This window comes from Streptosporangium sp. NPDC020072 (assembly GCF_040631445.1).
GTDB lineage: Bacteria > Actinomycetota > Actinomycetes > Streptosporangiales > Streptosporangiaceae > Streptosporangium.
Genome location: NZ_JBEYAB010000001.1, coordinates 392256 through 448204, shown reverse-complemented (window position 1 = coordinate 448204; position 55949 = coordinate 392256). Strand labels below are relative to the sequence as shown.

Annotated in this window: 55 protein-coding genes (1 of these 55 only partly in view); 39 read left to right on the top strand and 16 right to left on the bottom strand. The window is 70.1% G+C overall.

Annotated elements, in window-relative coordinates:
* A protein-coding gene (locus ABZ470_RS02155; protein ID WP_352010277.1) for an aminotransferase class I/II-fold pyridoxal phosphate-dependent enzyme crosses the window boundary here: on the top strand, window positions 1-232 show its end. The gene continues 1019 nt to the left of window position 1, outside the view; 232 of the gene's 1251 nt are visible here — the last part of the coding sequence; its start codon lies off the left edge, out of view; it ends in the stop codon at window positions 230-232.
* A 50-nt stretch (window positions 233-282) separates the two neighbouring features.
* The gene (locus ABZ470_RS02150; RefSeq protein WP_352010278.1) at window positions 283-1392 is read left to right on the top strand and encodes a D-alanine--D-alanine ligase family protein; all 1110 of its coding nucleotides are present in this window, start codon (window positions 283-285) and stop codon (window positions 1390-1392) included.
* 1 nt (window position 1393) lies between these two features.
* Here the strand turns inward: ABZ470_RS02150 and ABZ470_RS02145 are convergent, their stop codons facing one another.
* Window positions 1394-1840, bottom strand: a complete 447-nt coding sequence (locus ABZ470_RS02145) for a DUF3515 domain-containing protein (RefSeq protein WP_352010279.1) — start codon at window positions 1838-1840, stop codon at window positions 1394-1396.
* A 17-nt stretch (window positions 1841-1857) separates the two neighbouring features.
* The gene (locus ABZ470_RS02140) at window positions 1858-2091 is read right to left on the bottom strand and encodes an Lrp/AsnC ligand binding domain-containing protein (RefSeq protein WP_352010280.1); all 234 of its coding nucleotides are present in this window, start codon (window positions 2089-2091) and stop codon (window positions 1858-1860) included.
* A gap of 51 nt (window positions 2092-2142) precedes the next feature.
* Here ABZ470_RS02140 and ABZ470_RS02135 point away from each other — a divergent pair, with 51 nt between their 5' ends.
* From ABZ470_RS02135 to thiD, 3 genes are all read left to right on the top strand, one after another.
* The gene (locus ABZ470_RS02135) at window positions 2143-3099 is read left to right on the top strand and encodes a thiamine-phosphate kinase (protein WP_362909406.1); all 957 of its coding nucleotides are present in this window, start codon (window positions 2143-2145) and stop codon (window positions 3097-3099) included.
* Between the two features lie 203 nt (window positions 3100-3302).
* Window positions 3303-4274: a hypothetical protein gene (locus ABZ470_RS02130; protein ID WP_362909404.1), complete on the top strand. Its 972-nt coding sequence runs from the start codon at window positions 3303-3305 to the stop codon at window positions 4272-4274.
* 34 nt (window positions 4275-4308) lie between these two features.
* Complete coding sequence (gene thiD, locus ABZ470_RS02125; RefSeq protein WP_352010283.1) at window positions 4309-5112, top strand: bifunctional hydroxymethylpyrimidine kinase/phosphomethylpyrimidine kinase; 804 nt, start codon at window positions 4309-4311, stop codon at window positions 5110-5112.
* Window positions 5113-5168: 56 nt separating this feature from the next.
* On the opposite strand, the gene ABZ470_RS02120 is transcribed toward thiD, so the two are convergent.
* Both ABZ470_RS02120 and rpmB read right to left on the bottom strand, forming a co-directional pair.
* Window positions 5169-5717 (bottom strand): hypothetical protein, encoded by a 549-nt coding sequence (locus ABZ470_RS02120; RefSeq protein ID WP_362909402.1) that lies wholly within the window; start codon window positions 5715-5717, stop codon window positions 5169-5171.
* Window positions 5718-5896: 179 nt separating this feature from the next.
* On the bottom strand, window positions 5897-6082 hold the full coding sequence (rpmB, locus tag ABZ470_RS02115; RefSeq protein WP_012894387.1) for a 50S ribosomal protein L28: 186 nt from the start codon (window positions 6080-6082) through the stop codon (window positions 5897-5899).
* A 261-nt stretch (window positions 6083-6343) separates the two neighbouring features.
* Between rpmB and recG the strand changes: the two genes are divergently transcribed.
* The 9 genes from recG to ABZ470_RS02070 all read left to right on the top strand — a co-directional run bounded on the left by recG (window position 6344) and on the right by ABZ470_RS02070 (window position 13302).
* Complete coding sequence (gene recG, locus ABZ470_RS02110; protein ID WP_362909400.1) at window positions 6344-8515, top strand: ATP-dependent DNA helicase RecG; 2172 nt, start codon at window positions 6344-6346, stop codon at window positions 8513-8515.
* Window positions 8516-8934: 419 nt separating this feature from the next.
* The gene (gene rsmD, locus ABZ470_RS02105; RefSeq protein ID WP_352010286.1) at window positions 8935-9504 is read left to right on the top strand and encodes a 16S rRNA (guanine(966)-N(2))-methyltransferase RsmD; all 570 of its coding nucleotides are present in this window, start codon (window positions 8935-8937) and stop codon (window positions 9502-9504) included.
* A 16-nt stretch (window positions 9505-9520) separates the two neighbouring features.
* A complete protein-coding gene (coaD, locus tag ABZ470_RS02100; RefSeq protein WP_352010287.1) occupies window positions 9521-9997 on the top strand; it encodes a pantetheine-phosphate adenylyltransferase in 477 nt (158 codons plus the stop codon).
* A gap of 192 nt (window positions 9998-10189) precedes the next feature.
* Window positions 10190-10618: a YceD family protein gene (locus ABZ470_RS02095; protein ID WP_352010288.1), complete on the top strand. Its 429-nt coding sequence runs from the start codon at window positions 10190-10192 to the stop codon at window positions 10616-10618.
* Window position 10619: 1 nt separating this feature from the next.
* A complete protein-coding gene (gene rpmF / locus ABZ470_RS02090) occupies window positions 10620-10799 on the top strand; it encodes a 50S ribosomal protein L32 (protein ID WP_179824792.1) in 180 nt (59 codons plus the stop codon).
* Window positions 10800-11009: 210 nt separating this feature from the next.
* The gene (rnc, locus tag ABZ470_RS02085) at window positions 11010-11744 is read left to right on the top strand and encodes a ribonuclease III (protein WP_352010289.1); all 735 of its coding nucleotides are present in this window, start codon (window positions 11010-11012) and stop codon (window positions 11742-11744) included.
* A 36-nt stretch (window positions 11745-11780) separates the two neighbouring features.
* Window positions 11781-12647 (top strand): bifunctional DNA-formamidopyrimidine glycosylase/DNA-(apurinic or apyrimidinic site) lyase, encoded by an 867-nt coding sequence (mutM, locus tag ABZ470_RS02080; protein WP_362909397.1) that lies wholly within the window; start codon window positions 11781-11783, stop codon window positions 12645-12647.
* Window positions 12644-12919 carry an acylphosphatase gene (locus tag ABZ470_RS02075; RefSeq protein WP_352010291.1) on the top strand — a complete coding sequence of 92 codons (276 nt, stop codon included), beginning with the start codon at window positions 12644-12646 and terminating at the stop codon, window positions 12917-12919. The genes mutM and ABZ470_RS02075 overlap by 4 nt, the downstream gene beginning before the upstream one ends.
* A 188-nt stretch (window positions 12920-13107) precedes the next feature.
* Entirely contained in the window at window positions 13108-13302 is a 195-nt protein-coding gene (locus ABZ470_RS02070; RefSeq protein WP_184719995.1) for a hypothetical protein, read from the top strand.
* 156 nt (window positions 13303-13458) lie between these two features.
* Here the strand turns inward: ABZ470_RS02070 and ABZ470_RS02065 are convergent, their stop codons facing one another.
* Window positions 13459-14241, bottom strand: coding sequence for a hypothetical protein (locus ABZ470_RS02065; protein WP_362909395.1), 783 nt, complete (start codon window positions 14239-14241; stop codon window positions 13459-13461).
* A 126-nt stretch (window positions 14242-14367) separates the two neighbouring features.
* On the opposite strand from ABZ470_RS02065, the gene smc reads away from it, so the two are divergent.
* Both smc and ftsY read left to right on the top strand, forming a co-directional pair.
* Entirely contained in the window at window positions 14368-18042 is a 3675-nt protein-coding gene (gene smc / locus ABZ470_RS02060; protein ID WP_362909393.1) for a chromosome segregation protein SMC, read from the top strand.
* Window positions 18043-18503: 461 nt separating this feature from the next.
* On the top strand, window positions 18504-19682 hold the full coding sequence (gene ftsY / locus ABZ470_RS02055) for a signal recognition particle-docking protein FtsY (protein ID WP_352010294.1): 1179 nt from the start codon (window positions 18504-18506) through the stop codon (window positions 19680-19682).
* 51 nt (window positions 19683-19733) lie between these two features.
* Here the strand turns inward: ftsY and ABZ470_RS02050 are convergent, their stop codons facing one another.
* Genes ABZ470_RS02050 through ABZ470_RS02040 form a run of 3 tightly spaced genes read right to left on the bottom strand, consistent with a single transcriptional unit; the run spans window position 19734 to window position 22719 of the window.
* The gene (locus tag ABZ470_RS02050) at window positions 19734-20561 is read right to left on the bottom strand and encodes an ABC transporter ATP-binding protein (RefSeq protein ID WP_362909391.1); all 828 of its coding nucleotides are present in this window, start codon (window positions 20559-20561) and stop codon (window positions 19734-19736) included.
* The gene (locus ABZ470_RS02045; protein ID WP_362909389.1) at window positions 20558-21667 is read right to left on the bottom strand and encodes an iron chelate uptake ABC transporter family permease subunit; all 1110 of its coding nucleotides are present in this window, start codon (window positions 21665-21667) and stop codon (window positions 20558-20560) included. Before ABZ470_RS02045 ends, ABZ470_RS02050 begins: the two co-directional genes overlap by 4 nt.
* Entirely contained in the window at window positions 21664-22719 is a 1056-nt protein-coding gene (locus ABZ470_RS02040; protein WP_362909387.1) for an iron ABC transporter permease, read from the bottom strand. The genes ABZ470_RS02045 and ABZ470_RS02040 overlap by 4 nt, the downstream gene beginning before the upstream one ends.
* Window positions 22720-22854: 135 nt before the next feature.
* On the opposite strand from ABZ470_RS02040, the gene ABZ470_RS02035 reads away from it, so the two are divergent.
* Complete coding sequence (locus ABZ470_RS02035; RefSeq protein WP_362909385.1) at window positions 22855-23877, top strand: iron-siderophore ABC transporter substrate-binding protein; 1023 nt, start codon at window positions 22855-22857, stop codon at window positions 23875-23877.
* Window positions 23878-23899: 22 nt separating this feature from the next.
* Here ABZ470_RS02035 and ABZ470_RS02030 read toward each other — a convergent pair whose 3' ends face one another.
* The gene (locus ABZ470_RS02030; protein ID WP_362774096.1) at window positions 23900-24976 is read right to left on the bottom strand and encodes a PLP-dependent cysteine synthase family protein; all 1077 of its coding nucleotides are present in this window, start codon (window positions 24974-24976) and stop codon (window positions 23900-23902) included.
* 282 nt (window positions 24977-25258) lie between these two features.
* On the opposite strand from ABZ470_RS02030, the gene ABZ470_RS02025 reads away from it, so the two are divergent.
* On the top strand, window positions 25259-25846 hold the full coding sequence (locus ABZ470_RS02025) for a sigma-70 family RNA polymerase sigma factor (protein ID WP_352010731.1): 588 nt from the start codon (window positions 25259-25261) through the stop codon (window positions 25844-25846).
* A 26-nt stretch (window positions 25847-25872) separates the two neighbouring features.
* Here the strand turns inward: ABZ470_RS02025 and ABZ470_RS02020 are convergent, their stop codons facing one another.
* Entirely contained in the window at window positions 25873-26709 is an 837-nt protein-coding gene (locus ABZ470_RS02020; RefSeq protein ID WP_362909383.1) for a DMT family transporter, read from the bottom strand.
* Window positions 26710-26794: 85 nt separating this feature from the next.
* Between ABZ470_RS02020 and ABZ470_RS02015 the strand changes: the two genes are divergently transcribed.
* The 7 genes from ABZ470_RS02015 (at window position 26795) to fmdA (ending at window position 31928) form a co-directional block, all read left to right on the top strand.
* Window positions 26795-27370, top strand: coding sequence for an XRE family transcriptional regulator (locus tag ABZ470_RS02015; RefSeq protein ID WP_362909381.1), 576 nt, complete (start codon window positions 26795-26797; stop codon window positions 27368-27370).
* Window positions 27371-27520: 150 nt separating this feature from the next.
* Window positions 27521-27835 (top strand): hypothetical protein, encoded by a 315-nt coding sequence (locus ABZ470_RS02010; protein WP_352010302.1) that lies wholly within the window; start codon window positions 27521-27523, stop codon window positions 27833-27835.
* Window positions 27836-27896: 61 nt separating this feature from the next.
* Window positions 27897-28745: a polysaccharide deacetylase family protein gene (locus ABZ470_RS02005; RefSeq protein WP_352010303.1), complete on the top strand. Its 849-nt coding sequence runs from the start codon at window positions 27897-27899 to the stop codon at window positions 28743-28745.
* Between the two features lie 30 nt (window positions 28746-28775).
* Window positions 28776-29411 (top strand): DUF2461 domain-containing protein, encoded by a 636-nt coding sequence (locus tag ABZ470_RS02000; RefSeq protein ID WP_362909378.1) that lies wholly within the window; start codon window positions 28776-28778, stop codon window positions 29409-29411.
* A gap of 208 nt (window positions 29412-29619) precedes the next feature.
* The gene (locus ABZ470_RS01995) at window positions 29620-29895 is read left to right on the top strand and encodes an FmdB family zinc ribbon protein (protein ID WP_352010305.1); all 276 of its coding nucleotides are present in this window, start codon (window positions 29620-29622) and stop codon (window positions 29893-29895) included.
* A gap of 21 nt (window positions 29896-29916) precedes the next feature.
* Window positions 29917-30564, top strand: a complete 648-nt coding sequence (locus ABZ470_RS01990) for an AmiS/UreI family transporter (RefSeq protein WP_362909376.1) — start codon at window positions 29917-29919, stop codon at window positions 30562-30564.
* A gap of 116 nt (window positions 30565-30680) precedes the next feature.
* Window positions 30681-31928: a formamidase gene (gene fmdA, locus ABZ470_RS01985; RefSeq protein WP_362909374.1), complete on the top strand. Its 1248-nt coding sequence runs from the start codon at window positions 30681-30683 to the stop codon at window positions 31926-31928.
* Between the two features lie 131 nt (window positions 31929-32059).
* Here fmdA and ABZ470_RS01980 read toward each other — a convergent pair whose 3' ends face one another.
* Together ABZ470_RS01980 and typA are read right to left on the bottom strand one after the other, a co-directional pair.
* Window positions 32060-32290: a DUF397 domain-containing protein gene (locus ABZ470_RS01980; protein WP_352010308.1), complete on the bottom strand. Its 231-nt coding sequence runs from the start codon at window positions 32288-32290 to the stop codon at window positions 32060-32062.
* Between the two features lie 490 nt (window positions 32291-32780).
* On the bottom strand, window positions 32781-34634 hold the full coding sequence (gene typA, locus ABZ470_RS01975; protein ID WP_352010309.1) for a translational GTPase TypA: 1854 nt from the start codon (window positions 34632-34634) through the stop codon (window positions 32781-32783).
* A gap of 209 nt (window positions 34635-34843) precedes the next feature.
* Between typA and ABZ470_RS01970 the strand changes: the two genes are divergently transcribed.
* The 7 genes from ABZ470_RS01970 (at window position 34844) to ABZ470_RS01940 (ending at window position 41805) form a co-directional block, all read left to right on the top strand.
* The gene (locus ABZ470_RS01970) at window positions 34844-35632 is read left to right on the top strand and encodes an alpha/beta fold hydrolase (protein WP_362909372.1); all 789 of its coding nucleotides are present in this window, start codon (window positions 34844-34846) and stop codon (window positions 35630-35632) included.
* 101 nt (window positions 35633-35733) lie between these two features.
* On the top strand, window positions 35734-37773 hold the full coding sequence (pta, locus tag ABZ470_RS01965; protein WP_352010311.1) for a phosphate acetyltransferase: 2040 nt from the start codon (window positions 35734-35736) through the stop codon (window positions 37771-37773).
* The gene (locus ABZ470_RS01960) at window positions 37770-38912 is read left to right on the top strand and encodes an acetate kinase (RefSeq protein ID WP_352010312.1); all 1143 of its coding nucleotides are present in this window, start codon (window positions 37770-37772) and stop codon (window positions 38910-38912) included. Before pta ends, ABZ470_RS01960 begins: the two co-directional genes overlap by 4 nt.
* Window positions 38913-38932: 20 nt before the next feature.
* Window positions 38933-39124, top strand: coding sequence for a hypothetical protein (locus tag ABZ470_RS01955; RefSeq protein WP_352010313.1), 192 nt, complete (start codon window positions 38933-38935; stop codon window positions 39122-39124).
* 336 nt (window positions 39125-39460) lie between these two features.
* The gene (locus ABZ470_RS01950; protein WP_362909370.1) at window positions 39461-40387 is read left to right on the top strand and encodes a hypothetical protein; all 927 of its coding nucleotides are present in this window, start codon (window positions 39461-39463) and stop codon (window positions 40385-40387) included.
* A gap of 471 nt (window positions 40388-40858) precedes the next feature.
* Window positions 40859-41047, top strand: a complete 189-nt coding sequence (locus tag ABZ470_RS01945; protein ID WP_362909368.1) for a hypothetical protein — start codon at window positions 40859-40861, stop codon at window positions 41045-41047.
* 332 nt (window positions 41048-41379) lie between these two features.
* Complete coding sequence (locus tag ABZ470_RS01940) at window positions 41380-41805, top strand: hypothetical protein (RefSeq protein WP_362909366.1); 426 nt, start codon at window positions 41380-41382, stop codon at window positions 41803-41805.
* On the opposite strand, the gene ABZ470_RS01935 is transcribed toward ABZ470_RS01940, so the two are convergent.
* On the bottom strand, window positions 41797-42369 hold the full coding sequence (locus tag ABZ470_RS01935) for a MerR family transcriptional regulator (protein ID WP_362909364.1): 573 nt from the start codon (window positions 42367-42369) through the stop codon (window positions 41797-41799). The genes ABZ470_RS01940 and ABZ470_RS01935 overlap by 9 nt on opposite strands.
* A gap of 168 nt (window positions 42370-42537) precedes the next feature.
* Here ABZ470_RS01935 and ABZ470_RS01930 point away from each other — a divergent pair, with 168 nt between their 5' ends.
* From ABZ470_RS01930 to ABZ470_RS01915, 4 genes are all read left to right on the top strand, one after another.
* Window positions 42538-43455, top strand: a complete 918-nt coding sequence (locus ABZ470_RS01930; protein WP_352010317.1) for an aldo/keto reductase — start codon at window positions 42538-42540, stop codon at window positions 43453-43455.
* Window positions 43456-43948: 493 nt separating this feature from the next.
* Window positions 43949-44605, top strand: a complete 657-nt coding sequence (locus ABZ470_RS01925; protein ID WP_352010318.1) for a TetR/AcrR family transcriptional regulator — start codon at window positions 43949-43951, stop codon at window positions 44603-44605.
* 37 nt (window positions 44606-44642) lie between these two features.
* Entirely contained in the window at window positions 44643-45053 is a 411-nt protein-coding gene (locus ABZ470_RS01920) for a MerR family transcriptional regulator (protein WP_352010319.1), read from the top strand.
* An 85-nt stretch (window positions 45054-45138) separates the two neighbouring features.
* Window positions 45139-46656 (top strand): penicillin-binding protein 2, encoded by a 1518-nt coding sequence (locus tag ABZ470_RS01915; protein WP_362909362.1) that lies wholly within the window; start codon window positions 45139-45141, stop codon window positions 46654-46656.
* On the opposite strand, the gene ABZ470_RS01910 is transcribed toward ABZ470_RS01915, so the two are convergent.
* Window positions 46644-48632, bottom strand: coding sequence for an ABC transporter ATP-binding protein (locus ABZ470_RS01910; RefSeq protein ID WP_362909360.1), 1989 nt, complete (start codon window positions 48630-48632; stop codon window positions 46644-46646). The genes ABZ470_RS01915 and ABZ470_RS01910 overlap by 13 nt on opposite strands.
* Window positions 48633-48853: 221 nt before the next feature.
* Here ABZ470_RS01910 and ABZ470_RS01905 point away from each other — a divergent pair, with 221 nt between their 5' ends.
* Both ABZ470_RS01905 and ABZ470_RS01900 read left to right on the top strand, forming a co-directional pair.
* Window positions 48854-51334: a tetratricopeptide repeat protein gene (locus tag ABZ470_RS01905; protein ID WP_362909358.1), complete on the top strand. Its 2481-nt coding sequence runs from the start codon at window positions 48854-48856 to the stop codon at window positions 51332-51334.
* Between the two features lie 650 nt (window positions 51335-51984).
* A complete protein-coding gene (locus ABZ470_RS01900) occupies window positions 51985-52761 on the top strand; it encodes an AMP-binding protein (RefSeq protein WP_352010323.1) in 777 nt (258 codons plus the stop codon).
* A 323-nt stretch (window positions 52762-53084) separates the two neighbouring features.
* Here the strand turns inward: ABZ470_RS01900 and ABZ470_RS01895 are convergent, their stop codons facing one another.
* Window positions 53085-54065, bottom strand: coding sequence for a winged helix-turn-helix domain-containing protein (locus ABZ470_RS01895; protein ID WP_362909356.1), 981 nt, complete (start codon window positions 54063-54065; stop codon window positions 53085-53087).
* A gap of 44 nt (window positions 54066-54109) precedes the next feature.
* Between ABZ470_RS01895 and ABZ470_RS01890 the strand changes: the two genes are divergently transcribed.
* Window positions 54110-55333 (top strand): MFS transporter, encoded by a 1224-nt coding sequence (locus tag ABZ470_RS01890; protein ID WP_362909353.1) that lies wholly within the window; start codon window positions 54110-54112, stop codon window positions 55331-55333.
* A 5-nt stretch (window positions 55334-55338) separates the two neighbouring features.
* Here ABZ470_RS01890 and ABZ470_RS01885 read toward each other — a convergent pair whose 3' ends face one another.
* Window positions 55339-55899: an RICIN domain-containing protein gene (locus ABZ470_RS01885; RefSeq protein ID WP_362909351.1), complete on the bottom strand. Its 561-nt coding sequence runs from the start codon at window positions 55897-55899 to the stop codon at window positions 55339-55341.
* Between the last annotated feature and the right edge of the window lie 50 nt (window positions 55900-55949).

The following is a 55949-nucleotide window of genomic DNA, read 5'->3' as shown; positions in this document are numbered from 1 at the left end:
CGCCTCGATCGCCACCTCGGTCGGCGGCACCAGGACCAAGGCGGCGCACGTCGCCTCGACCAGCCATCCGCAGCTCGGCGGGGCCGCCGGGATCGACGCCGGGGCGGTCCGCTTCTCGATCGGCCTGGAGGACGCGGAGGACCTCATCATGGACGTGACGAGGGCTCTGGACGCCCTCCTCGACCAAGGGGTGGCCCCGGACAGCGGAAAGGGCCCCGGATCGGGACGATAGGCGCGTCTGACAGCCGGGATGACGGCCCAGAGGGGGTACATTCGGTCATCATGAGCGAGCAGCGCGAAACCCGCCCGCGGGTTGCAATCGTCTTCGGTGGCCGCAACTCCGAGCACGGCGTCTCCCTCCTCGGGGCCGGGAGCGTCCTTGAGGCCATCGACCGGTCCAAGTACGAGGTTCTCCCCGTGGGCATCGCCCAGGACGGGCGGTGGGTGCTCGCCTCCGGCGAGCAGCGCTACGCGATCGAGAACGGCGAGATGCCGGTCGTCGACGCCACGGGAACGGCGCTCGCGCTGCCGACCGGCGGCGACGCGCTGGTCGTCTACGAAGCGGGCAGCATCCCGGTCGAGTTCGGCCAGGTGGACGTCGTCTTCCCGGTGATGCACGGCCCCTTCGCCGAGGACGGCACGATCCAGGGGCTGCTGGAGATGGCCGGGGTCCGCTACGTCGGCTCCGGGGTGCTGGCCAGCGCGGTCGGTATGGACAAGGGCTACATGAAGACGGTGCTGGCCGCCGCGGGCCTGCCGGTCGGGCCGTACGTCGTCGTGCGCGACCGTGACTGGCGCACCGCCCGCGAGCGGGTCCTCAAGGAGGTCGAGGAGCTCGGCTGGCCGGTCTTCGTCAAGCCCGCCCGCGCCGGGTCGAGTCAGGGCATCTCCAAGGCCAATGACCGCGAGGAGCTCGAAAGGGCCGTGGAGTTCGCCCGCGAGCACGACCCCAAGGTGCTGGTCGAGGCCGCCATCGTGGGCCGCGAGATCGAGTGCGCCGTGCTGGAGTCCCCCGGTGACGAGGCGCCCAGGGCCAGCCTGCCCGGTGAGGTGCTGGTCCACGGCGACCACGAGTTCTTCGACTTCGAGGCCAAGTACATCGGCGACGAGATGTCCCTGGCCGTGCCCGCCGACATTCCGGCCGAGGTCGCCGAGGAGCTGCGCGCGATGGCCGTGCGCGCCTTCGAGGCGCTCGGCTGTGAGGGCCTGTCCCGGGTGGACTTCTTCTACACCGAGGACGGCCGGCTGATCCTCAACGAGATCAACACGATGCCCGGCTTCACCTCGGTCTCGGTCGCGCCGCAGCTGTGGGCCGCGACCGGTGTGCCGTACGGGGAGCTCGTCGACCGGCTGATCCAGCTGGCGCTGAACCGCGCGCCGGGGCTCAGGTAGGTCAGCCCGTCTGGGGGAGCGCCGCCTTGATCGGCCCGGAGAGGTCGACCAGGACGTTCCCCGGGACGTGCTCGCGGGAGATCGTCACCTCGACGTAGGCCTGCCTGCCGATCGCGGTGAACAGGGCGGGCCTGGCGGGGTCGTTGAACCACGCGACCCCGTTGATCTCCGGAACCTCGTCGGTGGCGGCCATCGTCGACGGCCGGGTCACCCCGCAGCGCAGCGCGATCCGCGCCTGCCCCCACACCGCGACGTACGGCGAGGCGGGCGACGACTCGACCCGGTCCACACCGTCGAGGGTCTTGGGCAGCCGTCCGCCGAGGGCCTTGCACGCGGCGGCGGCCGCTCCCTCGGGAACGGGCGGGTCCACGCGGACCGCGCCGCCGCATCCCGCCAGGAGCAGAGGGAGGCAGGCGAGCGCGGCCCAGCGGGCGAACCGGAGTGACATGGAGTCTCCCGGTGAGGTCAGATATGGACGATGGGACACGTAAGAGTACGTGTGATGCCCTCCACCGCCTGAATCTGGGCCACCACCATCTTGCCGAGTTCGTCCACGTTGCGGGCCTCGGCGCGGACGATCACGTCGTAGGGTCCGGTCACGTCCTCGGCCTGGGTGACACCGGTGATCGAGGAGATCTGCCCGGCCACGTTCGCGGCCTTGCCGACCTCGGTCTGGATCAGGATGTAGGCCTGCACCATAACGTCCTCCCGGGCGATTGGATCAGTGCCGAAGGGCCACCGTACCCTGTGATGAACGGGAGGTGTGTCATCACAGTCGGAGATCTCGGCGAATTCGGAGTTGTCGCACGTATAGCCGAACGCTTGCCACAAGGTGGGACCGTGCTTCTCGGTCCCGGGGACGACGCCGCGATGGTGAGGTCTCCTGACGGACGGGTCGTCGTGACGACAGACTTACTGATCGAGGGTAGGCATTTCCGTCGCGATTGGTCCAGTGGCTACGACATCGGGCGTAAAGCTGCGGCCCAGAATCTTTCAGACATCGTTGCCATGGGGGCCGACCCCACCGGCATCGTGGTCGGTCTCGGCCTGCCCGCCGACGCCGCCACCGGCTGGCTCGACGACCTCACCGACGGCTTCCGCGACGAGTGCGACCTGGTCGGCGCGAGTGTGGTCGGCGGCGACGTCACCCGCTGCGACCTGGTCGTGCTCGGGGTGACCGCGCTGGGAGACCTCGGCGGGCGTGCCCCGGTCACCCGCTCCGGCGCGCGCCCCGGCGACGTGGTCGCGGTCACCGGACGGCTCGGGCACGCCGCGGCGGGGCTCGCGCTGCTCGCCGCCGGTGAGAAGGGCCCCGCCGCACTGCTCGACGCCCATCGCCGCCCCGCGCCTCCGTACGTCTGCGGTCCCCGGGCGGCCGCGCTCGGCGCCACCTCGATGCTCGACGTCAGCGACGGGCTCCTCCAGGACCTCGGTCACGTCGCCGAGGCGAGCGAGGTGGGGATCGTGCTCCTGCCGGAGGCCTTCGTGATCCCCGAGCCCCTTGAGGAGGCCGCCGGACGGCTCGGGGTGGACCCGCTCGGGTGGATCCTGTCCGGCGGGGACGATCACGCGCTCGCGGCGACGTTCCCTCAGAGCGTACGGCTGCCGCAGGAGTGGACCGTGGTCGGCCGGGTCGAGGCGGGTAAGGGCGTGCAGGTCAGCGGCCGTTCGATGGCCTATGAGGGGTGGGATCACTTCAGGGAGTGAATTTTCCCACTTCCTGTGACATTCGTGAAAATTGCGACAAACGGTTATTGAAATGGTATGAAGTTTGGCGGCCGAGATTCCCTAGAGGAAGGGGCGACATGGGCCGCCATGGTGGACATGGGGAAGACGTCCCCCGCAACCGGGGGAAACGTGAGCCGGAGTCAGCTCCGGAGCCCCCCCAACAGTCCGGGACCAATGACGAGTTGATCGGGCGCCGGCTCCGTCCAGAGGAGTCCGCGATCACCGAACCCGCCAAGGGGTTCCTCGGATCAGGCTGGTCGGCCACGACCGAACTGTCCGAGCCCGTCTGGCCGGGAGAGGAGCGCAAGCCGAGACGGCGCGTCAGGACGATGCTGCTCACCGCGGTCGCGGTCGTCGCCGTCCTCGGCGGAAGCGCCGCGGCCATCCAGCTGACCAGCGGCTCCGCCGACTCGACCACCGCCTGCCCGCCCGGCGGCTGCGCGGCCGCCTCCTCGGAACGGCCCGCCCCCGAGGACTCGCTCACCGATCCCGAGGACCCCACGCCGCCGGGAGAGGAGGCGGAGGAGCCCGCACAGGAGCCGACCGGAGAAGCGACGGGCAAGCCCGGCGGGACGGAGACGCGGCCCCCGCGGACCCCGGCGCCCGTCGCCACTGCGCACCGCGCGGACCGTACCCCCGAGACCCCCGAGACCCCAGAGGCGAAGGCGCGCCCGACCCCGAAGACCGGGCACACCCCGCGCCGCACCGATCAGGCGCAGCCGAGCGACGACCCCGAGCCCACACCGGAACCGACCGGGGAGGCGCTCGTCACCGGCGAACGGCCGCACACGCCCGGCGAGTCGCCGGGCGTCCCCGAGACCTCCGCGACCCCGGCGCCCACCCCGACCACCCCCGCGGCCTCCGGGGTCACCGTCGGATTCGGCCTGGTCAAGGAGAAGACCCAGGCCTACACCGCCCAGCTCGTCATCGCCGCGGACGGCAAGCTCGACGGCCTGACGCTGAAGATGCCGGTCGGTGGCGAGATCACCTCGCTGCACGGCGCCGACTGGAAGCAGGAGGGCGGAATCCTCGTCCTCGACTCGGCGCAGAACCTGGACCCGGGGGAGAACCTGGTCGTCACCTTCAGCGCGGACGGCCAGTCGAGTACCCCCAAGACCTGCCAGAGCCCCCAGGCTGACTGCGTCGTCATCTGATCCGGTACGGCGGGCATGCCCGAGAGCTGGTTGGATGGGGCTCATGACCGATTCCGCCCCTCCCCGCGTGCTGACCGTCGCCGGATCCGACTCCGGCGGCGGCGCGGGCATCCAGGCCGACCTGAAGACGATGCTGGCCCTCGGCGTCCACGGCATGAGCGTCATCGCCGCGGTGACCGCCCAGAACTCGCTGGGCGTCCAGGGCTACTGGGAGCTGCCCGCGGAGGCGGTCCGCGCCCAGCTCGACTCGGTGCTCGGCGACATCGGCGCACAGGCGATCAAGACCGGGATGCTGGCCTCGCCGGTACTGGTCGAGACGGTCGCCGAGGCGCTCGCCGGGGCGGGGGCGCCGGTCGTGGTCGACCCGGTCGGGGTCTCCAAGCACGGGGACACGCTGCTCGCGCCGGAGGCGGTCGAGACCGTCAGGACACGGCTGCTGCCGGTCGCGACCGTCGTGACCCCCAACCTCTGGGAGGTCGCGCAGCTGACCGGCGTCAAGGTCGAGGACGACCGGGACATGCGCAAGGCCGCCGACGCCGTCCTCGCGCTCGGCCCGGCCTGGGCGCTGATCAAGGGCGGCCACCTGCCGGGAGAGCCGGTCGACCTGCTCACCGACGGCACCCGTGAGTTCCGCTTCCACGCCGAACGTCACGACAACCGCCACACCCACGGCACCGGTTGCACCCTGGCCTCGGCCGTCGCCTCCTACCTGGCGCTCGGTGAGGACGTCCCCGCCGCCGTTGAGAAGGCCAAGGCGTACGTCACCGGGGCCATCGCCCACGGTTTCGCCCTCGGCTCCGGCATAGGCCCCGTGGACCACGCCTGGCGCTGGCGTTAGCCCTTCTGGGTCTCAGCCCGTGTGACGTCCCGCCGGAGCCCGATCTCCGGCCCCGTTCACAGAAGCCCGATCATGGGGTCGGTGCCCAGGCGGCGCAGGACCTCGGCGGTCCTGGACGCCTGCTCGGCGTCCGGGCCCTCCCTGTGGCCCGACTCGACGGCGTCGGCCAGCGCGACCAGCTCGTGCGGCGGCAGGAAACCGTTCACGGTGCGCAGGTGGAGCCGTACCTTGGGGCCGTTGTGGTCCCGGGCCGTCAGGTGAGGGATGGTGCGCCCGGTCTGGTGCCTGTGCTCGCCGCTTCCCTCGTACTCGGGGGTCGAACCGAGCCAGACGCGGGCCGTGGCGAGGTCGGCCCGTCGTGTCCTGAACGTGCGCCGGACCTCCAGCACACTCCCGGTGAGGGTCGCCCTGAAACGGAAGGCGGCGACGAGGCCGCCCAGGAAGACCGTCCCGACCAGCGCGAATATCAGCAGGACCAGGTACTCGATCCGGAACGGGGAGTGGTCCGGAGGGTAGTACGGATAGTCCGTCGACGTGTGCTGGTCACGCACCATGAGGATCACGAACAGCGGAAGCGCCACGAAGGGGAGGGCGAGAACCGACATGATGATCTTGGAGCCCGTGCTCGCGCCGGCGCTCAGTTTGAGTGGTGCGGGAGAGGTGCTCACCATCTGACACTAACCAGTCAAGGTGGTGATTCAGGGGAGATGTCCAGAAAAGACTCCTGGCAGCACGACGCGGCCCGGCACCCCACGAGGGGGCGCCGGGCCGCGGGTGCGTCTGGCTAGCGGGTGACCTTGCCGGCCTTGATGCAGGAGGTGCAAACGTTCAGCCGCTTCGGCGTGCCGTTCACCACTGCGCGCACGGGCTGGATGTTCGGGTTCCAGCGGCGGCGGGTGCGGCGGTGCGAGTGGGAGACGTTGTTGCCGAAGGTCGGCTTCTTAGCGCAAACATCGCAGACGGAAGCCACGGTTCGCTCCTTAGATCAGTCGAGAGGCTCGATCCGCCGCGTCGGCGGCGGTCATCGGGCGTGCCGGGACGACCGGCTGGCCAGACGAGAATACCCGACGCCCGGCCTCACATGACAACACGGACCGCCATGACTGGCCGAACGGGGATAGTCCCAAGGGTCAACGGTAGCGCATTCCCGGGGGCCGCCGGACGGCCGTGCCGGGCCCGCCCGCGTGGTGTCGAGGCGATTCTGTCGCACGGACACGGTAGAAACTCTGGGGTGACGAGCTTCGACGAGCCGCTGACCAAGGCGCTTGACCCCAAGACCGCCAAGCTGCTGGAGAGCGTCCTCGACCTGCGCACCGTGGGCGACCTGCTGCGGCACTACCCCCGCCGCTACGCCGAGCGCGGTGAGCTGACCGACTTCGAGGACCTTCAGGCCGACGAGCACGCCACGGTCGTCGGCGAGGTCACCAGGGCCATGCGCAGGCCGATGCGCAACAAGGGCGGCACCTGGCTGGAGGTCGAGATCGTCGACGGCCGCCGGGGCAAGATCTACCTGTCCTTCTTCGGCAGGGCCTCCCACATCGCGGAGACCCGGCTGCGGCCCGGCGTCAGGGGCATGTTCGCGGGCAAGGTCGGCGCGTTCGGCCAGGGCGACAAACGCAGGTGGCAGCTCTCCCACCCCGAGTTCGAGATGTTCGACGAGAGCCAGGAGGGCGCCGAGAGGTTCGCCGCCGCGCTGGTGCCGATCTATCCGGCGGGCAAGGACGTGACCCCCTGGGCGATCCGCAGGGCGCTCGGCGTCCTGCTCGACACCCTGGAGCCCCTTGAGGACCCGCTACCCGCCGACCTCCGGAGCAGACGTGAGCTTCCCGGGCTGGCCGAGGCGCTCACGGCCGTCCACCGGCCCCGCGACCACGCCGACGTCTCCAGGGCGCGCAAGCGGCTGAAGTACGACGAGGCCTTCCTGCTCCAGGCGGTGCTGCTGCAGCGCCGCGCGGCCGCGGCCTCCTGGCCCGCCGCCCCCAGGCCCGCCCGCGCGGACGGGCTGCTGGCCGACTTCGACGCGCGCCTGCCGTTCCAGCTCACCGAGGGGCAGCGGAGCGTGGGCGAGGAGATCGCCGCCGACCTGGCCCTGGCCCACCCCATGCACAGGCTCCTGCAGGGCGAGGTCGGCGCGGGCAAGACCGTCGTCGCGCTGCGCGCCATGCTCCAGGTGGTCGACGCAGGAGGCCAGGCCGTACTGCTCGCCCCGACGGAGGTGCTCGCCCAGCAGCACCACAGGTCGATCACGGCCATGCTCGGCGACCTGGCGACGGGCGGCATGTTCGGCGGTACGGCGGTCGCCCTGCTGACCGGTTCGCTCGGCGCGGCGGCCCGCCGTACGGCCATGCTCGACGCCGCCTCGGGCGCGGCCGGGATCGTCGTCGGCACCCACGCGGTCCTGCAGGAGCGCGTGCAGTTCGCCGACCTGGGGCTGGTCGTGGTCGACGAGCAGCACCGCTTCGGCGTCGAGCAGCGCGACGCGCTCAGGGAGAAGGCCGGGGGAGGCCGTCCGCACGTGCTGGTCATGACCGCCACCCCGATCCCGCGCACGGTCGCCATGACCGTCTTCGGCGACCTGACGGTCTCCACGCTCTCCCAACTCCCCTCGGGGCGCGCGCCGATCACCACGCACGTGGTCCCCGCCGCGGAGAAACCGCACTTCCTCGACCGGGCCTGGAGCAGGCTGCGCGAGGAGGTCGAGCTGGGACGGCAGGCCTACATCGTCTGCCCGCGCATCGGCGACCTAGAGGGCGACGAGGGCGACCTGTCCAAGGACGACGACGAGCGCCGCCCCCCGCTCGCGGTGCTCGACGTGGCCGAGACGCTCTCCCAGGGCCCGCTGCACGGCCTGCGTACGGCGGTGCTGCACGGCAAGCTGCCCCCGGAGGAGAAGGACGCCGTGATGCGGGCTTTCAGCCGCGGCGAGACGGACGTCCTGGTGGCCACCACGGTCATCGAGGTCGGCGTCGACGTGCCCAACTCCTCCGTCATGGTCATCATGGACGCCGACCGGTTCGGCGTCTCCCAGCTCCACCAGCTGCGCGGCCGGGTCGGCCGGGGCGGGCTGCCCGGGTTGTGCCTGCTGGTGACCGACGCCCCCGGCGGCACCCCGGCCAGGCAGCGGCTCGACGCGGTGGCCACGACCCTAGACGGCTTCGAGCTGTCCCGGGTCGACCTCGAACAGCGCCGTGAGGGCGACGTGCTGGGCGTCGCGCAGTCGGGCCGCAGGTCGTCGCTGAAGCTGCTGCAGCTCCTGCGGGACGAGGAGGTGATCCACTCGGCCCGCCTCGACGCCGAGGGCGTGCTGGAGAGCGATCCGGAGCTGTCGGGGCACCCGATGCTGCGCATGGAGATCGACAGGCTGCTGGCCGACGAGCGCGCCGAATACCTGGAGAAGACCTGAGCCCGTCGGGAGACGGTCCTTGGGCGTCCGGGGTCCTCGGCGTCCGCTGACGGGAGAGGGAAGGCCTGGGGCGGCACGGAGGGGCCGCGGGCGGGAAAGGTCAGAAGACGCCCGAAGGCGGGGACGGCCTCCCCCCGAATGCCGTCCCCGCCTGGGCCCGCCCTCGGGTCAGGTGCCGAGAGCACCGGCGTGCGGAAGGGCTCACGATCACGCCGGTCGGCCTTCTCCTGGGTCGCCGAAGGCCGCAGGACTCATCATGCAAGCAGTCGTGACCCGGGGGAACGACCCTTGCGCTTTCGTCGCCACTCCTTGCCCACTCTTGACCTAGATCACCTACCCGAACCCTTTTGACCTGCGGTTATGTGATGCGTCGCGACACGCCGGGCTGTGGTCCGCGCCGCCGCTGGGACAATGGGCCGGTGAGTCGAGTCATCGCGGGAAGCGCAGGAGGACGACGGCTGGCCGTGCCGCCGGGGCGGGGGACCCGCCCCACGAGCGACCGGGCCAGAGAGGGGATCTTCGCAACCGTCGGGTCGTTGTTCGGCCCCCTGGACGGCGCCCGGGTGCTCGACCTCTACTCGGGGTCGGGGGCCCTCGGGCTTGAGGCGCTGTCCCGGGGCGCGGAGCACGCCCTGCTCGTCGAGTCGGACGCCAAGGCGATCAGGACGATCAGGGCCAACATCGCCTCCCTCGGGCTGCCCGGTGCGGAACTGGCCGCCGACCGCGTCGAGCGGGTGCTCGAACGGGGAACGGCGCAGCCGTACGACCTGGTGTTCGCCGACCCGCCGTACACCCTGGGCGCCGAGGCGGTCGACGCCGTGCTCAGGGGGCTGAGGGACGGCGGCTGGCTGGAACGGGACGCCCTGGTGGTCGTGGAACGCGAGAGCCGGGGCACAGACCTGGTGTGGCCCGAGGGGTACGAGGAGGACAGGGTCCGTCGTTACGGGGAAGCGGCCGTTTGGTACGGTCGCGCCGCCGGGAATCCATAGGGCAGGGGGTTTCGCCTTGCGTCGCGTTGTCTGTCCGGGATCGTTCGATCCCGTTACCAACGGCCATCTGGACATCATCGGCCGGGCCTGCCGGCAGTACGACGAGGTCGTGGTCGCCGTCCTGATCAACATCGAGAAGAAGAGCCTGTTCACGGTCGAGGAGCGCATCGAGATGCTCCAGAACGTGACCAAGGAGTACGGCAACGTGCGCGTGGACAAGTTCCACGGTCTGCTGGTGGACTACTGCAGGCAGCAGCAGATCCCGGCCATCGTCAAGGGCCTGCGGGCGATCAGCGACTTCGACTACGAGTTGCAGATGGCCCAGCTCAACTACCGGATGTCCGGGGTCGAGACACTGTTCATGGCCACCGGTCCCGAGGTGTCGTTCCTGTCGTCGAGTCGCATCAAGGAGATCGTCCGTTACGGCGGGAGCGTGGCCGGTCTGGTACCCGATCTCGTCCAGGAACTCCTGGTCGAACGGCTCAGGGGCTGACCCCTGGTATCCTCTTGTTTCTGCCTTGCACGACGGCGTTGATTCGCCATGCCTGATGAGAGTGGAATGACTCCGCACAGCCTTGACCCCCGCGCCCCGTGGGTGATCTCCACCCATGACCTGGGGCGGAGACCGGGGGCGATGCTTCGGATGAGTCTCACGCTCCCGGCGCCGGCGAACATCGGTGTTGACATGATCGGTGTCCCCAGGGACACCGACGTCGAGCTGGACATCCGGCTTGAAGCGGTCATGGAAGGTGTGCTCGTCACGGGCACGGCGCGGGCCCCGCTGCGGGGGGAGTGCGCACGCTGCCTGGAGGAGATCGTCTCGGATACCGAGGTGAGCTTCCAGGAGCTGTTCTTCTACTCGGCGGAGGATGCCGCCGAGGACGACTCGCTTCTCGACGGAGAACTGCTCGACCTCGAACCTGCGTTCCGTGACGCGGTGGTGCTCACACTGCCGTTGAGCCCGGTGTGCAGCGAAGACTGCTCCGGGCTCTGCTCGGAGTGCGGGATCAGGCTGGCCGACGCCGAGCCTGATCACGGACACGAGGTCGTCGACGCCCGCTGGGCCAAGCTGCAGGGTCTGGTTCCAGAACATAACAACGATCAGGAGAGCTGACGTGGCTGTCCCCAAGCGCAAGATGTCGCGGAGCAACACTCGCTCCCGCAGGTCGCAGTGGAAGGCCGCCGCGGTCTCGCTCGTGAGCTGCCCCCAGTGCCGCTCGCCGAAGCGTCCGCACGTGGCGTGCCCCTCCTGCGGCACCTACAACCGCCGTCAGGTGATCGAGCCCTCCGCCTGATCGCAGTCTGACCGACGGACACCGGCCGGGTCTCTCCGGCCGGTGCCACCGTTCGCGATCCATATGCGATGGCGGTCGGCCCGCGGCTGTGGTGGACGCCGGGTTACGCGGTGACGCGTACCCTCCCGGCGCCCACCACATCTTCGGGCATCTCTCATTCCCTTCCTCGCCATCGCGCATTTCACCGCAAGCGTGCGAGGAGAAGAAACCATGGGGATGAGCAGTGTCAAGCCGGTAGCCGTCGAGGTCGTCAGTGACGAGCTCGACAAGGTCCTCTCCGTGCGACTGGACGCGGCGATCCTGGAGCGGGCGCTGACGCACCGCTCCTACGCCTACGAGAACGGCGGCCTGCCGACCAACGAACGCCTTGAGTTCCTCGGCGACTCCGTGCTCGGCCTGGTCGTCACCGACACCCTGTACCGCAACCACCCCGACCTGCCCGAGGGGCAGCTCGCCAAGCTCAGGGCCGCGGTGGTCAACATGCGCGCCCTCGCGGGTGTCGCCCGCACCCTCGGTCTCGGGCGCTTCCTGCGCCTCGGCAGGGGCGAGGAGGGCACCGGGGGGCGTGACAAGTCCTCGATCCTCGCCGACACCCTTGAGGCGCTGATCGGCTCGGTCTACGTGGACAAGGGCCTCGACGAGGCCTTCCGCGTCGTCCACCTGCTGTTCGACCCGCTCATCACCCGCTCCGCCTCGCTGGGCGCCGGTCTCGACTGGAAGACCTCGTTGCAGGAGCTGACCGCCTCCGAGTCGCTCGGCGTGCCCGAGTACCACGTGGAGGAGAGCGGCCCCGACCACGCCAAGTCCTTCACCGCGATCGTCAGGGTCGGCGGCGAGGAGTACGGCTCCGGCTCGGGCCGTTCGAAGAAGGAGGCCGAGCAGCAGGCGGCCGAGACCGCATGGACCCGCATCCGTGAGGACCGCGACAAGCGCGAGGCCGGCTGACCCGCGAGTCGTACGGCACGAACCGAAGGAGGGGGCATGCCCGAACTGCCCGAGGTCGAGGTCGTACGGCGCGGCCTGGAACGCTGGGTCCGCGGACGCGTCGTCGCGCGGGCCGAGGTGCTGCACCCGAGAGCGATCAGGAGGCACGTCCCCGGCGCCGAGGAGTTCGCCGCCCAGCTCAAGGGGCGCACGATCGGCACCGCCGAACGCAGGGGCAAGTACCTCTGGCTGCCCCTCGACGGGACGGACGCGATCCTGGCCCATCTCGGCATGAGCGGCCAGCTGCTGGTCGTCGAGCCGGACACGGCCCTGGAGAAACACCTGCGGATCCGGATCACCTTCGCCGACGGCGGCCCCGACCTGCGCTTCGTCGACCAGCGGACCTTCGGGCACGTGCTGGTGACACCGCTGGCCGAGGCCGGCGGCAGGCAGGTGCCCGAGCCGATCACCCACATCGCGGCCGACCCGTTCGAGGAGCACTTCGACGAGGAGCTCTTCGCCCGCCGTCTGCGAGCCCGGCGGACCGAGATCAAGCGGGCGCTCCTGGACCAGTCGCTGATCAGCGGGGTCGGCAACATCTACGCCGACGAGGCGCTCTGGCGGGCTCGCCTGCACGGCGCCAGGCCGACCGGGGCGCTGACCGGGCCGAAGATCTCCGAGCTGGTCGGCGCGGCCCGCGAGGTGATGACCGAGGCCCTGGCGCAGGGCGGCACGTCCTTCGACAGCCTCTACGTCAACGTCAACGGTGAGAGCGGCTACTTCGAGCGCTCACTGGCCGTGTACGGCAGGCGGGACGAACCCTGCCCGCGCTGCGGCGCGCCGATCGTCAGGGAGTCGTTCATGAACCGTTCCTCCTACAGCTGCCCCCGTTGCCAGCCCCGCCCGAGAGGGACGGCGGCATGACGGCCGTACGGCTGACCGCCTGGGTCAGAGGGCGTGTCCAGGGGGTCGGTTTCCGCTGGTGGACGCGGGCCAGAGCGCTGGAGCTCGGACTTTCCGGATGGGCGAGGAACACCGAGGACGGCCGGGTCGAGGTCGTCGCCGAGGGCGGTCGTGAGGCGTGCGAGAACCTGCTCTCCCAGCTCAGGGCGGGTGCGACCCCGGGAAAGGTTGACGCGGTCGTGGAACGCTGGAGCGAGGCCAAAGGAAATCTTGGCGGTTTCGTTGAGCGCTGATGCTTCCTTAAACCGCCCAAAATAAGGTATATTTTACTGTCGAGAGTGCCCACTGGTGTATCCACACGGAGCGTTCAACTTGACCGCCCCTTCCGCCGGTGCGACTCTTGATAAGAACCACGCGCACCCCTCCCGCGGCAAGAAGTGCGCGAACCAGTCTGGTCACTCAGCGTGGAGGACCCTTTACCATGGCGAAGGCTCTACTCGGCCACGTCGGCGGTCCTGACCCTCGTATGGTCTCGGAGATGCGCCGTCTTCAGCAGCGTATCCGTGATCTGGAGGCAGAGCTCACCCGGCTCCAGGCCCAGAACGACGAACTCGCGGCCGGCACCCGCGACGAGGCGTTCACCCGCCTGCAGGATCGTGAGCCGGTTCTCACTTAGAGACCGGGACGAAACACCACTGTCCAGGGGCGCCTCGCCGGGGCGTCCCTTGCCATGCCGACCCCTGTCACGTGCGGGGCCACGCATGGCGAACGACCCATGTACGGCGGGCGGACCACACGGTACGCCCGGCGCACCGCCGTACGACGAGATCGCTCACAGATGACGTGAGAAGAAGGCGAACTGCTCGGGGAGCACACGGACCCGGTACGCCGTGTCCTGGCACCCCGAGGAGATCCCTCCCTCCGTCGTCGCGCCGAGCGCCTTCAACCCCTTCAGCATCGTCTCCGTCTGCGGAGCCCTGTCGTCGCGCTCGCCGCAGCCCAGCCAGACCGGGATGTCCACCAGGTCACGCAGCGGAGCCCGTGCCGCCGTGACGGCGGGTGAGGCCGCGGCCACCGCGGCGACCCGGCCGGAACCCAGCTGCGCGGCCAGCCTGAGGGCCTCCGCCCCGCCCGCCGCCCAGCCGAGCAGCCCGATCCTTCCGGTGTCGAACCCCTGGGTCTCCAGATGCGGGAGCACGGTCCCCACGACGTCGGCCGAGGGCCAGTCGTCGATCGCGGCGACCGCGAACCGCCCCCCGCTCGCCGCCAGGTAACGGTCCGCGGAACAGAGGTCGAGCGACGCGCGGGCGTTCTCCGTGCCCTCGGGAAACATGATCACGACGGCGGTCCGGTCGCGTGGCCGCGGCGGCAGTGAGACGATCACCGTACGGCCCTCGACCTCGCTCAGCCGCCGGGCCCCGGGACGGGCGACGGGAGGGTCGGGGACGCCTCCGCAGACGACACGGGCGTAGGCGTTCCGGAAACCGTCCGGACCGATCGCGAGCGCGGCACCGCCCAGGCCGAGCGCGGCCAGCCCGCCGCCGACCAGGAAAGCCCGCCGTCTGAGACGGCCGTCCCCGCCGTGCGGGGAGCCCTCGCCGCGTTCCGCATCCATGCAGGGCACCCTAGGCGCTGGACAGGCGGGCGCGGGCGAAGAACGGTAGTCTTCCCAGGCGAGAGCGACAGGGCGGCCTGGGAAAGCGCGAGTGAACACGGGTGAACGCGGCGGACGAGGGGTGACATGTATCTGAAAACCCTGACTCTGCGCGGATTCAAGTCCTTCGCCTCGGCCACCACCCTCAGGTTCGAACCCGGCATCACCGCCGTCGTCGGCCCGAACGGCTCGGGCAAGTCCAACGTGGTCGACGCCCTGGCCTGGGTGATGGGCGAGCACAGCGCCAAGTCGCTGCGCGGCGGCAAGATGGAGGACGTCATCTTCGCCGGGACGTCCTCACGGGCCCCGCTCGGCCGTGCCGAGGTCACGCTCACCATCGACAACACCGACGGCGCGCTGCCCATCGACTACACCGAGGTCACGATCAGCCGCCTGATGTTCAGGGCGGGACAGAGCGAGTACGCCATCAACGGCGACACCTGCCGCCTGCTCGACATCCAGGAACTCCTGTCCGACTCGGGTATCGGCCGTGAGATGCACGTCATCGTCGGGCAGGGCCAGCTCGACCAGGTGCTGCACGCGGGCCCGGAGGACCGCAGGGCCTTCATCGAGGAGGCCGCGGGCGTTCTGAAGCACCGCAAGCGCAAGGAGAAGGCGCTGCGGAAGCTCGACGCGATGCAGGCCAACATGACCCGGGTCCAGGACCTCACCACCGAGCTGCGCAGACAGCTCAAACCCCTCGGCCGCCAGGCGGAGATCGCCCGCAAGGCCGCGGTCATCCAGGCCGACCTGCGTGACGCCAGGCTCAGGCTGCTCGCCGACGACGTGCTCACCCTGCGTGTCACCCTGGAGCGGGAGACCGCCGACGAGGCCGCCGTGCTGGCCCGCCGTACGGTGGTGGAGACCGAGCTGGAACAGGGCCAGGTCGCCGAGGCCGAGCTTGAGGCCGCGGAGGCCGAGGCACAGCCGCGCCTGGCCGCCGCCCAGGAGACCTACTTCCGGCTTTCGTCCCTCCGTGAGCGCCTCAGGGGCCTGGCCGGGCTGGCCGCCGAACGGCACCGCAACGCGACCGACACCACGGTCGAGCGCAGAGGACGCGACCCGGAGGACTACGAGCGCGAGGCCGAGGAGATCCAGGAGCAGGAACGCGTCCTTGAGGAGCTCCTCGACCAGGAGCGGGAGACCCTGGCACAGGCCGTCGCGGGACGCTCGGAGAGCGAGGAGGCGCTCGCCGCCGAGGAGCGCCGCCTGGCCGCGGAGGCCAAGGCCGTCGCGGACCGGCGCGAAGGACTGGCCAAGCTCAGGGGACAGGCCGGCGCGGCGCACAGCAGGGCGGGCGCGGCCGAGGAGGAGATCGGGCGGCTGAGGCTCTCCCTCGAAGAGGCCGAACAGCGCGCCGAGCGCGCCCGCGCCGACCACGAGGGCCAGGAACGCTCTGAGCCGGAGATCGACCCCGCCCTCGCCGAAGAGCTGGAAATCGCCCTTGAGGCCGTGGCACAGGCGAGGGAGGCCGTCGAGGAGGCCAAGGCCGTCGCCGAGGAGGCCAAGGCCTCGGTCGCGGGCCCCAACGCGGCCCTGTCCTCGGCCAAGGCCGCCGTGGGCGTCGCCCGCAAGGCCGACCAGGAGGCCCAGCGTCAGGTCGCCGCGCTCGAAGCCAGGTTCGAGGCGCTCCAGCTGAGCCTGGCGAGCGGCACGGACGGCGCCGCGGCGCTGCTGGCCGCCGACCTGGCCGGGGTGCTCGGCCCGGTGGCCACCATGCTGACCGTCAGCCCCGGCGCGGAGACGGCCGTGGCCGCCGTGCTCGGCGCCTACGCCGAGGCGGTGGCCGTGGAGTCGCTGCAGGCCGCCGCGGACGCCATCGACTTCCTCAGCCGCCAGGACGGGGGCCGGGCGGCCCTGCTCGTCGCCACGGGCGGGCAGGTCCCGCGGAGGGCCGACATGCCCGTCGCGGGCGGCCGGTGGGCGGCGGACCTGGTCACCGTGCCCGACGCGCTGCGGGCCGCCGTCACGCACCTGCTGGCCGACGTCCTGGTCGTCGACGACCTTGAGACGGCCAGGAAGGCCGTCGAGCAGTGGCCCGAGCTGCGAGCCGTCACCCGCTCCGGCGACCTGGTCGGCTCCTACGCCGCCAGGGGAGGCTCAACGGGCGCGGCCTCCGCCCTCCAGATGCGGGCCGCTCTCGACGAGGCCGTCGCGGACCTGGCCACGGCCAGGCAGGCCGCCGAACAGGCGGGTCTCGCCATGGAGGAGGCCGCCGAAGCCGAGGCACAGGCGCAGTTCTCCGTCGAGACCGCCCAGGCGGGCGTGGGCGAGGCGCAGACAGGCGTGCAGACCGCCCAGGCCGGGGTGAACGCCGCCCAGGCCGCGCTCGACCAGATCAGGGCCAGACAGCGTGACGCCGACCAGCGGGCCGCCGCGACCGCGCGGCGACTGGCCCAGCTCGGCGCCGCGGCCGAGGCCGCCGCCGCCGAGTGCGAACGGCTCGCCAGGGCCGTACGGGCCGCCGAGGAGGCCCGCGACCGGGACGCCGCGGGGCTCGCCGAGATCGAGGAACGGCTCGCCGCCGCCACCGCCGAGGTGGAGGCCGAACCCGAACCGACCACCGAGATGCGCGACGAACTCGCGGAGATCTGCGCCTCGGCGAGACAGACGGAGATGGAGGCCCGCCTGGCCGTACGGACGGCCGAGGAGCGGGTCAAGGGCCTCACGGGCCGGGCCGACGAACTGCTGCGCGCCGCCGAACGGGAGCGCGAGGAACGCGCCAGGGCCGCCGAGCTGCGGGAACGGCGGCGCAGGCAGGCACTGGTCGCCCAGGCCGTGGTCCGCGGCACCGAGCTGACCCTGGCCCGCCTGGAGACCTCCCTCACCGTGGCGGCCGAGGAACGCGACGAGGCCGAACAGGCGCGCGGGCAGATCGACCAGTCGCTCAAGTCGATCAGGCTCCGCGTCAGGGAACTGTCCGGCGAACTGGACAAGCTGATCAACAGGGCGCACGGCAGCGAGGTCGCCAGAACCGAACGGCGCCTGCGCCTGGAACAGCTGGAGGCCAAGGCCGTCGACGAGTACGGCGTCGAACCCGACACGCTCATCGCCGAGTACGGCCCGGCCGAACCCGTCCCGACCGTCGACGGCGACCCCGTTCCCTATGTGCGTGAGGAACAGGAGAAGCGGGCCAGGGCCGCCGACCGGCAGATGGCGCAGCTTGGCAAGGTCAACCCGCTGGCCCTTGAGGAGTTCGCCGCCCTTGAGGAACGGCACGCCTTCCTCACCTCCCAGCTTGAGGACCTCAAGAAGACCAGACGTGACCTGCTGCTCGTCGTCAAGGAGGTGGACGAGCGGGTCGAGCAGGTGTTCGGCGCCGCCTACGCCGACGTCGCCCGTGAGTTCGAGCAGATCTTCGGGCGGGTCTTCCCCGGCGGTGAGGGCAGGCTGCTGCTCACCGACCCGGAGGACATGCTGACCACCGGCGTCGAGGTCGAGGCCAGACCGCCGGGCAAGAAGGTCAAGCGCCTGTCGCTGCTGTCCGGAGGGGAACGGTCGCTGACCGCCGTCGCCTTCCTCGTCGCCATCTTCAAGGCGCGGCCCTCGCCGTTCTACGTGATGGACGAGGTCGAGGCGGCGCTCGACGACACCAACACCCAACGGCTGCTGACCCTGTTCGAGGAACTGCGGCAGACGTCACAGCTCATCGTCATCACCCACCAGAAACGCACAATGGAGATCGCCGACGCGCTGTACGGGGTCTCGATGCGGGGGGACGGGGTCAGCCAGGTGATCAGTCAGCGGCTTCGAGAAAGTTAGTTGTGTCTCTTTGCGCGGCTTCGGCAGCGCGGGTTGTGTCTCTTTGCTCCGCCTTCGGCGTCGCGGGCTTGGGCGCTTCGGGTCGGTGTCTTCCCTCGTCACTGCGTCGCTGCGCTCCTGTGTTCCTCAGTCCAGACACCGACGCGCCCAAGCCGTGTCTTTTTGCGACGCCTGGCGGCGTCGCGGGCTTGGGCGCCTCGGGCCGGTGCTTTCCCTCGTCGTTCGTCCGCTGCGCTCCCTCTCTCCTCAGTCCAAGCACCGACGCGCCCAAGCCGAAACTCTTCACACTTGGCGCCGGGGGTGTCGGCCGACCCCTCGCTTCGGAGGTGGAAAGTCCACGCGGGCAGGTGCGGGGGACGTCTTTGTCGTCGTGGCGGGGAGGGCGAGCAGTCAAGATCGATGGGGGGTGACTTGACCCGGGGGGTCGGAGCATTCCGGGGGGTCTGGAAAACTGTGCTCTTGTGGAAGGCTATCTCGGCATAATCGCGATCATCGTCGTTGTCGCCCTGCTGGCGGCGGGCGGCATGTTCCTGTTGCTCAGGCCGCGGGGCAAGTCGGCTCCTCCGGTGGAGCCGCCCGAGGTGCGGCCCGTTCCCGGGGAGGAACAGGCGCCTCCCGTGGGGGCCGCGCAGGACGACGACGCGGCGACCACCACTCTTCCGCCGCCGGCCAAGCCCGCCGAGCCCATGGTCGTCCCCCCGGCCGTCGAGATCCCGCCGCCCTCGGCGGGCCGCATGGTACGGCTGCGCGCCAGGCTCGCCCGGTCCCAGAGCACCCTCGGCAAGGGCCTGCTCGACCTGCTCTCGCGTGACCGTCTCGACGACGACACCTGGGACGAGATCGAGGAGACCCTGATCACCGCGGACGTCGGCGTCGCCCCGACCCAGGCGATGGTCGAGGAGCTGCGGACCAAGGTGAAGGTGCTGGGCAGCAGGACGCCCGCCGAGGTGCGCGGACTGCTCAAGGAGCAGCTGCTGACCCAGATCGGCGCCGACACCGACCGCACCCTGCACGTCAAGCCGCACGGGGAGCGTCCCGCGGTCGTGCTCGTCGTCGGCGTCAACGGCACCGGCAAGACCACGACGACCGGCAAGCTGGCGCGTTCCCTCATCGGCGACGGAAACAAGGTCGTGCTCGGCGCCGCCGACACCTTCCGCGCCGCCGCGGCCGACCAGCTCCAGACCTGGGGCGACCGGGTCGGCGCCGAGGTCGTGCGTGGTCCCGAGGGCGGCGACCCGGCCTCGGTGGCCTTCGACGCCGTGGCCAAGGGCATCGAGGACAAGGTGGACGTGGTCATCGTCGACACGGCGGGCCGTCTGCACACCAAGACCGGCCTGATGGACGAGCTGGGCAAGGTCAAGCGCGTCATCGAGAAGAAGGCGACGGTCGACGAGGTCCTGCTCGTCCTGGACGCGACCACGGGTCAGAACGGCATGCGCCAGGCCCAGGTGTTCGCCGAGGTCGTCGACGTCACCGGTATCGCCCTGACCAAGCTCGACGGCACCGCCAAGGGCGGCATCATCATCTCCGTCCAGCGTGAGCTCGGAGTGCCGGTCAAGCTGGTCGGCCTCGGTGAGGGGCCGGACGACCTGGCCCCGTTCGACCCCGAGGTCTTCGTGGACGCCCTGCTCGGCGACTGAGAGAGCCACCGGGAACCGGGACGCGGTGAACGCCGCGTCCCGGTGGGGACGTCAGTCCCGAAGGAGCGCCCCGTTGCGCCGGGCGCGGTCTCCGGCGGAGGGCAGCGGCCCGACGGGCACGACCATGGGGGTGCCCGCCACCGGGTCCTCGATGACCCGGGCGGCCAGGTCGAAGACCTCCGCGAGCAACTCCTCGGTGAGGACCTCGGCGGGGGGCCCGGCGGCGACGACCTTGCCCGAGCGCATGGCGACCAGGTGGTCGGTGTAGCGGGCGGCGAGGTTGAGGTCGTGCAGGACCATCACCACCGTACGGCCGAGCTCCCCGTGCAGGCGGCGGACGAGTTCGAGGACCTCGATCTGGTGCGCCAGGTCGAGGAAGGTCGTCGGCTCGTCGAGCAGCAGCAGGTCGGTGCCCTGGGCCAGGGCCATCGAGATCCAGGCGCGCTGACGCTGCCCGCCGGACAGCTCGTCGAGCGGGCGTTCGCCCAGGTCGAGCAGGCCCGTCATGGACAGGGCCTCGTTGACGGCCGTCTCGTCGCCGGAGGACCACTGCCGGTACCACGTCTGGTGCGGGTGCCGTCCCCTGGCCACCAGGTCGGCCACGGTCAGTCCCTCGGGGGCCGTGGGGGCCTGCGGCAGCACTCCCAGGATCTTCGCGACCTCCCTGGTCGGCATCCTGTCGATGCGTTTGCCGTCCAGCAGCACCTCGCCGCCGGAGGGCTTCAGCAGGCGTCCCAGCGCGCGCAGCAGCGTGGACTTGCCGCATCCGTTGGGGCCGATGATCGTCGTCACCGTCCCGGCCTCGATCCCGAGGTCGAGCCCGTCGACGATGACGCGGTCGCCGTACCCGAGCTTGACGTCGACGGCCCGTAGTCTCAAGGTCGTGCCTTTCTTCGCGCGCGGACGAGGAGATAGATCAGATAGGGGGCGCCGAGGACCGCGGTGACCACGCCGACGGGAAGTTCGACGGGGCTGAACGCGGTCCGCGCGACCAGGTCGGAGGCGCTGGTGAGGACGGCACCGGTGAGCGCGGACACCACGAGCGGAGGCTGGGCCGCTCCGGCCAGGCGCAGCGCGATCTGTGGCGCGGCCAGCGCGACGAAGGCGATGGGGCCCGCCGCGGCGGTCGCGAGCGCGGCCAGCAGCACGGCGGCCAGGATCATCAGGCTCCTGGTGAGGTCGGGGCGCACCCCGAGCCCGGTGACGGTCTCCTCGCCGAAGCGCAGCGCGCCGAGTGAGCGGGCGCCGACCAGGGTCGCCGGGACCAGTACGGCCAGCGCAACCGCGACGGGGACGACGTGTTCCCAGCCCCTGCCGTTCAGCGAGCCGGTGATCCAGACGATGGCGCGCCCGCTGTCGTTGACGTCGCCGATGGTCAGCAGCCAGTACTTGACGTTGACGCACATCACCGAGACGCCGATGCCGACGAGCACCAGGCGGTAGCCGTCCAGGCCGCCCCGCCAGGCGAGCGTGTAGACGGCCAGCGCCCCGGCCGCGCCGCCGAGCAGGGCGAGCAGCGGAATCCCGACCGAGGCCAGCATGCCACCCGCCCCGCCCGCGGCGCTCGACGTGGCCACGATGGCCGCGACCACGCACACGCTGGCGCCCGGCGTCACCCCGAGGATGTCGGGGCTGGCCAGCGGGTTGCGCGCGATGGCCTGGGTGATCGCCCCGGCCAGGGCGAGCGCCGCGCCGACCAGGACGCCGGTGAGCGCCCGGGGCAGCCGCAGCTCCATCACCACGAGGTGGTCGGGGCCGTCTCCCACGACGGCCCGGCCCACCTCGGCCAGGCTCATCGGGATGTCGCCGATCCGCATGCCGAGCCCGGTCAGCAGTACGGCGGCGGCCAGCAGGACCAGTGCCGTCAGGATGGGGCGTGGCCGCAGCGGCCAGGAGGCGGGACCGGCCCGTAGCGCCTTTGTCTGTGCCCTTGTCGGGGCCTTCGTCTCAGAGGGGTGCAGGCCGTGCACGGGGGTGGGGTTCACAGGCGGACCGGTTTCCTGCGGCGGACCAGGGCGACGAAGAACGGCGCGCCGAGCAGGGCGAGGACCACTCCTGCCTCCAGCTCGCCGGGCCGGGCGACCACCCGTCCCGTCACGTCGGCGAGCAGCAGCGCCACCGCGCCGATCAGCCCCGAGTACGGCAGCAGCCACCGGTTGTCGGGGCCGGAGAGGGGGCGGGCCAGGTGGGGGACCATCAGGCCGAGGAAGGCCAGCGAGCCGCAGGCCGCGACCGAGGCGCCGGTGAGCAGCGTGATCGCGCAGATGCCGACGGCGCGGGTCAGGGTGACGTTCTGGCCCAGGGCCCTGGCCACGTCCTCGCCGAGGGCGAGCGCGTTGAGGCCGGGGGCGTTGACCAGGGCGAGCAGGAGCCCGACGACGACGAACGGCAGCACCTGGGTGACGGTCTCCGCGCCCCGGCCCGCGATCGAGCCGGTCTGCCAGAACCGGAAGACGTCCATCGCCTGCTCGTCCATCAGGACCAGGGCCGAGGTGAGCGCGTAGAGGAAGGAGCTGACCGCCGTGCCGGCCAGGGCCAGGGTCAGCGGGGTCGGGCCGGACCGTCCGCCGACCATGCCGAGGGCGAAGACTCCGGCGCTGGCGACGAGGGCCCCGGCCAGGCCGAACCAGATGTAGCCGTACAGGCCGGTGACGCCGAGCGTCATGATGGCGAGCACCATCGCGAACGCCGCGCCCTGGGTGACGCCGAGCAGACCGGGGTCGGCCAGCGGGTTGCGGGTGTGCCCCTGCATGAGGGCGCCCGCGACGCCCAGGGCGATCCCGGCCATGACCCCGATGGCGGTCCTGGGCACGCGCAGCGACCGCACGACGATGTCGTTCTCGGTGCCCGACGGGCTGGTCAGGGCGTGCCACACGTCGCCGGGCGGGACCGGTTTCGCGCCGACCGCGAGGCTCAGCAGGACGGCGGTCAGCAGCAGGGCGAACAGCCCGGCGACCACGATCGACCTGCGGGTACGCAGGGCCGTGAGAACGCCCCTGGGCGAGGGGGACCGCGCGATGACCGCCGTCGTGCTCACGCGCGCTCCTCTCGCCTGCCGGAGACCGGACACCGTCCCGTGGACCGGGACCCCGATTGTCGGGCTCCGAACGAGTATGACAGTTTAGGCATGCCTAATCTAATTTAGGCGTGCCTTACCTTGGAGGAAGTCCTGATGAGAACATTGCGCGCCGTGGCGCTCGGGATGGCGACGGCCGTACTGTCGGCGGGGCTGGCCGCCTGCGGCACGAGTACGCCGACCACCGCGAAGCCCGCCGCGGAAACCGGGACGGGGGCGGATCCCTCGGCCGGGGCGGCGACCGCGGAGGGCTTCCCCCGCACGGTGAAGCACGCCATGGGCGAGACCGTGATCCCGGCCAGGCCGGTGCGGGTCGTGACCCTCGACCAGAGCTTCGTCGACGCGGTGCTCACCCTGGACACCGACGTCGTCGGGTTCACCACCTACCGGGCGATCGACGACAAGCTCCCCGACTATCTGACCCCGGTCCTCGGGCACGCCAAGGACGCCGTCTCCGTCGGCACGCTCGAACAGCCGAGCCTGGAGCGGATCATCGCCCTCAAGCCCGACCTGATCGTCTCGGCGAAGGTCCGGCACGAGGCGCTGTACGACAAGCTGTCGAAGATCGCTCCGACGGTGTTCAGTGAGACCACCGGCGCGATCTGGAAGGAGAACCTCAGGCTCATGGGGCGGGCCCTGGGCAGGGAGGACCTGGCGGAGACCAGGCTCAAGGACTACCAGGACCGCGCCGCCGCGCTCGGCGCCTCCATCGACAAGAAGAACGGCGGAATGCCGACCGTCTCGGTCGTCCGGTTCGCCGGGGAGCCGACCGTGCGCCTGTACGTGGAGAACTCCTACTCGGGGCTGGTGCTGAAGGACGTCGGCTTCGTCCGGCCGAAGGACCAGCCGACCACGACCGAGACGATCGCGGTGAACATCAGCCAGGAGAACATCTCCCAGCTCGACGCCGAGCACATCTTCGTGGCGGCCTACCCCGACCCGGCGGCCGAGCCGATCAAGAAGGAGTTCCAGGCCAACCCGCTCTGGGGCAGGCTCAAGGGCGCCAAGCACGACGTCGCCGACGTCGTCTGGATGAGCGCGGTCGGCATCCAGGGCGCCCACGCCATCCTCGACGACGTCGCGAAGGTCTTCGGGGTCGATCCCGCCAGGGCCTCCTGAGCGGGTTCCTTCGGGTGGGATGTCAGGGCTCGGCCAGGAAGGACCTCAGTTCCTCCAGGTGAGGGGCGATGTCCAGGCCGCGCTCGGCGAGCCAGGCGTCGTCGCCGTAGGTGCAGCGGTAGCGTTCGCCGCCGTCGCAGATCAGGGTGACGACGCTGCCCCGCTCGCCCGCCTGGCGCATCTCCCGCAGGATCCGTACGGCGGCCGCGACGTTGGTGCCCGTCGAGCCGCCGACGTCGCGGCCGGTGACCTCGCGGACCCAGCGCATCGCCGCGATGGACAGGGCGTCCGGGACCTGGATCATGCGGTCGATCACGGTGGGCATGAACGACGGTTCGACCCGGGGGCGGCCGATGCCCTCGATGCGGGAGCCGGGGGCGGTGACGGTGTCGTCGCCGGCGCACCAGCCCGGGTAGAAGGCGGACCCCTCCGGGTCGACCACCGCGAGCCTGGTCTGGTGCCGCCGGTAGCGGATGTAGCGGCCGATGGTCGAGGACGTGCCGCCGGTGCCGGCGCCGACCACGATCCAGGTCGGCTCGGGGTGGGGTTCCATCTCCATCTGCTGGAAGATGCTCTCGGCGATGTTGTTGTTGCCGCGCCAGTCGGTGGCCCGCTCGGCGTAGGTGAACTGGTCCATGAAGTGGCCGCCGGTCTCGGCCGCGACCCGGCGGGACTCCTCGTAGATGGTCCCGGGGTCCTGAACGAGGTGACACCTGCCGCCGTAGAACTCGATCAGGGCGATCTTCTCGGGGGACGTCGAGGCGGGCATCACCGCGACGAACGGCAGGCCGACCAGCCTGGCGAAGTAGGCCTCGCTCACCGCGGTCGAGCCGCTGGAGGCCTCGACGACCGTGGTCGAGGGGCCGATCCAGCCGTTGGCCAGGCCGTACAGGAACAGGGATCGGGCCAGGCGGTGCTTGAGTGAACCGGTTGGGTGGACGGACTCGTCTTTGAGGTAGAGGTTTACCCCCCAGTGCGTGGGAAGCGGGAAGACGTGGAGATGGGTATCGCAGCTTCGGTGGGCGTCGGCCTCGACGTGACGGATGGCCTCGGCCACCCAGGAGCGGGTATAGGGGTCATGCCTGTCCACGTATTCCATGCACCCAAAAGTAGCGCGAGCTGGGGTTATGTGATGATGGACACAACCTCTACCATCTTCAGAGGGAGATGTTACGATAATGAGACTTGTCCGGCTGTAGGGCGTGTCGTACCCGCCTTCGAAGCAGCCGACGACCAACCTCCTGACCAGGCGGAAGAGCTCTTAACGGCCCGCTTACGAGCCGCCTGCGAGCATTCGACAAGCCGCCGGAAAGGGCGTGTCGTGCCTGTGCCGGACGGTGGTGGGGGGAATCAGTACAAGGGGGAAGAACACGTGATCACGATGACCGAAGAGCAGCGCCAGGACTGGTTCGAGCGCGACGTCGTTCCGGTCACCACCCAGCTCTACGCGTCCGCGATGCGTTTGACCCGCAACTCCGCCGACGCCGAGGACCTCGTGCAGGAGACGGTGGCCAAGGCGTTCACCTCTTACCACCAGTTCCGGGAGGGGACCAACCTCAAGGCGTGGCTGCACCGGATCCTCACCAACAACTTCATCAACGAGTACCGCAAGAAGCAGCGTTCGCCCAAGCTCTCGGCGACCGAGGAGATCGAGGACTGGCAGCTCGCCGCCGCCGAGTCCCACATGTCCTCCGGGCTGAAGTCCGCCGAGACCGAGGCGCTCGAACAGCTGCCCGACAGCGCCGTGATGAACGCGCTGCGCTCCCTGCCCGAGGACTTCCGCGTCGCGGTCTACCTGGCCGACGTCGAGGGCTTCGCCTACAAGGAGATCGCCGAGCGCATGGGCACGCCCATCGGCACCGTCATGTCCCGGCTGCACCGTGGCCGCCGTCAGCTCAGGACGATGCTTGAGGACTACGCCCGCGAGGAGGGCGCCGTCCGCCTGCCCGAGCAGCGCCAGGCCGCCTGACCGGCGGCTCATGCCCGATCCGGGGCTCAGCCCGCGGCGATCAGCGCGACCGCCGCGAGGGTGAAGCCGATGCCTGTCATCTGCACGACGTTGAGCCGCTCCTTCAGGACGTATCTGGCCAGCACCAGCGTGCTCGCCGGATAGAGGGAGACCAGCACGCCGACGAGGCTCAGCATGCCGCGCTGCTGGGCGAACATGAACAGCACGTTGGCCAGCATGTCGAGAACCCCGGCCGCCAGGATGATCCGCAGCGCGCCCGCGCCCGGCCGCAGCGTACGGCCGGTGGCCAGGGCCAGCAGGGCGATGAGGGTGATCGAGGAGAGGCGCGCGCCGAACAGCGGCCACATCCCGGTCTCGGCGGGCGACTGCGCCAGCAGGACGAAGAAGCCGCCGAACCCCACGCCCGCCACCAGCGCGGCCACCAGCGGCCCCCGGCCGTTCCCGGACGCGCTCCGCGAGGGATCACGGCTGACCAGCAGCACCGCGACCAGTGCCAGCACCACACCGCAGAGCGCCGGCGGCTCGGGCCGCTCCCCGGTGGCCAGGCCGTACAGGACGGGCAGGGCCGCGGAGGTGGTCGCGGTGGTCGGGGCGACGACGGACATCACGCCGGTGGCCAGCGCCCGGTAGAAGAGCACCAGCCCGGCGGCGCCGGAGACACCCGCCGCCGTGCCCCAGGCGAACGCGCCCGCCGTCGGGGCGCCGGGCAGCAGCGGCATCAGCGCGACCACCAGGGCGAGCCCGGCGCTCTGGGAGAGCACGACCACCGCCATCACCCGCGACCTGCGGGTGGCCAGACCGCCGAAGAAGTCGGCCGTGCCGTAGACCACGGCGCAGAGTGTGGCCAGCGCCACCGCGATCATCCTTCACCTCAGTTCAATGGATTGCACCGTTGGAACAATATATGAGGTGCAAAATACTGCAAATCAGGTTCACTACACTGGACTGATGGATCCCGAGACGATCAACGCGGCGGTCGCCAACAACGTGCGGGCCCAGCGGGCGCACCGGCAGATGACGCTCGACGAACTCGCCACCCGCTCCGGGGTGAGCCGCGGCATGCTCGTCCAGGTCGAGCAGGGACGGACCAACCCCAGCATCAACACGCTCACCCGCATCGCCGACGCCCTCGGGGTGACGGTCGCGCGCCTGGTCGAGGTCTCGGACGTGCCCGTGGTGCGGGTCGTCCCCGCGGCCAACGTCGTCACCTTCCCGCACGGGAAGGCCAGTTCGGCCCGGCTGCTGGTCGGCACCGACGCCCCGTCGATCCTGGAGCTGTGGGACTGGCGGCTCGCCCCCGGCGACCATCACGACGGTGACGCCCACCCTCCGGGCACCAGGGAGATGCTGACCGTCATCGAGGGGGAGCTCACCCTCTCGGTGTACGGCGGCAGCCACGTCGTGGGCGTGGACGACGCCGTGGTGTTCCGCGCCGACCGGCCGCACCGCTACTCCAACAACGGGCAGGTCCCGCTCAGGTTCACGATGGTGGTGACCGAGCCGAAGGAGACACCTGACCAATAGTGGGGAACGGGTGTCACCAGGCGACGCGTGACCGCATCATTACCCCATGTCGCTTTCGCTGTCACCCGCCGGTGGCGGGGCCTGTTTCCCGGCCGCGCGGTCCGTCCCTCCGTCGGGGAGCGGTCCCTCCGTCCGCCGGGGAGGTGACGGGTGAACGAGCGTGTAGAGGCGGGGGAGGCGATCGCCAGGCTCCGCGCGGACCTGGCCGGGCTCGGGGTCACCGGCGCCTACGAGGTCGACGACGACGGCACTCTCTCGGTATGGATCGGGCTCGTCGTTCGCTTCCGAGATGGTTTCTACCGGTGGCAGGAGGGCCAGGTGAAACGTCGGCATCTGGGCACGGATTCGAAAGGATGCGCCATTCGGGTAGCGCGTCGCTATGCGGAACTCCAGGCCGATGTCCCATCCTGGTGGGACGAACTGGCCAGGAGTCTGCGGGGGGACGTGGCCGGAGACTATCCATGACCATCTGTGACCCCGGCCGGCCTGGCGGGGGGCAGACGTGTGGCGATGGATGGTTTTCACCATGGCCGTCCTGCTGGGAGTCGCGGGCTGCGAGCCCCCTGTCGCGATCCTGAGCATCGAGAGCGACCCGTCCCCGTCCGTCTCGCCGTCCCCCGAGGCCTCCCCGCTCTTCGACCCGGAGGAACTCGCCGAAAGGCTGGTCGCGATCCAGCGGCAGTGGCCGAGGAACAGCCTTCCGAAGCCGCCCGGCGCGCGCGGGGTGAACTGCGCCAGGATCAGGTGCGTCGCGCTGACCTTCGACGACGGGCCCGGGCCGTACACCGGCAGGCTGCTCGACATCCTCGCCAGGCACCAGGCGAGGGCCACCTTCTTCGTACTGGGCAGGATGGTCGCCGAGGACCGGGGGGAGAACCTCCGCAGGATGGTCGTCGAGGGACATGAGATCGGCAACCACACCTGGGACCACCTTCCGCTCCCTCAGCTCTCGGAGAAGTCGATCAGGTTCGAGCTGGCCAGCACCCAGAAGATCGTCAGACGGCTGTCCGGGGTCAAGATGACGATGATGCGGCCGCCGTACGGCTCGACGGGCAGGCGGGTCGCGGCGGAGGCCTCCCGTCTCGGGCTCGCCCAGGTCATGTGGAGCGTCGACACCCTCGACTGGCGTGACCGCGACTCCAGACTGGTCGCCCAGCGCGCGGCCCAGGCCACCCCGGGGGCCATCGTGCTCATGCACGACATCCACCCGACGACCGTCGAGGCCGTGCCCGCCGTCCTGAACCAGTTCGTCCAGCGGGGCTACACGTTCGTGACGCTGTCGGAGCTGTACGGCGTGCCCCGCCTGGTGCCCGGCAGGGCCTACACCAGCATGGGCGACGGAGCCAGGGGGACCGCGGCCACGGAGATTCCCTAACCGTCGGTGGCCGATGGCACGATGGGCCGCATGGGTTTCAGCGGCTTTCCCGACGAGGGGCTCCTGTTCTACGAGGGCCTTGAGGCGGACAACTCGAAGACCTACTGGACGCGCAACAAGCGGGTCTACGAGGAGGCGGTCCGGGCTCCGATGGCGGCCCTCGGCGAGGAGCTCGCCGAGGAGTTCGGGCAGGCGCGCATGTTCCGTCCCAACCGCGACGTCCGCTTCTCCAAGGACAGGTCCCCCTACAAGACGCACCAGGGGTCCTACGTCCCGAAGGGCGAGGCGATCGGCTTCTACGTCCAGCTCGACGCGGCCGGGCTGCTCGTCGGCGGAGGACTCTACGCCGCGCAGGGCGAACAGCTGGCCCGCTACCGCCAGGCGGTCGACGAGGAGATCAGCGGGACGCCGCTGGAGAAGATCGTCGCCGAGGCGCGCGTCGCGGGTTACGCCATCGAGGGCGACCGTCTCAAGACGCGGCCGAGGGGCGTCCCCGAGGACCACCCCCGTCTCGACCTGCTCCGTCACAGGTCGCTGCACGCGAGCCGCCGTTTCGAGCCGGAGGGGTGGATCCACACCCCGCAGGTCGTGGAGCGGGTGCGGGAGGTCTGGCGCGACCTCACCCCGCTGGTCGAGTGGCTCGCCGACCATCTTCCCGCCGACTAACCCGGGTCAGGGCTTCGTATGCCCCCGGTCACGGTTCGTTGACGGCCCTGACCGTCTTCGACCGGTCACCTGGCGTTTCGTGTTTTCGGGACGGCCCACCCTCCTGACAGGAACCTTGACACTCCGCTCGGGTTTCGGATAGTCCGGAGGCATGGGTCCGAGTCGCTGCCGACTCGCGACACCACCAGCCGGAGCGGGGGAGGCGCCAATGGCGACCTACGAGTATGTCTGCCGGGACTGTGGATACTTCGACGTTCGTCTTCCGATGGGAACCGCGCCGTCCGAGTACGGCTGCGCCACCTGCGGACACGACGCCCGTCGCGTCTACTCCCCGCCGAACGTCTCCTGGGTTCCTCCGGCGCTCGCGGCCGCGTTCGGCCGTGAGGAACAGAGCCGGGAGGCGCCCGAGGTCGTCACCACGCCGCCGGGACGGCGACCGCCCCGGCCGCCACACCCCGCGCTGGCGCGCCTGCCCCGGCCATGAGCCTGTGAGGGAGGTCCGGCGATGGCGACCGTGGGACTGCTTTACGTCGGTGCGGTGCTCTTCATCAACGGAATGATGCTGCTGGGAAAGGTCGACGCGCGGGCGGCGGCCGTCTTCAACCTCTTCGTCGGGGCGCTGCAGGTGATCACGCCCACCGTGCTGATCATCGCCGCGGGCGACAGGGCGGGTGCGATCCTCGGGGCCTCGGGACTCTTCCTGTTCGGCTTCACCTACCTCTACGTGGGCATCGGCCTGCTCGGCGGGTTCGACACCACGGGGGTCGGCTACTTCTCGCTGTTCGTGGCGATCACGGCGCTCGGTTTCTCCTACGCGAACTTCAGGATCCTCGGTGACAAGCCCTTCGGCGTCATCTGGCTCTACTGGGCGTTCCTGTGGTTGCTGTTCTTCCTGCTGCTCGGGCTCAAGCGCGAGCATCTGACCGTCTACACGGGCTGGGTGACGGCGATCGAGGGGTGGGTGACCGCGGCCATCCCGGCCTTCCTGCTGCTCACCGGCTACTGGCAGAACTGGAACCAGGACCTGCTGGCCGTACTGCTGGCGGTGTTCGGCGTGGTCGTCTTCGGCGGGCTGTGGCTGCTGACGAGGGGGCGGCGGTCACTTCCCGGCAACACTGGCCCGGCAGGGGGGAAGACGGCCGCGGCGCACTAGATCCGTACGGGCGTGGCCCGGAGAGGCCCCTGGAAGGCCCTAGAAGGAAGGACTCCGGAGGAGGTGATGTGGCCTGGGCATCCGGTCGGCACACACATCCCGAGAAAGGAGTTGCCATGCCGAAGGTCGTCTTCAGCGTGGATCAGTCGAAGCCGATGCGTGATCAGCAGGTGCCGGGGCACAACCGGTGGCACCCGGACATCCCCGTGGCGGCCATGGTCAGGCCGGGGGAGGTGTTCCGCGTCGAATGTCGTGAGTGGACCGACTCACAGATACACAACAGCGACTCGGCGAACGACGTGCGGGACGTCGACCTGTCCCTCGCGCACATGCTCAGCGGCCCCATCGGGGTCGAGGGGGCCGAACCGGGAGACCTGCTGGTGGTCGACATCCTGGACCTGGGCCCGGTCCCCCAGGAGACCGGTGAGGCGCCGGGACAGGGCTGGGGGTACACCGGCATATTCGCCAAGGCGAACGGCGGTGGCTTCCTGACCGACTACTTCCCCGACGCGTACAAGGCGATCTGGGACTTCAACGGCATATATGCGACATCTCGCCATTTGCCCGGTATCAGATACGCGGGGATCACCCACCCCGGCCTGTTCGGCACGGCGCCGTCGGCCGAACTGCTCGCCGACTGGAACCGGCGGGAACAGGCGCTCATCGACACCGACCCCGACCGGGTCCCGGCGCTCGGCCTGCCGCCGCTGGCCGAGAACACCCTGGCCGGTCAGGCGACCGGCGAGGTGGAGGCCAGGATCGCCCGTGAGGGGGCACGTACCGTGCCCGCGCGGGAGAACGGCGGCAACCACGACATCAAGAACTTCACACGCGGCGCACGTGTCTTCTACCCCGTCCACGTGAAGGACGCCAAGCTCTCCGGGGGTGACCTGCACTTCAGCCAGGGCGACGGCGAGATCACCTTCTGCGGGGCGATCGAGATGGGGGGCTTCATCGACTTCCACGTGGACCTCATCAAGGGAGGCATGGAGAAGTACGGCGTCGGCACCAACCCCGTCTTCATGCCCGGCAACGTCGAGCCGCGCTATTCGGAGTTCATCTCGTTCATCGGCATCTCGGTCGACCACGACACCAACACCAACTACTACCTCGACGCGACGGTGGCCTACCGCAGGGCGTGCCTCAACGCCGTCGAGTACCTCAAGAGGTGGGGCTACACCGGGGAGCAGGCCTACCTGCTGCTCGGCTCGGCGCCCATCGAGGGCCGGATCAGCGGCGTCGTCGACATTCCCAACGCCTGCTGCTCGCTCTACCTGCCCACGGAGATCTTCGACTTCGACGTGCGCCCGAACAAGGAGGGGCCCGTCAAGCAGAAGCGGGGACAGTGCGCGGTCTCGTCCTGACCCGATGACCCGGAGGGGGCTCCCCTCCGCGGGAGAGTCCTCTGGCGATGGGGCCGGGGGACTCTCCGCGCGTCCAGGTCTCCATGGGCCGGCCTGTGGTCACGGACCGCCCGGAGAGCCGCGGGCGACGGTCAGCGGTCGAACGCGGAGGACTTCACGCCGTTGACGAAGGCGTGCCATCCGGGAGAGGTGAAGTAGAGGACGGGACCCAGGGGGTCCTTGCTGTCACGAACGGCATGGGTGGCGTCCCGCTTGTGCTCGGGGCGGTGTGCGGCGGAGCCGAGTTCGGCGACCTCGACGCAGTCGCCTCCGTTGGGGCTGCTGAAACTCGACTTCCGCCACGGGAGATTGCTCAGGTCCATTTCTCCTCTACCATTCTCTTGATGCTGTCCTCTGGCATGCCGGTGATAAAGCGGGAGGAGGGCAGCCTCAAATGACCGCACTGCCCCCGGGGTCCTTCGGACGGTTCAATGATGATGCGGTCGCAGACGCCGTTTCTCAACACGTTACCCCGGTTTCGCCGACGGGGACGGCGGTATTCACCGTTCGAGCAGGTACGCCCTCGTGGGCGGATCCGGTGACATGGATTTCCCGTGAAAAACACGATGTGGGTAACCGATCACTTCCCGTGCCGACCGGCCCGTTGTCGAACGGTTACCTGGGACTCCCGTTAATGGGCCATTCGGGTAACGGAATTCTCGGATGTATTCGGCGTGGTGGCGCGGGAACCGCTTCGGAGGCTCCGTTGAAGGAGTGACGCGTGTTCCTTTCTGGGAACGGTGAGGACCGTGAAACGCAAAAAGAGCGCCCGCCGTACGACGGACGCCCTTTTTCCGGGGTTTTCCGGGGTTCTCAGTTGCCGCGCTTGGCGCGGGCCGCGCTCCTGCCCCGGGTGGCCGCGTCGAGGACGACCTTGCGGATGCGCACGTTCTCCGGAGTGATCTCCACGCACTCGTCCTCGCGGATGAACTCCAGCGCCTGCTCAAGGGAGAGCTGACGCGGCGGGATGACCTTCTCGGTCTCGTCCGCCGTCGAGGAGCGCATGTTGGTGAGCTTCTTCTCCTTGGTGATGTTCACGTCCATGTCATCCGAGCGGGAGTTCTCGCCGATGATCATGCCCTCGTAGACCTCGGTGGTCGGCGAGACGAACAGCACGCCGCGCTCCTGGAGGTTCAGCATCGCGAACGCGGTCACCGGGCCGGGCCGGTCGGCGACCAGGGAGCCGTTGTTGCGGGTGCGCAGCTCGCCGAACCAGGGCTCGTAGGAGTCGAAGACGTGGTGAACCAGGCCGGTGCCCCGGGTCTCGGTGAGGAACTCGGTCCTGAAGCCGATCAGACCACGAGCCGGGACCACGAACTCCATCCGGATCCAGCCGGTGCCGTGGTTGGTCATGTGCTCCATCCGGCCCTTGCGCACGGCCAGCAGCTGCGTCACCGCGCCGAGGTACTCCTCGGGGCAGTCGACGGTCAGCCGCTCGACCGGCTCGTGCACCTTGCCGTCGATGGTCTTGGTGACGACCTGGGGCTTGCCGACGGTCAGCTCGTAACCCTCGCGGCGCATCTGCTCGACGAGGATGGCCAGCGCCAGCTCACCACGGCCCTGCACCTCCCAGGCGTCGGGCCGGTCGGTCGGCAGGACGCGCAGCGAGACGTTGCCGATCAGCTCCTTGTCGAGGCGGTCCTTGACCATGCGGGCGGTGACCTTCGAGCCCTTCACCTTGCCGACCAGCGGCGAGGTGTTGGTGCCGATGGTCATCGAGATCGCGGGCTCGTCCACGGTGATCAGCGGCAGCGGACGCGGGTCCTCCGGGTCGGCCAGCGTCTCGCCGATCATGATGTCCGGGATGCCGGCGATCGCGATGATGTCGCCGGGACCGGCCTCCTCGGCGGGCTTGCGCTCAAGCGCCTCGGTCATCAGCAGCTCGGTGATCTTCACCTTCTGGATGCTGCCGTCGGTGCGGCACCAGGCGACCTGCTGGCTCTTCCTGATGGTGCCCTGGTGGACGCGGCACAGCGCGATCCTGCCGAGGTAGGAGGAGGCGTCGAGGTTGGTGACGTGCGCCTGCAGCGGGGCGTCCGGGTCGTAGGTCGGCGCGGGGATGGTCTCCTTGATGACCTCGAAGAGCGGTTCGAGGTCGTCGGAGTCGGGCATCCCGCCGTCCTCGGGGCGGTTCAGCGAGGCGCGGCCCGCCTTGGCCGAGGCGTAGACGATCGGGAAGTCGATCTGCTCCTCGGTGGCGTCGAGATCCATGAAGAGCTCGTAGACCTCGTCCACGACCTCCTTGATCCGGGCGTCGGGGCGGTCGACCTTGTTGATGCACAGGATGACCGGCATCTTGGCGGCGAACGCCTTGCGCAGCACGAACCGGGTCTGCGGCAGCGGACCCTCCGAGGCGTCGACCAGCAGCACGACGCCGTCGACCATCGACAGACCGCGCTCGACCTCGCCGCCGAAGTCGGCGTGGCCCGGGGTGTCGATGATGTTGAGGGTCATGCCGCCGTGCTTGACGGCGGTGTTCTTCGCGAGAATGGTGATGCCCTTCTCGCGTTCGAGGTCGTTGGAGTCCATGACACGGTCGTCCACGTCCTGGTTCGCGCGGAACGCTCCGGACTGCCAGAGCATGGCATCCACGAGAGTGGTCTTGCCGTGGTCGACGTGCGCGATGATCGCGATGTTCCGCAGGTCATCGCGGCTGTTCAAAGGCATGTTTGAGTCTCACTCTGTGATCGTGGAGGCTGGCCGCGGACCGTGCGGCCTCCCTATTTTAGTTGATCCGCAACAATCGCTTTCACGCCGCCGCCGAACGCGGTCATATGTTCACCTCCGGGACACCCCGCAGGCCTGCGGAGCGGGCCTTTCTCCGATATGACGAGCCGTCCCCCCGGCCCGCCGCGTTCGGTCATAGGCTCGTGGACATGCCGCTAGCGCCGTCGTTCGCCGTGATGCTCAGGACCGAGGACAACGTGCGGATCGAGGCCGCGCACACCCCGTCACGCGGTCCTGCCGACCTGGGCATCGTGCTCGCCCACGGCTTCACCGGCTCGCTCAGGGAACGCCCGGCCCGCCGCATCACCCACGTGCTCAGCGGGTTCGGCGGCGTCGTCTCCTTCGACTTCCGCGGCCACGGCCGCTCCGGCGGCGAGTCGACCGTCGGGGACCTGGAGATCCTCGACATGGACGCGGCGGTACGGCACGCCAGGGCGATCGGCTACGCCAGGGTCGCCGTCGTCGGCTTCTCCATGGGCGGGGCGGTGGCCGTACGGTACGCCGGATGGCGGGCGGCGGCAGGCCGGGCCGGGCGGGTCGGGCGGGACGGCGAGATCGACGCCGTGGTCACGGTCAGCGCGCCCGCGCGGTGGTACTACCGGGGGACCAGGCCCATGCGGCAGGTGCACTGGGCGATCGAGCGCCCTCTGGGACGCCTGGCCGCGCGGGTCGGCAAGCGGACGCGGATCAGGAGCAGGGGATGGGACCCGGTGCCCTCGGCCCCCCACGAGGCGGTCGTGGACATCTCGCCGACCCCGCTGCTGATCGTCCACGGCGACGCCGACTCCTTCTTCCCCCTCGACCACGCCCACCAGCTCCACGACGCGGCGGGGGAGCCGAAGGAGCTGTGGATCGAGCCGGGCTACGGCCACGCCGAGTCGGCGGCGACCCCCGACCTGGTCCGCAGGATCGGCAGGTGGGTCGTGGCCAACTCCTGACCACCCTGGTTCACCCGGGCGACGCCCCGAGGGTGTTGACTGCTCTGCGTCTTTTGGTCGGGCCTGGTTTCGTGACCTGGTCTCGCGGCACAGGAGGGCGTATGCGCAGCATCTACGTGGCGGGTCTCGGGCGGGGGGACGGCAGGCAGATCGTCGAACTGGGCCTGATGGAGCTGCTCGCCCGCCGGGCCCACAGGACGGGGGTCTTCCGGCCGATCACCAGGGGAGACGACCGCACGCTCGAACTGCTCGGCATGAGATACCGGCCCGCGGCCGCCCAGTCCGGCGTCACGGCCGAGGCCGCCGCGGAGATCTACGCCGGTCACGGCACCGAGGAGCTGATCTCCCGGCTGGTCACCCGTTTCCACGCGCTCGAACGGGAGTGCGACGCGCTGCTCGTGCTCGGCAGTTCCTTCGCCACCGACGACCTGCCCAGGGAACTGGCGTTCAACGCCCGGCTCGCCGCGGAGTTCGGCGCCCCGGTGATCGTGGTGGTCGGCGCGCACGGCGAACGGGCCGAGGAGATCGCGATGGAGATGCGCACCGGCTACCAGGTCTTCTCCGACCTCGGCAGCACGGTGCTCGCGGTCGTCGCCAACCGGGTGCCGGCCGGGATGAGCGTCGATCCCGTTCTTCCCGTGCCCTGCTACGTCATCCCTGAGCATCCCTCGCTCTCGGCGCCGACGGTCGGGCAGGTGATGCGGGCCGTCGACGCCAGAGGGTTGCAGGGCGACGAGGACGCGCTGCGCAGGGACGTGCTGGGGTTCGTGTTCGGCGGGGCCACGTTGCCGGTCTTCCTCGAACACCTGACGGACGGGGCCCTGGTGATCACCCCGGGAGACCGGGCCGACCTGCTGCTGGCCTCCCTCGCGACGGAGGCGGCGGGCACCGTCAGGCCGTCCGGGGTTGTCCTGACGCTCGGCCAGGAGCCGACGAAGACCGTGCGGGACCTCACCGCCCGCCTGGCCCCCGGGGTGCCTGTGCTCTCCGCCGCGGCGGACAGCTTCACCGTCGCCACGACCCTGGCCGGGCTCGAAGGGCGGCTGACGGCCGACAACCCTCGCAAGATCGACACCGCGCTCGGCCACTTCGAGGCCCACGTGAACACCGCCGACCTCGCGGACCGGATCGAACTGGCCCGTCCTGAGCGGGTCACCCCGATGATGTTCGAGCACACCCTGCTGGAGCGGGCCCGCGCCCAGCGGAGGCACATCGTGCTGCCCGAGGGCGAGGAGGACCGCGTCCTGCGGGCCGCCGACATCCTCATGCGGCGCGGCATCGTCGACCTCACCCTGCTCGGCAGGCAGGAGGTGATCCGCAGGAGGATCGGCGACCTCGGTCTCGACCTGTCCGGCGTGACCGTCGTCGACCCCGTGACCTCCCCGATGCGCGGTCCCTTCGCCCGCGAGTACGCCGCGCTGCGGGCGCACAAGGGCGTGACGCAGGAACGGGCGGAGGAGCTGATGGCCGACGTCAACTTCTTCGGCACGATGATGTTGCACCGCGGCGAGGTGCACGGCATGGTCTCCGGCGCCGCGCACACCACGGCCGCGACGATCCTGCCGGCCTTCCAGATCATCAAGACGGTCCCCGGCACCTCGGTCGTCTCCTCGGTGTTCTTCATGTGCCTGGCCGACAGGGTGCTCGTCTACGGCGACTGCGCGATCAACCCCGACCCCGACGCCGAACGGCTCGCCGACATCGCGATCTCCTCGGCCCGTACGGCACGGCGCTTCGGCATCGAGCCCAGGGTCGCGATGTTGTCGTACTCGACGGGGCACTCGGGCAGCGGCGCGGACGTCGACAAGGTGCGCCAGGCCACCGCCCTGGTCGCCGAGCGGGCACCCGACCTTCTGGTCGAGGGGCCGATCCAGTACGACGCGGCGGTGGACGCCAGGGTCGCCGCCGCCAAACTGCCGGGCTCCCCGGTCGCGGGCCGGGCGACCGTACTGATCTTCCCGGACCTGAACACCGGCAACAACACCTACAAGGCCGTGCAGCGCTCGGCCGGGGCCGTGGCGGTCGGGCCGGTGCTACAGGGACTCCGCAGGCCGGTCAACGACCTGTCGCGGGGCGCGCTGGTCACCGACATCGTGAGCACCGTGGCCATCACCGCCATCCAGGCGCAGGAACAGGGGTGACCGTGAAGCGTGTCCTGGTGATCAACAGCGGGTCGTCCTCGGTGAAGTACGCCCTGCTCGCCGGTGAGGACCGGCTGGCCTCCGGCATCGTGGAGCGGATCGGCGAGCCGGGTTCCCCGGTCGCCGACCACGGAGCGGCCCTCGACATCGTCGCCGACGAACTGGCGGGTCAGGGCCTGGGGATCGACTCTCCCGAGCTGACCGCGATCGGGCACCGGGTGGTGCACGGCGGTACGGACTTCACCGAGCCGACGTTGATCACCGACGAGGTGACGGCGATGATCGAGGAACTGGTCCCGCTGGCCCCGCTGCACAATCCGGGCAACCTGGCGGGCATCGAGGTCACCCGGCGGCTGCGTCCCGACCTGCCGCAGGTCGCCGTCTTCGACACCGCCTTCCACTCCACGATCTCCCCGGCCGCGGCGACGTACGCGATCGACAGGGAGGTGGCGGAACGGCTGAGAATCCGCCGCTACGGCTTCCACGGCACCTCGCACGCCTACGTCTCCCGGGAGGCCGCCGCGGAGGCCGGCAGGCCGGACGGAAACGTGATCGTGCTGCACCTGGGCAACGGGGCCAGCGCCTCGGCCGTCTCCGGCGGACGCTGCCTGGAGACCTCGATGGGCATGACCCCGCTTGAGGGCCTCGTCATGGGAACACGTTCCGGGGACCTGGACCCCGGCGTCCTGACCTACCTCGCCAGGACCGGGGGGATGTCCTTCGAGGAGATCGACACGATGCTCAACCGGGGCGGCGGCATGCGCGGCCTGTGCGGGGACAACGACATGCGGGCCGTACAGGAGCGCCTCGCGGCCGGGGACCCCGACGCGGAACTGGCCTTCTCCGTCTACTGCCACCGGCTGCGCAAGTACGTCGGCGCCTACTACGCCGTGCTCGGCACGGTCGACGTGATCGCCTTCACCGGTGGGGTGGGGGAGAACTCCCCGCTGGTCAGGCAGACGGCGCTGGACGGTCTTGAGGCGCTGGGCATCGCCGTCGACCCGGGCCGCAACGAGCGGGGAGAGCGGGTCATCTCCCCTGACGGGACGGCCGTGCGGGTCGTCGTGATCCCCACGAACGAGGAGCTGGAGATCGCCCGGCAAACTCTTGCGGTTTTGCCTCGAACCAAACACCCATAAACCACGTCTACCTAAGTCAGATGGATGAGATCCGCCCCGAGCGGTCCATGGGACTCGGCCCTCCGCCCTCGGCGGGGGTCGTGGGACGCGCTCACCGGTGGTGGCCCAGCGTCGCGGGGGCGTGCTGGGCCGTTCATCCGTCCGCGGGCGTGCTTGTACGGCTCCGCCTGTACGGCTTCGCGGGGCCGTACAAGCACGCGTCGGCCCCTTGACGCCTCTCCCGCACCGGGACGGACCGGGGGAACGGATCAGGCGTCAGGGGCTTCAGGAGCGCCGGGGCCCGTCGGCCCAGGCACGCGATGGATGCGTGAACGGCGCGGGTTTCGGCTGCCGTTGATGAGACCGAATCATGTTCTGTCGAACAAGGCAAGAGGTGAGGTTGGGGGACGGGAGGGGGGATTGTGATCTGAGGGGCAATTGTCTAAATCCCCGCAGACTGGTAGATAGTTCGTCAATGGTGCGGGAGTTCCATCGTTTCTCTGACAGGTCTCAAGATCGTCTTCTATAGTTTCGCTCCGGCCGTGAGGGGGTCTGGAGGTGAGCGAAGCGTGAGATCGAGTCGCTCGATCACGCTGGGAGTCATGCTCTCCACCCTGCTCGTGACGCCGGTCATGGCCGGGGCCGCCGCCGAGAGGGCCGCGACCGTGCGGGCCGCCAAGCCCAACCCCGAAGCCGAACTGGCCAAGCTCACCCGCGAGGCCAACGAGATCAACAAGCGCTACCGCGGGCAGGTGCAGAGCCTTGAGGAGACCCGGGTCCAGGCCAGCAAGGCGACACAGCGGGCCAAGAGCCTGAAACGCAGCCTGGCCACCGCGCAGACCGACGTCATGCGCTTCGCCCAGACCGCCTACATGGGCGGTGACCTGGACAGCACCAGCCTGCTGTCCTTCCAGGGGGACCCGGGCGCCGTCCTCGACGGCGTCTCGACGCTGTCCTACCTCGCGGGCCAGCGCGCAGGCCGGCTCAGCCGCCTGAAACAACTCGTCAAGGAGGCCAAGGACGCGGAGGAGGCGGCCACGGCGAAGGTCGTCAAGCTCAGGGACGACATCACCAAGCTCAAGAAGGACCGCGTCCGCATCGAGGCCCTGCTCGCCAAGTACGGCTTCCAGCAACCCGGCGGCAGCGAGGGCCTGACCTCCCGCATGGTCAACGTGCGCAACACGATCATGCGGAGCTTTCCGATGCCCTACTCGGTCGGCTGCCTGCGCCGCGGTGACCCCGGTGAACACGGCAGCGGCCGGGCCTGCGACTTCATGATGAGCACCGGTGGCCGCATGCCGACCACGGAGGCCAGGGAACGCGGCGACCGCCTCGCCCAGTGGGCCATCGACCACGGCCGCGACCTCGGGATCATGTACATCATCTGGCGGCAGCGCTACTACGACATCCGCACCGGCACCGGCTGGCGAATGATGTCCGACCGAGGCGGCATAACCGCCAACCACTACGACCACGTCCACATCTCGGTCTTCTGACCAGTGTGGGGTGAATTATCGTCGTTTTTCCATATTGTTCCTGGGTTGGACTTTATGGGTGTCGGTGGTTGCTCGGCTACTCTCTTGGCGGCCTGCCCGGACCGGCGGCCGGACTTCTCCGCCCGCGTAGGCCGGGTTTCGCTTCAGCACTTCCTCGGTCTCTGGAACCTCCGTGGGGCAGGCACGGTGAGTTCGGTGCTTTGGCGTGAGACGGCCTTCTTACGCCTGCCGAGGTCGCGTGATGTGTTCACGGATCGAATAATGATCCTCAACGCTTATTCGGACACATCCCGAGGAAGGCGATCGATGATGGCCTCGCCTCCCCGGAGGGCCGTTTCCACGACGCCGCCGGACTCAGGCCGCACCTATGAGAACGCCGACATCGGCGGCTCGCCCGCCTCCTGTCTCGGCCGAAGATCGCGATTTTTTCCATAGGATTACGGTACGGCCCGGGGAGAGGGGTGATGCGGGATGAACGAGAGCGCTTCGGAGCCCGAAGAAAAGGGCCAAGTCCTCTGGGAGGTCATCTCCATCTCGTTGGCCGGAGCCGTTCTGATCTTTTTCCTCGGTCTGCAGCGGGGCTTCGCCTTCACGATGATAGGGGCGTCGGTTTTCTTCGTCTCGAAATGGCTGGGGCGACGAGACGGCGAAAACGGATAACCATGGGACGGGGTCTGGCGTCAGGAGGTCCCTCTGCGGCGGCGGGGAGGTTTCTGGACCGCCGGCCGGTGCATGACGTACGGCCCGGGCGGCGCGGTTACCGACCGCTGCCGCCCGTCCACACCTTGGCTTTCTGACCGGGAGGCAGGCGAGGAGAGCCTGGGCCTGCTGACTGCCTCTGGGAACGTCTGGCTCTGTTTTTCAGTCGCTTATGCGGCGCCCGGGACTTCGTGAAGTGAATTAGGCTCGTTCCGGTGGGTGCCTGCCCCGGCCACACTGTTCGGTTGTCGAAGTCATCGGGGTTGTCGGCGGTTTTCTTGCGTGGAGGCGTCGTGGTCGATGAGAGCTCTGTTCGCGGTGTCTCGGATATGTCCGGACGGGCAGGGCTGGGGGCTCTCTGGGTTTTCTCGTTCGGCGCCGCGAAGTTTCGCCATGGTCCTCCCGTGCTGGTGGTGGCCCTGCTCGTCTGCGTCGCGGCCAGCGTTTCCTACTGCCTGTTCTGGCTGTACAGGAGATGGCGCTTCGGCAGGCTCTCCGACCGCGAGAAGGGGGAAACCGAGGAGAAAACCGCCGAGGCCAAGGAGTCTCTCTGGGACTCATGGCAGGTCGAAGTCCTGTTTCTGGTCTACCTGCTGATCACGTTGAACGGGTACCGCGACGACATCTGGGTCTTTCTGCTTTACGCCCCGCTTCCCCTGCTGCTCGCGTCCATCCTGCTGAGAAAGGCGTTCACGGCTTTGCGGCGCGGGTCAGGATGAGGGCGTCCTGAAGTTCTCCGTGGCGGTCAGGAGGTTGGTGAGGGAACTCCTGGACTGCTGGAGGGTGGTTATCTGGGTCTCGATCTCTTCGAGGTGGGTCCGGAGGTAGTTCTGCACGCAGGGGTGAATGTCGGGGCCCGGACCTTCGATGCAGGGCAGGATGTCGCGGATGGTCCTGGTGGGCAGGCCGGCTGCCAGCAGGACACGGATGTGGCCGACGACGGTGGGAGCCTCGGCGGTGTAGTGGCGGTGGCCGCTCGCGCTGCGGTGTGAGGTGAGCAGGCCCTGCTCCTCGTAGTAGCGCAGCAGCCTGACGCTCACGCCGGTCTCGCGGGCCAGTTCGCCGATCTTCATCCCACGCTCGGAGGACGTCTTCGCGGGAGAGGCGGAGCCGGGGGAGGCCGTACGGGGCGGGAGAGCGGAGGCGTCCGCACGGGACACGACCGGAGGCGGTGCGGCCTCGGAGGACGACGCGGTCGAGGAGACGGTCCTGCGGGGGGAGGGCCTGAGGGCGGTCCCACGCTTCTGAGGGGTGGGGGTTCGGCCCAGGGTGCCGGTCTGCACGGAGGTCACCTCACACGAGCGTTACGCGAGCGTCGATCAATCCAGAAGGACACCCCATATAAGGCACAAAGTAAGTGATCTCATCCGGAAGCGCCGCAAACCAGCATTGGTGATCTGCCTCACACCGGCTTGAATCTCACATCGATGTGAGCTCCTAGCGTTGCCGGCATGACGAACAACGCGAACACCACGGCAGTGACCACCACCTTCACCCTGGGCGGCGATCTGGAGGTGCGGCGGATCGGGTACGGCGCCATGCGGCTGGCCGACGGGCCGGACAAGCCCGCCGAGGCCTGGGCCGCGCCCATCTGGACGGCTCCCGCCGACCGCGCCGCCGCGCTGGCCGTACTGCGCAGGGCGGTCGAGCTGGGGGTCGGGATCGTCGACACCGCCGACGCCTACGCGCTGGGGGCCAACGAGGAACTCGTCGCCGAGGCCCTGCACCCCTATTCGGGAGAGGTGGCGATCGCCACCAAGATCGGTGTCGTACGGCCGAGCCCCGCCGAGTGGATTCCGCTGGGCAACCCCGCCTACCTGAGGCAGCAGGCCGAGCTGAGCCTGCGACGGCTCCGGGTCGAACGCATCGACCTGCTCCAACTGCACCGGATCGACCCCAACGTGCCGCTGGCCGACCAGATCGGTGCGCTGAGGCAGCTGCGTGAGGAGGGCAAGGTCCGGCACATCGGATTGTCGGAGGTGACGGTCGAGCAGCTCAGGGAAGCCTCGGAGATCACACCGATCGCCGCCGTGCAGAACATGTACAACCTCGTCACCCGTCAGCACGACGAGGTCGTCGACTACGCGGCCGAGCACGGCATCGCGTTCCTGCCGTTCTTCCCGATCGCGATGGGCGGGCACGCGGGCCAGGACAGCCCGGTGGCGGCCGTGGCGCGCGAGGTCGGCGCGACCTCCTCGCAGACCGCGCTGGCCTGGTTGCTGCACCGCTCCCCGACGGTCATCCCGATCCCCGGCACGACCTCGGTCGGGCACCTGGAGGAGAACGTCGCCGCGCTGGAGGTCTCGCTGTCGCGGGAGCAGTTCGAGCGGCTGTCGGCGGCAGGCCTTGAGGCCGGGCAGGAGGGGTGACGGCGACGGGCGGGATCGGGCGGCGATCCCCTCGGGACGTGGCCAAGACCGCCCCGAAGCCGCCGAGGAAGAGCCGGACACGTCGGAGAGTCCAAGAGCGGAGGCATCAGGCACCCGGAGACGTCCGGGAAACCGAACACGCCGAAGGGCTCGGCATCCGGAAAAGCCCGGGAAACCGGGTCGCCCGGAGCTCGGCGGGAACCGGCGGTGGCTCCGCTTTTCTGAGAGTTTTTCGCAAAACGGGATTTCGCATTCCGCGATGCGGTTCCCACGCCGGTGGGGCTCGGTATTGGGAGGCGTTTCCCGGTGGGAAAGTCGGGATGGTTGAGGTGGTCCGCCGGGTGAATCCAGTGGCCGCCGAAGGTCACCGTGCGTGACGACCGAGGGTCCGGCGGGAGGCGGTCGCCGTACCCCGGGGAACGTTCACTTCTCGATCGACATCAGGTAAAGATCATGACAATCACTGTCGGTTGTCATGAGGGATGATAGAGCGATGACGAACGTTTCCGGGGAGACCCTCCGCCGTCGTCCCGCCCAGCGCCGAAGCCTCGAACGTGTCGAGCGCATGCTGGACGAGTGCGCACGGCTCCTCGACGAGGTGGGGTACGACGCCCTGACCACCAAGGAGGTCGCGCGCAGGGCCGAGGTGCCGATCGGCACGTTCTACCAGTTCTTTCCCGACAAACAGGGACTGGCGCGCGCGCTCGCGCTGCGCAACCTCGACGCCTTCCTCGGCCGCGTCACGGCCAGGCTCACTGAGGTACGGCTGTCCGACTGGACCGAGATGGTGGATCTCGCGATCGACGAGTTCGTCGCGATGAAGCGCACGACGCCCGGGTTCGCGGTCGTCGACTTCGGCGAGGTGCTGCTCACTCCGGGGGGCCCGGCGCTTGAGGGGACCGAGCGCACGCTCGACACGGCGCTGAGGAACAACGTCGTCGTCGCCGACCGGCTCAAGGCGATCATCATCGACCTGCTCGGCGTTCCCGGCGGCCGAGGGCTGGACAGGGCGCTGATCGTCGCGGTCGAGGCGGCCGACGCCGTGCTCAAGCTTGCCTTCCGTGCCCAGCCCGGTGGTGACCCCGAGCTGATCGGCGAGTGCAAGCGGCTGGTGCGCCGCTATCTGTCGGCCCATCTGCCGGACGACTGAGCGGGCCCGGCTTGACCTGGAGCGCACTCCAGGTGGGATGCTGCCGGACGTGAGTGTCTACACGCCGGGACAGGTGGTCGAGGAGACCGGTTTCAGCCTCGACACCCTGCGCTACTACGAACGGATCGGCCTGCTGGGAAGGGTCGGCCGCAACGCGGCCGGGCAGCGGAGGTTCACCCAGGACGATGTCGGCTGGCTCGGCACGCTCCGGTGCCTGCGGGACACCGGTATGCCCATCGCCGAGATGCTCCGCTTCGCGGAACTGGTCAGGGCGGGCGACCACACCATTCCCGATCGGGTCGCGCTGCTCGAAGCCCACGACAGGCGGGTCGAGGAGCAGGTGGCCAACCTGCGTGAGAAGCAGCGGGCGGTCCAGGCGAAGATCGGCTACTACCGTGACGTGGCCGACCTGCCGCCCGCCTGCGAGCCGCTCGTCTCCAGGGCCTGACGAAGCCGTACAGCGGCTTTGCTCCGCACCTGCCCCTTCTTTCCGCTTCGCCTGTTAAACCGGAAGCGGGACCGGGGGAGGGGCGATGGCCGCACCGCGCGCGCGCCGGATCAACATTCCGCTCCGGCACGTCACCCTGACGTGCGGAGCCATGATGTTCGCGCTGCTGGCCAACGTGACCTATCTCCAGGCCTTCCGGAGCGACAGACTCTCTGAGGACCCTCGCAACCCCCGCGTGGTGATCACACGTCTCGACGGGCTCCGGGGGGACATCCTGCTGCGCGACGGCACCGTCGTGGCGACCAGCGTCGAGAACGAGACCGCGGGACACAGGTACCGGCGCCTCTACCCGGGCGGGCCGCCGTACGCGCCGGTCACCGGGCATCTGTCGATCTACGGTGCCACCGGGCTCGAACGCGCGCAGGACGCCGTGCTGTCCGGCACTGACCCGCGGGTCAAGCTGCGCGCGCTGCTGGACGGCACGCGGGCGGGGGCGACGATCAGGCTCACCATCGACCCCGCGGCGCAGCGGGCGGCCTACGAGGGGCTGCGCGCGACGGGACGGCCCGGGGCGGTCGTCGCCATCGAACCGGGGACCGGCGCGATCCTGGCCATGGCCTCCTACCCCTCCTACGACCCGAACCTCTACACCGACCCCGACGCCGTGGGACTGGAGCGGGCGGACAGGCGGCTGCGGGACGACCCTCGCGAACCCCTGCTGAACCGGGCGATCCGGCGCGGCTACCCGCCCGGCTCGACCTTCAAGATCGTCACCAGTGCCGCCGCGCTCGGCTCGGGGAGATACCGTCCGACGACCGGCCTGCGCGCGCCGGCCGTCCTGCGCCTGCCGGGGACGGCCTCCTACCTGCGCAACGCGGGCGGTGCTCCGTGCGGGAACGGCAGGGCACCGCTGGCCTACGCCTTCCAGCTCTCCTGCAACACCCCGTTCGCGAACCTGGGCATGGCCCTGGGGCAGGAGACACTGCGTGATCAGGCCCGGGCGTTCGGTTTCGACGCCGACGACCTGACCGTCCCCATGCCGGTCGCGCGGAGCGTCTACCCGCGGGACATGGACCGGGCGCAGACCGCCATGTCCGCGCTCGGTCAGTTCGACACCAGGGCGACTCCCCTCATGATCGCCATGATGTCGGCGGCGGTCGCGAACGACGGCTCGCTGATGCGTCCCTACCTGGTCGAGGAGATCCGGCTCGCGGACGGCGCGCTGGTCGACGGGGCGGCCCCCTCGCCGTACCGCAGGACGCTGGACGCCGAGGAGGCCAACCGGCTCACCGCGATGATGGTCACGGTCACCAGGCCCGGCGGCACCGGGGAGGCCGCCGCCATCCCCGGCGTCGAGGTGGCCGCGAAGACCGGCACCGCGGAGAACGGGGTCCCGGGAGGGGACCACGCCGTCTTCACCGGATTCGCTCCGGCCACCGCGCCCAGGGTCGCGGTCGGCGTCCTCGTCGAGCACGGCGGCTCGGGCGGCGAGGTCGCGGCCCCCATCGCCAGAGCCGTCATGCGGGCCGTACTCGCGCCCTCCTCCCCTGGGGAGGAACCGCGGGAGGTCGGGGAGGAACCGCGGGAGGTTCAGGCCGAGTAGGCCTCGGCCTGCAGGCCGTACAGATCGGCGTAGAGACCGCCGAGGGCCATCAGCTTGCCGTGGGTGCCCTGCTCGACGACCCGGCCGTGGTCCAGGACGTAGATCCGGTCGGCGTAGCGGACACTGGCCAGCCTGTGGGTGATCAGCAACACCGTACGGCCGTCGGCGTGCCGCCTGACCTGTTCGAAGAGGGCGTGCTCGGCACGGGCGTCGAGGGCGGCGGTCGGCTCGTCGCAGATCAGCAGCGGGGCGTCCCGGTGGAAGCCGCGGGCGATGGCGATCCGCTGCCACTGCCCGCCGGACAGCTCCTGACCGTCCTTGAACCTCCTGTCGAGCAGCGTGTCGTAGCCGTGCCGCAGCTCGGCCACGACCTGGTCGGCCCCGGCGACCTTCGCCGCGGCGGCCAGCGTCTCCTCGCCCCTGTCGGTCCCCATGCCGATGTTGTGCCTGGCGGTCAGCGGCCAGCGGGTGTGGTCCTGGGCGATGACGGCGATGTTGCGCCTGAGCCCGTCCTGGTCCACTCCCGCCAGGTCGGTCTCGTCCCACAGCACACGCCCGCCGTCGGGCTCGTAGAGACCGGCCAGGAGTTTGGCCAGCGTGGTCTTGCCCGAGCCGTTCTCACCGACCAGGGCGATCACCTCGCCCTGGTCGATGTGCACGGAGACCCCGCGCAGCGCGGGCGTCTCGGCGCCGGGGTAGGTGAACACGACGTCCTCGGCGGTGATCCGCTCGAACGTCTCCGGCGCCGCGTCAGGCCGTGCCGGACCGACACGCCTTTCCGCCTCGGCGCAGAAGTCGAGGAAGTCGGTGAAGTACAGCCCCTCCTCGTAGAGCCGGTTGGTGGCGAACATCAGGTTCGACAGATAGGTCTGCCCCGACCGGATCGCCAGTACGGCGGTGCCCGCCACGGCCAGCGCCACCGCGCCCGAGGCCAGCAGCAGCCCGAGGGCCACGTAGACCAGGGCCGCCCCGAGCCCGCCGAGGGCCTCGCCGACCACCTTGGCGAAGGTCTGCCGCCGGGCGAGGTCGAGCCTGACGTCCTGCTCGGCGGTGGCGACCGCGTCGTACATCCGCAGCAGGAAGTCCCGCATCGTGAAGGAGCGCACCTCGGCGGCGGCCGCACGCTCGGCCAGCAGCTCCGAGATGATCCACTTGCGCCGGGAGACGGGAATGATCGCGTACATCGTGGTGTAGCGCATGCGTGCGGTGCGCACCGCGGCCCAGGCGTCCGGCAGCACCGCGAGCACCAGCAGCGGCAGGAGGACCGGATGGAGCACCCCGAGCACCCCGGCCGCGGAGACGATCCCGATGAAGGCGGTCAGTACGTTGATGGTCGTGCTGACGATCGTCCCCGCCGTCGTCACGCCGCGTGAGGAGGCGCGCTGGAGCGAGTCGTGGAAGTCCGAGTCGTCGAACGCGGCCAGGCTCACCTGGCCGGTCAGCCCGTAGAGCCGTTCCTCGGCGACCCGGCTCACCTGCGGGTCGAGCCGGGACTGCGCCCATCCGGAGCCCGCCTGCATCAGGGTGCGCAGGATGCCCGCGACGCCGACCAGGACGAGGCTGGGCAGGGCGGCGACGACCCGCTCCGGGGTCGGGCCCGCCTCGAACAGGGCGGAGAGCACCCCGGTCGTGGCCAGCAGCCCGAACGCGGTGAACGCGCCGCCGAGCAGGCTCAGCCCGATAGTGACGACGATGTCGCGGGGACTGGCCAGCCAGCCGAGCCGTACGGCCTGCGCGACGAGGGCGGGCAGCCGCCTGGAGAGGGCCAGGAAGCCGACGTCGGTCATCGTGTCGGCGTGGGCGTACCAGTCGGAGAGGTTGAGCTCGCCGAGCACCGGCGTGGCCGTCCTGCCAGGACCGGACGCCGCGTCAGGTTCATGGGCGGGGCCGGGGGCGGGCGGAACGGGCAGGGAGTCGGGGGCGAGCCGAGGAGAGGGGGGAGAGGCTGGATCGTGGTCCGAGGGAGTGTCCGGCATGCCTGCAGTGTGAATCGCCCGACCGTCGATCCGCCATCCGCTGACCGGTCACGGTCAGTAGTGGCGATACGGCGGGCGGGCCCGATGGTGAATTCATTACGGTGTCCCAATAGGGAGAGTCAGGAAATCCGAGCATCTGAAATGGTGCTAAGCCTGGGCACGACACGGTAATTAGTGTCACACTTTCTGTGACTGCTGCCCCGCGATCTCGTTAAGGGCCGATGACACAGGACACCGCGCACATTTCTCCGACCGGCGGGAACCTCCCCCTGGAGCCCAACGACTTCGTCGGGCGTCAGGTCGACGCCGAGGAACTCGTCGAGCTGCTGGGCGTCGCCCGCCTGGTGACCCTGTGCGGGGCGGGAGGCATCGGCAAGAGCAGGCTGGCGATCAACGTCGCGGGCCGGTTGGCCGCGGGGTTCCCCGGCGGGGTGTGGCTGGTCGAGCTGGCCGAGGCGGCCGGCGACGAGTTGATCGCTCCCCGGGTCGCCTCCGTGCTCGGCATCAAGGCCGAGCCGTCCCGCTCGCTCTCCGAGACGTTGTTCGACGCGCTCGCCGACCGGCAGATGCTGCTGGTGATCGACAACTGTGAGTCGCTCATCGACGAGTGCGCCCGTTTCTGCAGGACGTTGCTCACGATCTGTCCCGAGGTGCGGGTGCTCACCACCAGCCGGGAGCCGCTCCGGGTCGCGGGGGAGACCGTGTGGCGGGTGCCGCCGCTCACGCTGCCGGAGGCGGACGGCCACGAGTACGCCATGGACAGCGAGGCCGTGCAGCTCTTCGTCAGGAGGGCCAGAGCCGCCGTGCGCGGATTCACCCTCGACGCGGGCAACGCCGACGAGATCGCCAGCCTGTGCGGGGCGCTCGACGGGATGCCGCTCGCCATCGAGCTGGCCGCCGCGCTGTGCCGGGTGCTGACGGTCGAGCAGATCCACGCCAGGCTCAGGGACAGGTTCCGGCTGCTCTCCGAGGGAGACCGTACGGCTCCCGCCAGGCACCAGACGCTCAGGGCCACCGTCGACTGGAGCTACCAGCAGCTCAAGGAGCCGGAACGGATCCTGCTGCGGCGCCTGGCCGTGTTCACCGGCGGATGGACGCTGGAGATGGCCGAGAAGGTCTGCGACGGTGACGGTCTGTGGGCCGAGGACGTCCTGAGCGTCCTGTGCGGCCTGGTGGACAAGTCCCTGGTGCTGGCGGACGCCGAGGTCGCGGGCGAGACGCGCTACCGGATGCTGGAGACGATCCGCCAGTACGCCGCCGAACAGCTGGAGATCGCGGGCGAGGAGCACGAGCTGAGGCGGCGGCACCGTGACCACATGGCCGTGATCGCCGGCCGCGTGCACCAGCTGATCGTCAGGTCTCCCCGCCCGACCTGGACCGAGATCTGCCCGGTGCTGGTGCTGCTGGACGAGCTGCAGAGCAACCTGTGGGCCGCGGTCCGCTGGTCGGCCGAGGTGGAGGAGCCGGAGAACGCGCTGCGGCTGCTGGTGCTGCTGCGCTGGCCCACCATCGCGGGCGGCCGGTTCACCCCCGCCGACGAGTGGCTTGAGCGCCTGCTGTCCGCCGACAAGTCCGCGGCGCTCCCTCCCAAGGTGCGCGGCGACGCCCTGGTCCTGCGCGGGCAGGTGGCCTTCGGGCAGGGCGACCCCGCCAAGGCGTACGAGGCCTGTTCCGAGGCGGCCGACCTGTGCCGGGCGACGGCGTTGCACGGACCGCTCAGCGGGGCGCTGGCCATCCTGGCCTGGGTCGCCATCTACCAGCGGCGCCCCGACAAGGCCCGGCGCCTGCTGGATGAGGCCCTGGAGGCGGTGCGCAAGGTCGACGACCCCTGGCACGAGATGGTGATCCGCTCGATGGAGGGGACGTTCGCGCTGTCGGAGGGGCGGGCCAAGGAGTCGCAGCGCTCCTTCGAGGCCGCGCTGGCCATCGCCCGCGGTCTCGACAACCACTGGGCCACCCCGGTGGCGCTCATCGGCCTGGCCCAGGTCGCCTGGACGCGGGGCGACCTGCTGGAGGCCCGCACCCACTACGAACAGGCCCTCGACCAGCTCAAGGACATCACCGCCCACTGGCAGACCATCACCTGTCTGTCCGGCCTGGGGCGGATAGCCCTGGCCCAGGGAGATCTCACGACCGCCCGCGCCAGGCTGACCGAGAGCCTGCGCCTGTGTCGCAGGACCGGTCAGCGGCTCGGCGTCGCCCGGCGGATCGAGACGCTCGCCCAGCTCGCCCTCGCCGAGGAGGACGACCACCGGGCCGTGCGCCTGGCGGGAGCCTCCGCCGCGATCAGGAACGCGATGAGCGGCAGTGCCATGCCGTCCGGGTTCGGCGCGCGGATGGAGGAGCTGCTCCAGCCGGCCCGTGCGCGTCTCGGTGACACGCTGGTCGCCCAGCTGTGGGCGCTCGGCAAGGGGATGACCCAGGAGCAGGCGGTCCGCTACGCCCTGGAGGGTGAGGACCGGGCCGAGACGCCGCTGCCGACGGGAAGGATGCCGGTGGCCGCCCCGCTGACCACGCTCACCGGGCGTGAGTGGGAGATCGCCGAGCTGATCGCCAGGGGGCTGAGCAACAAGGCCATCGCCGACGAACTGGTGATAAGCCCCGCGACCGCGGCCAGGCATGTGGCCAACATCCTGGCCAAACTCGGCTTCTCCTCCCGCACCCAGGTCGCCACATGGGTCGTGGAGCACAATCGCGTCTGAGGGTGACGTTCCGCCTACACACAGGAACTACACATCGACGGCCACGTAGATACACCTCGGGATACGCACTCCGGCGCATGCGGAGAAGCAGCAGGTAGCCGTACGTTTTCCTCGTGTTCGACCGATGACGCCCCGCCTTCCGCGCCACACCCGCCACAGCGGTCAGGTACGGCAGGCCCACACCATCCCAGGCGTCTCGGTCGGGCACATCGCGAACGTCGCGTGTCCCTCTCGACGGTCGAGGTCTCCTCGGAGGGGTGGGGACCGAAGGCCACGGGACATGCGGCAGCGGGTCCGAGCCGCGCAGGGCTCGGACCCGCACGCGTGAAGGGCCCCACGTCGCAGGGCCCCGTCCGCGTGAGAGGCCCGCGCGTGAAGGCTCCCGCGCCGGTGAGAGACCCGATGTCTTCCTCTGCGATTTCCCGCCGGTCGGCGGCCGGTTCGAATTCCCCGTCAGTGCCGCAGAAGGCGCCGCGAATCACGGAACCCATTCCGGATCGGCGATGTTTCCGCAGGCCACCCGTCTTTCGGTGAATCACGAAAACGCCTGGTCGGGGAAAGGGGCATCGGACGTGGCCAGCCCGGATACACACTCATTTACATATATCTGTCGATGCAGGGCCGGAGCCGCCGCCCGTACGGTCGTCGGCATGAGACCGACCTCCTCGTCCATAAGGGGCACCGTTACCGAGGCGGTGTTCGGCTGCGCGCACGAGCGAGGTGACCGGCCCGCGTTGATCGATCTCGGTGCGGGGGTGGTCTACAGCCACCGCCGCCTGGCCGAGGAGGTGACGCGAGGAGCCTCGGGGCTGGTCAGGAGGGGCGCAAGGGGACGGCAGGTGGCCGGGATCCACGTGGACAACGTGGCCGCCCATGTCCTGGCGGTGCACACCGTCATCGCGGCGGGTCTCGTCGCGGCGCCCATCGCGTCCGGCAACGGACGGATGGGCGACCTGCTGATCCGCCTTGACGCCCGCTTCCTGATCACCACCCCGGGGTTGGCGGAGAGCTCGTTACAGGCGGCCGACGACTCCCGGGTGCGGCAGGTGATCGCGTTCGGTCAGGCGCGTGACACCGTCGACTTCGCCGACCTGCTGCTGCTCGCCCCGGCTCCGTTGCCGTCCCTCGATCCGTCCGTGCAGCCCGCGTTGCGGGTCGAGGACGGAAGCGTGCTCACCCATGAAGATCTGATCTGGCGGATGTGCGAGCTGGACAAGCTCGTCGCGCTGGAGAAGTCCGACGTCCTGCTGGTGACCTGGCCGCTGGTCTCGACCCTGGCTCTGGCGACCCTGATCGGGCTGGCGCTGATGCGCGGCTCCCTGGTCGTGGTCGCTCCGGGCCTGGCCGCGCAGGAGTTGTCGGCGACGATCCATGACTTCGGTGTCACCGTGCTGACGTTGCTCGACGGGACGGTCCAGCGTGTGTGACCGGGCCGTGCCGGCCGCCGCCGCTCCCGGGCGGCGGCTGCGGAGGGACGGGCACGTGTTGTTATCCGACTATGCCTTGACGTCTCGCGCTGACGGATGCGTTGATTGGTGTACAGCCTCTGACAACGTTGTCATCTTCTCCATGGGCCCTTCGGAGCCTCGACCCCGAAGGGGCGGCAAGACCATGTGACGACGGTTGGACGGCTGTGGCGGGCCCTGCCCACCTGACCTCCTACAGCGGGGGCGGACAGGGGGCACGACGGGGCCGCGGACAGGCCGAGGTCCTCCCCCGGTGGACGGGGCCGGGGAGGGTCGGCGGTCGGTCACGGCAGGGGAGCCGAGGGGCTCACCAGCGAGTCGCCCAGGGCGGTGCGGTGATACAGCACTCCGCGCCCCGTGCGGTTGCCCGTCACCAGGCCCGCCCCACGCAGGGCGGCCAGGTGGCCGCCGACGGTGCCGAGGCTCAGGCCGAGCAGGCGGACGAGCTGGCTGGTCGTAGCGGGAACCGCCAGCTCAAGCAGGACCCGGGCCCTGGTCCTGCCGATCAGCGTGGCCAGGCCGTCCGGCGTCTCATGCGTGATCCCCGTGCCCCGCGCCGGATATCCGATCGCGTACGGCCAGGCCTGTTCGAGGTAGGAGCTGACCCCGGAAACGAAGGGGGACGGCACGAAAAGAAGCCCCCGCCCCTCAAGGGCCACCTCCTGCCCGCCCGGAGCGACCTCGATGACCCCCTCGGGGCGCCAGCGCACCCGGGGGTTGAGGTCGTCCAGTGCGGCCGCCCAGCCGTAGGTGGCCAGCCGGCCCGCCCGCTGGACCACGTCCCGTTCCAGGATCGCGTGGACGCGCGGCCAGATGGGGGAGACGATCCGGGCCCAGACCGCTTCGAGGGCGTCGGCGAACAGTTCGACGACGCCCGGCGAGAACAACACGTCAAGGACGGCCTCCGGGGGCCGGGGCATGCCCTCCAGGTTCCTGGCGATCTCCTGGTGCGCCTGGGCGGCGGGCGTCGCCCGTACGGCGGAGAGCTCCGTCTCGAAGGAGGTGTTCACCCCGTCGGGCGGCGGCGCGGGGAAGTCGGCGTTGTAGTGCCGCTCGCGGAACAGCGAGACCATCGGGCCGAGTCCCGGCCGCTCCGCCAGCAGCCGGCCGTACGGCTCGCGCGCCTGGCGTATCCAGGAGAGCCACACCCCGGCCTCCCATTTGCCCGACAGCAGCCAGAGGGCCTGCTTGGTCACCATGAGCGGGGAGATCGCGAACCTGCTGGTCACGATGTCCTGCGGACTGACCTTGATGAGATATCCCATTCGGCACCTTTCGGGAATGGTCGAAAGGTTAGCCTGCCGCCCCGGTGTCTCCCAGCATCGTGCCCATGCTCTTCACGGGGAAAGACGGCGCGACCTATTCCGAGGTCTTCGCCAACGGGCAGTTCCGGGTGCTGTTCGGCAGTTTCACGTTCCTTGTCGTCGGAGACCAGGTCAAGATGCTCGCCTTGGCGGCGCTGGTCTACGCCAGGACCGGCTCGCCGGGTCTGTCGGCGATGGCCTACATGCTGGCCTTCCTGCCGTACGCGGTCGGCGGGACGTTCCTGCTCTCCCTCGCCGACCGGATACGGCCGCGCGCCCTGATGATCGTCGGGGAGCTGGTCCGGGTGGTGACATGCCTGCTGCTTGCCCTCACCGGGATGCCGGTCTGGATGATGCTGGTGCTCGTCCTGGTGACGGGCCTGTTCTCACCCGTCTTCGGGGCGGCCCGCAGTGCCCTGCTTCCCGAACTGCTGCCGGGGGACACGTTCGTGCTGGCCAGGTCCGTGCTGTCCATGACGTCCGCGGGGGCGCAGATCGCCGGACTGGGGCTGGGCGGCGGTGTCCTGGCCGTCGCGGGGCCGGCGGGGGCGCTCACCGCGACCGCCGTGCTGTCCGTGCTCTCCGCCCTGGTGCTGCGCGCCGGGCTGTCCGACCTGCCCGCCCGCGGTGTACAGCGGGGCGGCGCGGTCGCGGAGACGCTGCGGGTCAACCGGGACCTGCTCGCCGACCCCGGGGTGCGTGGGCTGCTGTTCGCCCAGTGGCTGCCCACCTCGTTCCTGTCCGGGGCGGAGGCGATGCTCGTCCCCTACCTGGGGGAGACGGCCGGGGTCGCGCTGGCCGCGGCGTGTGTCGGGCTGGCGGTCGGCAACCTCCTGATGGGGCGGTTCGCCGCGCCGTACACCCGGGAGCGGCTGGCGGCGCCGCTGGCGGTGCTGTCGGGGCTGCCGCTGCTCGCCTTCGCGCTCACGCCGGGACTCGCCGTCTCCGGGCTGGCGCTCCTGCTGGCCACCGCGGCGAGCGGCGCCTGTCAGCTCGGCCTGCAGCGCAGGTTCGTCGAGGCGGTTCCCGAGCGGGTCAGGGGGCAGTCGTTCGGGCTGGCGGGGGCGGGCCTGATGACCGGTCAGGCGGTCGGCGCCGCCCTGGTGGGGGGAGTCTCCGAGGTCGTCGCGCCGAGCCTGGCGGTCGCCGGGGCGGGTGTCGCCGTGATCGTCTCCGCCCTCGTCCTCTGGAGGCACCTGCGGCCCGGGCCCGTGGCCGGGGCGTCGTGACCCGCTCAGGCGAGGCGCCACTCCTGGTTGGGCCGGCCGTAGACACAGGTCCACTGGTCGATGCCGGAGCCGTCGTCGGTGCCCGCGTTCTCGACGTCCAGGCATTTGCCGCTGTGCCGGGCCACCAGGATGAAGTAGCCGCTGTCGCGCTGCAGGAGCTTCCACTCCTGGTTGGGCTGGTCGTCGAGGCAGGTCCACTGGTGGACGTTGGCGCCGCTCCTGGTGCTGACGCCCTCGACGTCCAGGCACTTGCCGCTGTGGGTCGCCCTCAGGGTGTAGTAGCCGTCGCTGGTGGCGACCAGGTTCCACTCCTGGTTGGGCTGGTCGTCGAGGCAGGTCCACTGGTGGAGGTCGGCGCCGTTCCTGGTGCTGACCCTCTCGACGTCCAGGCACTTGTCGCTGTGCCGGGCCACCAGGCTCGCCCTGAACCGGAACCCCGCCTTCGTTCCTGTTTCACCCGTTCTCGCCGCACCACCCGTCGCGACGGCCGTGGACGGGCCGAGAAGGGGGACGGTGATCAAGGCGGCCGCCAGGGCGACGGCACGACCTGCGCGGATGGGCCCCATCACGTCTCCCGGTGCTCTGAAAGATCGACCTGCACTTATTAGCACGGATG

What these genes read in the sequence shown, in the direction of transcription:
- ABZ470_RS02095 (WP_352010288.1), top strand. Translation starts at nt 10,190, where the DNA reads ATGATCGGTGTCCCCAGGGACACCGACGTCGAGCTGGACATCCGGCTT.
- mutM (WP_362909397.1), top strand. Translation starts at nt 11,781, where the DNA reads ATGCCCGAACTGCCCGAGGTCGAGGTCGTACGGCGCGGCCTGGAACGC.
- ABZ470_RS02000 (WP_362909378.1), top strand. Translation starts at nt 28,776, where the DNA reads ATGGGTTTCAGCGGCTTTCCCGACGAGGGGCTCCTGTTCTACGAGGGC.
- ABZ470_RS01915 (WP_362909362.1), top strand. Translation starts at nt 45,139, where the DNA reads ATGGCCGCACCGCGCGCGCGCCGGATCAACATTCCGCTCCGGCACGTC.
- ABZ470_RS01995 (WP_352010305.1), top strand. Translation starts at nt 29,620, where the DNA reads ATGGCGACCTACGAGTATGTCTGCCGGGACTGTGGATACTTCGACGTT.
- ABZ470_RS02020 (WP_362909383.1), bottom strand. Translation starts at nt 26,709, where the DNA reads ATGATCGCGGTGGCGCTGGCCACACTCTGCGCCGTGGTCTACGGCACG.
- ABZ470_RS02145 (WP_352010279.1), bottom strand. Translation starts at nt 1,840, where the DNA reads ATGTCACTCCGGTTCGCCCGCTGGGCCGCGCTCGCCTGCCTCCCTCTG.
- ABZ470_RS01905 (WP_362909358.1), top strand. Translation starts at nt 48,854, where the DNA reads ATGACACAGGACACCGCGCACATTTCTCCGACCGGCGGGAACCTCCCC.
- ABZ470_RS01955 (WP_352010313.1), top strand. Translation starts at nt 38,933, where the DNA reads ATGGATGAGATCCGCCCCGAGCGGTCCATGGGACTCGGCCCTCCGCCC.
- ABZ470_RS01970 (WP_362909372.1), top strand. Translation starts at nt 34,844, where the DNA reads ATGCCGCTAGCGCCGTCGTTCGCCGTGATGCTCAGGACCGAGGACAAC.
- fmdA (WP_362909374.1), top strand. Translation starts at nt 30,681, where the DNA reads ATGCCGAAGGTCGTCTTCAGCGTGGATCAGTCGAAGCCGATGCGTGAT.
- ABZ470_RS02070 (WP_184719995.1), top strand. Translation starts at nt 13,108, where the DNA reads ATGGCGAAGGCTCTACTCGGCCACGTCGGCGGTCCTGACCCTCGTATG.
- ABZ470_RS02150 (WP_352010278.1), top strand. Translation starts at nt 283, where the DNA reads ATGAGCGAGCAGCGCGAAACCCGCCCGCGGGTTGCAATCGTCTTCGGT.
- pta (WP_352010311.1), top strand. Translation starts at nt 35,734, where the DNA reads ATGCGCAGCATCTACGTGGCGGGTCTCGGGCGGGGGGACGGCAGGCAG.
- ABZ470_RS02035 (WP_362909385.1), top strand. Translation starts at nt 22,855, where the DNA reads ATGAGAACATTGCGCGCCGTGGCGCTCGGGATGGCGACGGCCGTACTG.
- ABZ470_RS02015 (WP_362909381.1), top strand. Translation starts at nt 26,795, where the DNA reads ATGGATCCCGAGACGATCAACGCGGCGGTCGCCAACAACGTGCGGGCC.
- ABZ470_RS01930 (WP_352010317.1), top strand. Translation starts at nt 42,538, where the DNA reads ATGACGAACAACGCGAACACCACGGCAGTGACCACCACCTTCACCCTG.
- ABZ470_RS02065 (WP_362909395.1), bottom strand. Translation starts at nt 14,241, where the DNA reads ATGGATGCGGAACGCGGCGAGGGCTCCCCGCACGGCGGGGACGGCCGT.
- ABZ470_RS02025 (WP_352010731.1), top strand. Translation starts at nt 25,259, where the DNA reads ATGACCGAAGAGCAGCGCCAGGACTGGTTCGAGCGCGACGTCGTTCCG.
- rnc (WP_352010289.1), top strand. Translation starts at nt 11,010, where the DNA reads ATGGGGATGAGCAGTGTCAAGCCGGTAGCCGTCGAGGTCGTCAGTGAC.
- ABZ470_RS01885 (WP_362909351.1), bottom strand. Translation starts at nt 55,899, where the DNA reads ATGGGGCCCATCCGCGCAGGTCGTGCCGTCGCCCTGGCGGCCGCCTTG.
- ABZ470_RS01925 (WP_352010318.1), top strand. Translation starts at nt 43,949, where the DNA reads ATGACGAACGTTTCCGGGGAGACCCTCCGCCGTCGTCCCGCCCAGCGC.
- typA (WP_352010309.1), bottom strand. Translation starts at nt 34,634, where the DNA reads ATGCCTTTGAACAGCCGCGATGACCTGCGGAACATCGCGATCATCGCG.
- ABZ470_RS01920 (WP_352010319.1), top strand. Translation starts at nt 44,643, where the DNA reads ATGCTGCCGGACGTGAGTGTCTACACGCCGGGACAGGTGGTCGAGGAG.
- ABZ470_RS01990 (WP_362909376.1), top strand. Translation starts at nt 29,917, where the DNA reads ATGGCGACCGTGGGACTGCTTTACGTCGGTGCGGTGCTCTTCATCAAC.
- ABZ470_RS01895 (WP_362909356.1), bottom strand. Translation starts at nt 54,065, where the DNA reads ATGGGATATCTCATCAAGGTCAGTCCGCAGGACATCGTGACCAGCAGG.
- smc (WP_362909393.1), top strand. Translation starts at nt 14,368, where the DNA reads ATGTATCTGAAAACCCTGACTCTGCGCGGATTCAAGTCCTTCGCCTCG.
- ABZ470_RS02140 (WP_352010280.1), bottom strand. Translation starts at nt 2,091, where the DNA reads ATGGTGCAGGCCTACATCCTGATCCAGACCGAGGTCGGCAAGGCCGCG.
- ABZ470_RS01910 (WP_362909360.1), bottom strand. Translation starts at nt 48,632, where the DNA reads ATGCCGGACACTCCCTCGGACCACGATCCAGCCTCTCCCCCCTCTCCT.
- ABZ470_RS02005 (WP_352010303.1), top strand. Translation starts at nt 27,897, where the DNA reads ATGGCCGTCCTGCTGGGAGTCGCGGGCTGCGAGCCCCCTGTCGCGATC.
- thiD (WP_352010283.1), top strand. Translation starts at nt 4,309, where the DNA reads ATGGGGCTCATGACCGATTCCGCCCCTCCCCGCGTGCTGACCGTCGCC.
- ABZ470_RS02135 (WP_362909406.1), top strand. Translation starts at nt 2,143, where the DNA reads ATGAACGGGAGGTGTGTCATCACAGTCGGAGATCTCGGCGAATTCGGA.
- ABZ470_RS02075 (WP_352010291.1), top strand. Translation starts at nt 12,644, where the DNA reads ATGACGGCCGTACGGCTGACCGCCTGGGTCAGAGGGCGTGTCCAGGGG.
- ABZ470_RS01945 (WP_362909368.1), top strand. Translation starts at nt 40,859, where the DNA reads ATGAACGAGAGCGCTTCGGAGCCCGAAGAAAAGGGCCAAGTCCTCTGG.
- ABZ470_RS01900 (WP_352010323.1), top strand. Translation starts at nt 51,985, where the DNA reads ATGAGACCGACCTCCTCGTCCATAAGGGGCACCGTTACCGAGGCGGTG.
- ABZ470_RS02030 (WP_362774096.1), bottom strand. Translation starts at nt 24,976, where the DNA reads ATGGAATACGTGGACAGGCATGACCCCTATACCCGCTCCTGGGTGGCC.
- ABZ470_RS01980 (WP_352010308.1), bottom strand. Translation starts at nt 32,290, where the DNA reads ATGGACCTGAGCAATCTCCCGTGGCGGAAGTCGAGTTTCAGCAGCCCC.
- ABZ470_RS02120 (WP_362909402.1), bottom strand. Translation starts at nt 5,717, where the DNA reads ATGTCGGTTCTCGCCCTCCCCTTCGTGGCGCTTCCGCTGTTCGTGATC.